The sequence below is a fragment of the Cellvibrio japonicus Ueda107 genome (assembly GCF_000019225.1).
Classification (GTDB): Bacteria; Pseudomonadota; Gammaproteobacteria; order Pseudomonadales; family Cellvibrionaceae; genus Cellvibrio; species Cellvibrio japonicus.
Window position 1 is genome coordinate 3830732 of the sequence record NC_010995.1, and the last position, 57671, is coordinate 3888402.

Annotated in this window: 45 protein-coding genes (2 of these 45 running past the window's edge); 9 read left to right on the forward strand and 36 right to left on the reverse strand. The window is 49.7% G+C overall.

The window, feature by feature from the left end:
• The 5 genes in view from CJA_RS15455 to CJA_RS19185 are tightly spaced (at most 14 nt apart) and all read right to left on the reverse strand, a layout consistent with a single transcriptional unit that may run on beyond the window.
• Window positions 1-4193: the 5' portion of a pilus assembly protein gene (locus CJA_RS15455; protein ID WP_012488788.1), read on the reverse strand. The gene continues 256 nt to the left of window position 1, outside the view; the window shows 4193 of its 4449 coding nt (coding positions 1-4193); the start codon lies at window positions 4191-4193; the stop codon falls past the left edge of the window.
• A 14-nt stretch (window positions 4194-4207) separates the two neighbouring features.
• The gene (locus tag CJA_RS18810) at window positions 4208-4804 is read right to left on the reverse strand and encodes a pilus assembly PilX family protein (protein ID WP_049765479.1); all 597 of its coding nucleotides are present in this window, start codon (window positions 4802-4804) and stop codon (window positions 4208-4210) included.
• 10 nt (window positions 4805-4814) lie between these two features.
• Complete coding sequence (locus CJA_RS15465) at window positions 4815-5867, reverse strand: PilW family protein (protein ID WP_041551624.1); 1053 nt, start codon at window positions 5865-5867, stop codon at window positions 4815-4817.
• A 2-nt stretch (window positions 5868-5869) separates the two neighbouring features.
• Window positions 5870-6361: a type IV pilus modification protein PilV gene (pilV, locus tag CJA_RS15470; protein WP_049765480.1), complete on the reverse strand. Its 492-nt coding sequence runs from the start codon at window positions 6359-6361 to the stop codon at window positions 5870-5872.
• Window positions 6346-6900, reverse strand: coding sequence for a GspH/FimT family pseudopilin (locus tag CJA_RS19185; RefSeq protein ID WP_158304085.1), 555 nt, complete (start codon window positions 6898-6900; stop codon window positions 6346-6348). Before CJA_RS19185 ends, pilV begins: the two co-directional genes overlap by 16 nt.
• 204 nt (window positions 6901-7104) lie before the next feature.
• Between CJA_RS19185 and CJA_RS15480 the strand changes: the two genes are divergently transcribed.
• Entirely contained in the window at window positions 7105-7635 is a 531-nt protein-coding gene (locus tag CJA_RS15480) for a GspH/FimT family pseudopilin (RefSeq protein WP_012488790.1), read from the forward strand.
• Window positions 7636-7638: 3 nt separating this feature from the next.
• Here CJA_RS15480 and ispH read toward each other — a convergent pair whose 3' ends face one another.
• The 6 genes from ispH to murJ form a co-directional block, all read right to left on the reverse strand.
• The gene (gene ispH, locus CJA_RS15485; protein WP_012488791.1) at window positions 7639-8583 is read right to left on the reverse strand and encodes a 4-hydroxy-3-methylbut-2-enyl diphosphate reductase; all 945 of its coding nucleotides are present in this window, start codon (window positions 8581-8583) and stop codon (window positions 7639-7641) included.
• Between the two features lie 2 nt (window positions 8584-8585).
• Window positions 8586-9035 carry an FKBP-type peptidyl-prolyl cis-trans isomerase gene (locus CJA_RS15490; RefSeq protein ID WP_041551625.1) on the reverse strand — a complete coding sequence of 150 codons (450 nt, stop codon included), beginning with the start codon at window positions 9033-9035 and terminating at the stop codon, window positions 8586-8588.
• The gene (gene lspA, locus CJA_RS15495) at window positions 9028-9540 is read right to left on the reverse strand and encodes a signal peptidase II (RefSeq protein ID WP_012488793.1); all 513 of its coding nucleotides are present in this window, start codon (window positions 9538-9540) and stop codon (window positions 9028-9030) included. Before lspA ends, CJA_RS15490 begins: the two co-directional genes overlap by 8 nt.
• Window positions 9541-9550: 10 nt before the next feature.
• Window positions 9551-12349 (reverse strand): isoleucine--tRNA ligase, encoded by a 2799-nt coding sequence (gene ileS / locus CJA_RS15500; RefSeq protein ID WP_041551626.1) that lies wholly within the window; start codon window positions 12347-12349, stop codon window positions 9551-9553.
• 5 nt (window positions 12350-12354) lie between these two features.
• The gene (gene ribF, locus CJA_RS15505) at window positions 12355-13296 is read right to left on the reverse strand and encodes a bifunctional riboflavin kinase/FAD synthetase (protein ID WP_041552540.1); all 942 of its coding nucleotides are present in this window, start codon (window positions 13294-13296) and stop codon (window positions 12355-12357) included.
• Window positions 13297-13460: 164 nt separating this feature from the next.
• Window positions 13461-15065, reverse strand: coding sequence for a murein biosynthesis integral membrane protein MurJ (gene murJ, locus CJA_RS15510; RefSeq protein ID WP_012488796.1), 1605 nt, complete (start codon window positions 15063-15065; stop codon window positions 13461-13463).
• Between the two features lie 24 nt (window positions 15066-15089).
• On the opposite strand from murJ, the gene CJA_RS15515 reads away from it, so the two are divergent.
• Window positions 15090-15539 (forward strand): YebG family protein, encoded by a 450-nt coding sequence (locus CJA_RS15515; RefSeq protein WP_012488797.1) that lies wholly within the window; start codon window positions 15090-15092, stop codon window positions 15537-15539.
• A gap of 506 nt (window positions 15540-16045) precedes the next feature.
• Window positions 16046-16819 carry a transporter substrate-binding domain-containing protein gene (locus tag CJA_RS15520; RefSeq protein WP_041551627.1) on the forward strand — a complete coding sequence of 258 codons (774 nt, stop codon included), beginning with the start codon at window positions 16046-16048 and terminating at the stop codon, window positions 16817-16819.
• Between the two features lie 26 nt (window positions 16820-16845).
• Here the strand turns inward: CJA_RS15520 and CJA_RS15525 are convergent, their stop codons facing one another.
• Entirely contained in the window at window positions 16846-17484 is a 639-nt protein-coding gene (locus CJA_RS15525) for a Pr6Pr family membrane protein (RefSeq protein ID WP_012488799.1), read from the reverse strand.
• A gap of 37 nt (window positions 17485-17521) precedes the next feature.
• Window positions 17522-19477 carry a phytanoyl-CoA dioxygenase family protein gene (locus tag CJA_RS15530; RefSeq protein ID WP_012488800.1) on the reverse strand — a complete coding sequence of 652 codons (1956 nt, stop codon included), beginning with the start codon at window positions 19475-19477 and terminating at the stop codon, window positions 17522-17524.
• Window positions 19478-19635: 158 nt separating this feature from the next.
• Here CJA_RS15530 and CJA_RS15535 point away from each other — a divergent pair, with 158 nt between their 5' ends.
• The 4 genes from CJA_RS15535 (at window position 19636) to CJA_RS15550 (ending at window position 24117) form a co-directional block, all read left to right on the forward strand.
• Window positions 19636-20895: a glycerophosphodiester phosphodiesterase family protein gene (locus CJA_RS15535; protein ID WP_041551629.1), complete on the forward strand. Its 1260-nt coding sequence runs from the start codon at window positions 19636-19638 to the stop codon at window positions 20893-20895.
• Between the two features lie 133 nt (window positions 20896-21028).
• Entirely contained in the window at window positions 21029-21679 is a 651-nt protein-coding gene (locus tag CJA_RS15540) for a GbsR/MarR family transcriptional regulator (RefSeq protein ID WP_012488802.1), read from the forward strand.
• Between the two features lie 53 nt (window positions 21680-21732).
• Window positions 21733-23088 carry a cytochrome ubiquinol oxidase subunit I gene (locus CJA_RS15545; protein WP_012488803.1) on the forward strand — a complete coding sequence of 452 codons (1356 nt, stop codon included), beginning with the start codon at window positions 21733-21735 and terminating at the stop codon, window positions 23086-23088.
• A gap of 9 nt (window positions 23089-23097) precedes the next feature.
• Window positions 23098-24117, forward strand: a complete 1020-nt coding sequence (locus CJA_RS15550; RefSeq protein ID WP_012488804.1) for a cytochrome d ubiquinol oxidase subunit II — start codon at window positions 23098-23100, stop codon at window positions 24115-24117.
• A 37-nt stretch (window positions 24118-24154) separates the two neighbouring features.
• Here the strand turns inward: CJA_RS15550 and CJA_RS15555 are convergent, their stop codons facing one another.
• The 10 genes from CJA_RS15555 to ectA form a co-directional block, all read right to left on the reverse strand.
• Complete coding sequence (locus CJA_RS15555) at window positions 24155-24730, reverse strand: DUF7010 family protein (protein WP_012488805.1); 576 nt, start codon at window positions 24728-24730, stop codon at window positions 24155-24157.
• A gap of 292 nt (window positions 24731-25022) precedes the next feature.
• Entirely contained in the window at window positions 25023-25592 is a 570-nt protein-coding gene (locus tag CJA_RS15560; RefSeq protein ID WP_041551630.1) for a hypothetical protein, read from the reverse strand.
• 178 nt (window positions 25593-25770) lie between these two features.
• Window positions 25771-26235: a DUF2721 domain-containing protein gene (locus tag CJA_RS15565; protein WP_012488806.1), complete on the reverse strand. Its 465-nt coding sequence runs from the start codon at window positions 26233-26235 to the stop codon at window positions 25771-25773.
• A gap of 442 nt (window positions 26236-26677) precedes the next feature.
• Window positions 26678-28000: a PepSY-associated TM helix domain-containing protein gene (locus tag CJA_RS15570; protein ID WP_012488809.1), complete on the reverse strand. Its 1323-nt coding sequence runs from the start codon at window positions 27998-28000 to the stop codon at window positions 26678-26680.
• Between the two features lie 79 nt (window positions 28001-28079).
• On the reverse strand, window positions 28080-30410 hold the full coding sequence (locus CJA_RS15575; protein ID WP_238526779.1) for a TonB-dependent receptor: 2331 nt from the start codon (window positions 30408-30410) through the stop codon (window positions 28080-28082).
• Between the two features lie 96 nt (window positions 30411-30506).
• Window positions 30507-31913 carry a sodium/proline symporter gene (locus tag CJA_RS15580; protein WP_012488811.1) on the reverse strand — a complete coding sequence of 469 codons (1407 nt, stop codon included), beginning with the start codon at window positions 31911-31913 and terminating at the stop codon, window positions 30507-30509.
• Window positions 31914-31933: 20 nt separating this feature from the next.
• Entirely contained in the window at window positions 31934-32128 is a 195-nt protein-coding gene (locus tag CJA_RS15585; RefSeq protein ID WP_012488812.1) for a TPR end-of-group domain-containing protein, read from the reverse strand.
• A 99-nt stretch (window positions 32129-32227) separates the two neighbouring features.
• Window positions 32228-32623 carry an ectoine synthase gene (locus tag CJA_RS15590; RefSeq protein ID WP_012488813.1) on the reverse strand — a complete coding sequence of 132 codons (396 nt, stop codon included), beginning with the start codon at window positions 32621-32623 and terminating at the stop codon, window positions 32228-32230.
• An 18-nt stretch (window positions 32624-32641) separates the two neighbouring features.
• The gene (ectB, locus tag CJA_RS15595; protein WP_041552549.1) at window positions 32642-33919 is read right to left on the reverse strand and encodes a diaminobutyrate--2-oxoglutarate transaminase; all 1278 of its coding nucleotides are present in this window, start codon (window positions 33917-33919) and stop codon (window positions 32642-32644) included.
• A 132-nt stretch (window positions 33920-34051) separates the two neighbouring features.
• Window positions 34052-34651 carry a diaminobutyrate acetyltransferase gene (ectA, locus tag CJA_RS15600; RefSeq protein ID WP_012488815.1) on the reverse strand — a complete coding sequence of 200 codons (600 nt, stop codon included), beginning with the start codon at window positions 34649-34651 and terminating at the stop codon, window positions 34052-34054.
• A gap of 302 nt (window positions 34652-34953) precedes the next feature.
• Between ectA and CJA_RS15605 the strand changes: the two genes are divergently transcribed.
• Window positions 34954-35433: a MarR family winged helix-turn-helix transcriptional regulator gene (locus CJA_RS15605; protein WP_148209060.1), complete on the forward strand. Its 480-nt coding sequence runs from the start codon at window positions 34954-34956 to the stop codon at window positions 35431-35433.
• Window positions 35434-35507: 74 nt separating this feature from the next.
• Here the strand turns inward: CJA_RS15605 and CJA_RS19395 are convergent, their stop codons facing one another.
• The 9 genes from CJA_RS19395 to CJA_RS15650 all read right to left on the reverse strand — a co-directional run bounded on the left by CJA_RS19395 (window position 35508) and on the right by CJA_RS15650 (window position 50762).
• Entirely contained in the window at window positions 35508-35759 is a 252-nt protein-coding gene (locus tag CJA_RS19395; RefSeq protein ID WP_148208901.1) for a hypothetical protein, read from the reverse strand.
• A gap of 133 nt (window positions 35760-35892) precedes the next feature.
• On the reverse strand, window positions 35893-36153 hold the full coding sequence (locus CJA_RS15615; RefSeq protein ID WP_158304077.1) for a hypothetical protein: 261 nt from the start codon (window positions 36151-36153) through the stop codon (window positions 35893-35895).
• 7 nt (window positions 36154-36160) lie between these two features.
• A complete protein-coding gene (locus CJA_RS15620; protein ID WP_012488818.1) occupies window positions 36161-36586 on the reverse strand; it encodes a hypothetical protein in 426 nt (141 codons plus the stop codon).
• An 86-nt stretch (window positions 36587-36672) separates the two neighbouring features.
• Window positions 36673-37824 carry an IS4-like element ISCja2 family transposase gene (locus CJA_RS15625; protein ID WP_012485938.1) on the reverse strand — a complete coding sequence of 384 codons (1152 nt, stop codon included), beginning with the start codon at window positions 37822-37824 and terminating at the stop codon, window positions 36673-36675.
• Window positions 37825-37980: 156 nt separating this feature from the next.
• A complete protein-coding gene (locus CJA_RS15630) occupies window positions 37981-40614 on the reverse strand; it encodes a hypothetical protein (RefSeq protein ID WP_041551637.1) in 2634 nt (877 codons plus the stop codon).
• A 90-nt stretch (window positions 40615-40704) separates the two neighbouring features.
• Window positions 40705-43857 carry a TonB-dependent receptor gene (locus tag CJA_RS15635; RefSeq protein WP_012488820.1) on the reverse strand — a complete coding sequence of 1051 codons (3153 nt, stop codon included), beginning with the start codon at window positions 43855-43857 and terminating at the stop codon, window positions 40705-40707.
• A gap of 78 nt (window positions 43858-43935) precedes the next feature.
• Entirely contained in the window at window positions 43936-44217 is a 282-nt protein-coding gene (locus tag CJA_RS15640; RefSeq protein WP_012488821.1) for a hypothetical protein, read from the reverse strand.
• 358 nt (window positions 44218-44575) lie between these two features.
• Window positions 44576-47575 (reverse strand): TonB-dependent receptor, encoded by a 3000-nt coding sequence (locus CJA_RS15645; RefSeq protein ID WP_012488822.1) that lies wholly within the window; start codon window positions 47573-47575, stop codon window positions 44576-44578.
• A gap of 544 nt (window positions 47576-48119) precedes the next feature.
• On the reverse strand, window positions 48120-50762 hold the full coding sequence (locus tag CJA_RS15650; protein ID WP_158304078.1) for an alpha-amylase family glycosyl hydrolase: 2643 nt from the start codon (window positions 50760-50762) through the stop codon (window positions 48120-48122).
• Between the two features lie 343 nt (window positions 50763-51105).
• Between CJA_RS15650 and agd31B the strand changes: the two genes are divergently transcribed.
• On the forward strand, window positions 51106-53556 hold the full coding sequence (gene agd31B, locus CJA_RS15655) for an oligosaccharide 4-alpha-D-glucosyltransferase (protein WP_012488824.1): 2451 nt from the start codon (window positions 51106-51108) through the stop codon (window positions 53554-53556).
• Window positions 53557-53663: 107 nt separating this feature from the next.
• Here agd31B and CJA_RS15660 read toward each other — a convergent pair whose 3' ends face one another.
• From CJA_RS15660 to CJA_RS15675, 4 genes are all read right to left on the reverse strand, one after another.
• Entirely contained in the window at window positions 53664-55349 is a 1686-nt protein-coding gene (locus CJA_RS15660) for an alpha-amylase family glycosyl hydrolase (RefSeq protein WP_041552555.1), read from the reverse strand.
• 88 nt (window positions 55350-55437) lie between these two features.
• Window positions 55438-56637, reverse strand: a complete 1200-nt coding sequence (locus tag CJA_RS15665) for a sedoheptulose 7-phosphate cyclase (RefSeq protein WP_012488826.1) — start codon at window positions 56635-56637, stop codon at window positions 55438-55440.
• Window positions 56638-56643: 6 nt separating this feature from the next.
• On the reverse strand, window positions 56644-57345 hold the full coding sequence (locus CJA_RS15670; RefSeq protein WP_012488827.1) for a phytanoyl-CoA dioxygenase family protein: 702 nt from the start codon (window positions 57343-57345) through the stop codon (window positions 56644-56646).
• A gap of 32 nt (window positions 57346-57377) precedes the next feature.
• Window positions 57378-57671 carry the 3' end of a family 4 glycosyl hydrolase gene (locus CJA_RS15675; protein ID WP_012488828.1) on the reverse strand. 957 nt of this gene lie beyond the right edge of the window, so 294 of the gene's 1251 nt are visible here — the last part of the coding sequence; its start codon lies off the right edge, out of view — the gene reads right to left on this strand; its stop codon occupies window positions 57378-57380.

Here is a 57671-nt window from a genome sequence, read left to right on the forward strand (position 1 = left end):
ACACCCACAAATTTATCACCTACTGCAACAACCTCCATTAACCAACTACTACCGCCATATTCACACGATGCTGTAGAGGGAATAAGCGTAGGAAATATTAATTTATCCTGAATTAGCAATGCTTTTGTCGTTACCCGCTCACCTTTTGTATCATTAAAATCAAGATACCAGCCTTTATGTTTACTCCAATCAGGATTGCCCCCAACGACTTCGCGTCTGGACAAATTAGCAGTAGTAGTGTTGTAAGTAGTACTCAGTTGTTTTCTATGAAGATTGTTGCGTGTCAACGTCGTTTTGGTATCCGCTATCGCATAATAACTATGTGTCACACTTCCCAAGCTATTATCACCAGTATCATAATATTTACCCGTACCTACATATACCATAATAGCATTTGACAGTTGGGCATTAATACCAATGGTCGGGGCAGCAGTAATAGGCTGTATTGCGCCACTGGCGTCTACCGCCTTAAACAATAAGTAATCTTTCTTCCAGCTTCCAGCACTATCGCTCGACAAGTCAAATCGCCATAAATTGCCACTGATATCTCCCGCGTAAGCAGCAGTGACTTGTCCATACGCATTAATCATTAACTCCGGTGCTGAAAGCCCTATGCCTTCACCAGTATTAATAACCTTGGTGTAGCTACTATTGAATGGGCTCTGGATATCCACAACAAATAAACTAGAGGTGCTACCGCTGTCACTACCATTACCAAACACAGCAGCAAAACGTCCATTGCTCATAGGCACAATGAGTGGTCGCCCCATTACATATCCCAAACCGGGTGTATTAGATTCATTCAACTCAAATAGGACTTTGGGAACATCTGTTGTTACATCAAGTGCATAAACACCTTTACCGCCAGCACCAAGAGTGCCGACAAGAACGGTCCTCCATTCACCATTAATATATACATCACCCACTGTGACCGGTCCATCTACTATAAACTGATGAGGATTTGATGTTTTACCGTAATCAGCTTTGGTAAGGTTTGCCAGCTTGGGAAATGCAGAGGCAGGAATATACGCATAAATCTCCTTCAAGGTATCAGCATGGAAGGCGTGTAACATGCCATCATTAGCACCCACATAGATGCGCCCCCCACTGCCTCCACTTGCAATCTTGGGTTTCTTTACGTTCTCCAAAAAAGTCCGGTAGCTAGCACCTGCGCTGCCGGGCAATAAATGATATTGGTGATTCCAGGCCCCAGAATACACTGGACTCGAATTGACGATGTCACCCAGGATATTACGACTGCCATCAGCAGAAGAGCCCCGCTCCCTAAAACCTACACTTCCCCCTTCATAGGTTGCATTACCTAATAACCAATCAACCCTATACTGAGCCATTGTATTAGTGAGTTCACCAGGAAGCTGCAGTGCCTTTTGCTGCACTGGATCCAAGTTGTCCCATGCAAAGTTTACTAATTGAATACCGTTATAAGTATAAACCGTTCTTCCACTACCACTCTTAGGCATGGCTCCAACATTCTCAGTGGAGACCGTTGGCTCTAAAGGCAACCCACCCTGATTATCAAATTTAAAAGCATTTAATACACCGCTCCACCTCTCACTATTGAATTGTGCCTGATATACATAAGCACCTTCTGATAGGCGAGTTGAACTGGTTGCTACAGCAGATGCTGATCCAACACCTGCAGCGACAGCGCTAAATGCCTTATCTAATGACTTCTCTAACTCACGAGGATCGGTAGCGAAATAATAAGAATCTGATGTGTCACGAGCCTTTATCTTGCTATCAAGGAATGCCTGGTTAAAGCCTGACCCGGCCTCCTTTTGCGCTGCTGATTCAAACGCGTCACTATATCCACCCCACTTAGCTGCATAGTAAAGCGGAGTTTCTAATAATTGAGCAGGGGAAGAGCCAACGGTATACAAACGATAGGTTGCAGCATCTCCTACCTGACAGTTGTTACACCCTTCACCGGTATACCCCTCAACACCCGAATGGACATTAAAACCACCAACGGTAGTGCCACTGATCACATATCCAAAACCCATTGATTGATCAGTTGACTCCGCAATCGTATCAGTGGTAATCAAAACATGATCGGCAGTAACGATATAATCTATCACGCCCCACATATCCTGATCATAATCTCCACCCTGCTCACTATCTTCCCAATTCACATAGAGCTTGCCAATTTTTGCAGCCTTACCATTCAGTACGCTGCGATCCCCCGAATAGGTACCGGATGGAATTGTTTTTTCAATTTGTGCCCCTGCAAACTTAAAATCAACTATCGCACAATTTGAATTAGGGTTTTGATACTTATTACGACAAGCAGGCAGGATAGTCACTTTATCTGTACCACCAGGGACAGTAACTGTTACTTTAGGTACGGCAGGTGATAACGCCACCCCAAAGGTTCTCACTGTCTGTTTTCCTTTAAGTGACGGCATTAAATCATTTTGGCGCGCATAGTACGCCAGACCTGCAATATGATAACTGCCTTCTAATCGAGGTGCATCTGGACATGTACCACGGACACTAGACAACTTGCTGATAGTCTTGGCGGTACACAACTGATTTTTATCAGCGCCATTCTCACCTATAAAATATAATGTCTTGAAGTCCCCTAATTCATTCTTATCTGTCATACCCTCATTAATACCAACCTTATCTGTCCATAAATCTACCCCCCCTGAACTGAAATCAGAGAAAGCTCCCAGGGTGTCTCCATCATAAGAAGTGGTGGAGGCATTAAATTGGACAACATTCAAAGGCGCGCAATAATTATTCGAATTAACAGGAGCACTACCCCAGCTTACCGTAGACAACCCAGATATGCGTGACGAATCATCAACATCAAAAGCAGTATTTGCCGTTTTTCCTGTTAGATAACGCAATGACTCAAGATAGATTTCTGCCTGAGGATTTCCCCAGTTACTACAATGTCCATCACTAAATGAAGCACGCCCCCACAAACATCCGTCACTTCCACTGCTATCATAGCCATGAGCATTACGATGGTAAGTTCCATCATCAAAACGATAACCATATATCCTCAACTTATTCAAAGTTGATATAACACCAGCAGCATTTGTAAAGGTACCCGTAGTTGCGGCGTTTACTTCTGTTGACAAATTACCAACAGATTTCCGTAAGACCCCACCGCTTTTATTTTTTCCATATGATCCCGTCATTAATCCAAAGTGGATTTTATTGGCTTCACCATATTTTTGCAGAAGTCCGGTTGGCTTTTTATTACCGCTAGGATAAAGCGTACAGTTATCCTCTTCCAAACCTTTTACACACACCTCTACCCGTGCGTAATACTCTCCGGCAGCTGAACCGGTTCCCAACTTGTTGTCATTAATAGGATTATAGGGATAAGCATAAATTCCACTACTTGCAGGCACATTACCATTACTCGCACTGACTTCTGAGATCCATTGACACTGCCAACGCTCATTGCTTGCCCATAGCGAATAATTTCCTTTAGCCACGCGAATCAAGGGGGCGGCTGTCACATTTTGAGAAAGTGCTGAACCGCCATTTGTGGTATTGCAAATCGTTATACCTGTTGAGGATGTATTGCCCTGGAGACTTGGCACACTGTTAAAAGGCGTTAATTTTCCTATATCATTACCGTCATAAAACTTTGCAAACGAGTGTGCATCATTTGGTAAAAAAGACCGTTCCAGCACAGTTAAAGCTTGCGTATCTGTAGATCGGAGTCCTCCATAGAGCATTTTACGGATAGCATCAATACGCGTCATTGTTGCCCAGTTTAAAAAATTTCCACTCCATTCTGATGAAGAGCTGTAATTACAGTACCTGAGATTATTCACCGCCCGACTCGGGACAAAACGATTATTTACCGTGTTATAGGTATAACACTTACCACTATCAAAATAGCCATAGTAGTTATAGGCATTATTGTATGTAGTATCAGGGTTACCATCAGGATCCCCGCCTGTAGGGTTAGTTATATCAGCATAATCATCATAAATTTTGAAAAACAACTGATGATCATTGGACATATTGAGCATCATGATTGGAATAACAGGATTTGATAAAAACAGAGGATCCTGCGATGGAATGGCATGAGCGCCATGAACAACACCAAGCGTCAACAGGCCTGTCATACAAAATAGACTGCAGGATTTTAATTTCCCTTTTAACAACTGAAAAACAGCTCGATTAAAACTCATAAAATTTTTCATAAAGTCCCCCTACATTACTCCGCGCCTGGGCGCAGATAAGTTGACTGTACAACAACGATGCTATCAGCTGTTATACCGACTCCCTGCGCAGTAATACGAAAAGGGGTGACATTAGCCATAGCAGACGTGCCACCGCCACCGCCTACACTACCAATACCTACTCCACTACCTTCAGCTTCGGCCCTGGCATTCATCGCGATCTCCAAAAGCTCAATAATATAACTTGGTTGAGTACTGACATTTTTCATACCTAAATTAACTTGTTTAGCTAAACTGGCAGCACCGTTCCAATCACTTTTATCCCAAAAAACCAACGATTTTTCAGGGATATTAGAGTTGAGATCCTCACACAGACCAGACTGAGACAAACATGCGAATACGGGCAAAATATTCTCAGGTGAAACGAGAGACTCTCCAACTCGCAATGCTGACTCAGCGGCCTGGAACGCAATATTTCGATCACGCATATTACCAGCCATGCTTTCTTGCAGGCCCGATCCCCGAATTGCAGCAAGCCCAATAATTGTGATGAGCAAGACCATTACCAAGCCAACGATCAGTACCATCCCCTGTTGATAAAAACCACCTTTTATTGATTGCTCAGCTCTCATACTCCCCCCACTACTGGATATTTGTCGCACGACTACGAATCGCGATAGTTGCGGTAAAGACTTGCCGCATATATCGATCCTTGATACCGCCAACATCGACAGGCGTTACAGTAACCCCAGCAAACTGATAGGGCTGAGTATCTTCAAGCACATTGTTATCGATGCTACGTATAACAAGCTCTAATCTAACAGAATTCACTTTGGGCCAATCATCTGCACTCAATTGGCTAGCCAACCTGTAATTAATATTATCTGATGTAGCATACGTAATACGCATATGCTCCACGCCTTCAAGCAGCTCAACTGCAGCATCAGCATTGGTTTTCTGCCACAAAGTAGGAACACCACTAACACCTCTGGCAATAAAATACACAGTTGTATTTAGTGGCATAACCTCACCAGATAAAAACGCTTCCGAAGGGACAGTTAACGGGTTCCAAGTACCATTATGCGTTATAGTTACATCAGTACCTGCTTTGGCTAAGGCTGTAACCCTCATGACAGCAGCAGAGCTACAGTTATTAACGACCGCAGCACTGTTCACACAAATATTATTTATGCAATTATTTTCAATTGAACTTGGGCTATACGCTCTTATTTGTGTTTCAGTATTCAGATTATTAATTGGTATTCCTGTCTCAGAGGCTGACCGAATAACAATAATATTTGCAGTATGTGTAGATGGAAGAAGCTGAATTGATCCACCCAGAGCTTGGGCTTTACTAACTGGCAAGCTTTGATCACTATCAAAGCCTCGAATGCCTTCACTAAAATTACCATGCAACCCCGAAATAACCATATTACTATACTTTAACTCTGATCCTGCCACCACACTTGGCCGATAACAGCCGTAATAGGCAGCCATACGAATATCCCGAGATAAAAACTCAATAGCAAGCCGCCCCGTTTCTTGGATTCTCGATATTCCCTGCTGTGTAGCAAACACAACCTTACTGGATAGGAACATCTGCATAACACCAATCATCAAAATAAGCCCTAACGTAATCGCAATCATCAGTTCAACTAACGATAATCCAAACTGTCTATGACGAAACGACATCATTTCTACAACCTCGCAGAGTAGGTAAATGTAGTTTTATCTTCTTCCTGACTGGAGGTGTTACTAATCTCATCCCACTCAATCGTTAAGGTACAGATATTACTTGCCACATTACAGTTGATACCTCCTCTACCATTAGGAAGCACCGTAGCAATATTTCTCCGCCAGGCATCAAGATCTGCTGCAGCAAGGGGAGAAGTAACAGGAGATGATTTAAGGTCAACAGCAGCAAGCGCAGAATTATATGCGTTAATATTACTAAGATTTATCCGCATACGATCCAACATGTCATACGCATAAATGTTTGCTTGAGATCGGAGATACGCTCCCTGATTGAACTGCAGCGATCTGGTTTGCAGTGCTGCCAACGCAAGTAGTGCTGATGACATAATTAACAATGTCACTAAAACCTCAATAAGACTTGTTCCATATTGAGAGTATTTAGATTTGTTTTCCAATTTTTTAAATCCAGAGATGTGGTTTAGTTGACTGTACATTCTTTACTCTCCACACTGATCATTCCTGATACCCCTACAGTTGTCTGTCGCTTTGCGTAACCAGTACAACCATCCATCTCTGTAGCAATAACAACAGGCTCATCACTAACACGAGCAAGAGTTCCCATACTTGTGTATCGAATAAAAGAAACATCCGAGTCAGAATCTTTGGTTTTAACACTGATACGTGCTGATGCGTTTTGAGCTGGCCATATTTTTAATATGGCACTGCTATCCTGAATAACCGGCGTTGACGCTTTATCACTCGCAGCTGTATCAATAAAGGCGATATATCCCTCACTCCATGATCCAGTACAACTAGAACCATTGTTACTAGCACAAATGCTCACCCGAGTTGCTCGTTTGACCGCTTCGGAACGAACAAAATTTACTGCAGATACAATATCCTCCCCCAAAGCGACGGAACGATTATTCAGTATTTGTGCATTAAAGCTCGGTATAGCGATAGCTGCCACTATGGCTAGAATGACAACAGTGATCATTAACTCAATTAGTGTGAAACCTTTATTGTGTAACATATTTCTATGTCTCAACTTCAACGTAACGACTAAAGACCCCGTATCCAGGCATGGACAAGCACAGACAGTCTGATTATATTGGCCAAGCCTAACACGCTCCGAAATGCATGGCATGGGGGCTGGGACATATGGTCGTCAAGGATGTATGAATGGCCGCATGGCGCATAATTAAACCTTCAACACTGCACTCCAAGGAATGGATTTATGATGAAGCATCAAGGCTTTACCCTATTTGAACTACTTATCACTTTAGTTATTCTGGCCATTATTCTTGGAATTGGCCTGCCTAGTTTTTCCGCACAACTCCAGAAAACCCGAGTACAAACTGCTGTTGACTTATTAATCAATGCTATCCAAACCGCTAGAAGTGTGGCTGTAGCCAAAAACAAGCGCACCCTGTTGATTGCCAGAGACAAGGAGTGGCATCAGGGCTGGTATTTGTTTGTCGATGAAAACCAGAATGGCCTGCAAGATATTGATGAACCAACGCTGCTACTAGCGGCCCCATTAAAAAAGGTCAAGATTCAGGGAAACAGCAGTGTCAAAACCTATATTTCCTTTGTGGGAACGGGAGAGGGAAGGCTAATAGGAAAGTCCCCCAATAGCGGAGCATTTATGGCGGGAACCCTGACTATTTGCCCTGAGTATAAGGGTACAGGTATTAAGCTTGTGCTCTCTCGCGGCGGCAGGCTTCGCTATACACCGATAACGGAAGAAGAGTGCCTACAAAGCTAGGCCTCAGGACACAGACCTTAACTCTTTCGGTAGAGAAAAGCTGATGTTCTCCGGTGTTCCATCCATCTCCCGGGGCATTTCTGCGCCGCAAGCTTGAAGGCGGGTGATGACCTGCTGAACCAATACTTCCGGTGCAGATGCTCCTGCGGTGATACCTATAGCAGTACGGCCTGCAATCCACTCAGGGCTGATATCTTCCGGTCCATCAATCAGATAGGCCTCAGTTCCGCAACGTTCGGCCAGCTCGCGCAGGCGATTGGAATTAGAAGAGTTGGGTGAGCCAACGACCAGTACCAGGTCGCACTCCAGGGCCAGCTGGCGCACAGCGTCCTGGCGATTGGTCGTTGCATAGCAGATGTCGTCCTTGCGCGGCCCCTGGATTTTGGGAAACTTGTTGCGCAGCGCTTCGATGACCCTGGCAGTATCATCCATGGATAAGGTAGTCTGGGTTACATAGGCCAGCGCTTCAGGGTTGCGTACCTGCAATGCGTCTACATCCGCCTCATCTTCCACCAGGTAGATAGTTCCGCCGTTGCTGGCATCATACTGCCCCATGGTGCCCTCTACCTCCGGGTGGCCTTCGTGGCCAATAAGGATACATTCCTTCCCTTCGCGACTATAACGGGTCACCTCAATATGGACCTTGGTTACCAGCGGACAGGTTGCATCGAATACTTTCAAACCGCGCGATTCCGCTTCTTTACGAACAGCCTGGGATACCCCGTGAGCACTGAAGATGAGGATTACATTGTCGGGAACCTGGTCCACTTCATCGACAAAAACAGCACCGCGTTCACGTAGCGACTCAACCACAAACTTGTTATGAACCACCTCGTGACGCACGTAGATCGGCGCCCCAAAAACATCCAGGGCACGATTGACGATATCAATCGCACGATCGACACCGGCACAAAACCCCCTGGGATTCGCAAGTTTGATTTGTGTCATGGTCAATGCACCTGTACAGGCTCGATTTTAAGAATGGAAACTTCAAACAGAATATCGCGGCCGGCCAAAGGATGATTGAAATCAACGACCACAACCTCGTCATCAAAACGACTCACAACGCCCGGCAATTCGGTTTTTTGTGCATCGGCAAATGACAACATCAAGCCCTCGCTCAACTCCAGATCGGGGCTGAATTGGCTGCGCGCTATTTCCTGGATGTTGTTGGGATTACGCTGGCCAAACCCGTCTTCCGGTTTGATCAACAAGGTTTTGTGTTCACCTTCAAACATACCGAACAGCGCTTTTTCAAAGCCCGGTAACAAATTACCATCCCCTACCGTAAAGGTGGCTGGCTCCCGCTCATAGTTGGAGTCGACCATCTCGCCATTATCAAGCTGTAAAGCAAAGTGCAGGGTGACGCGTGTACCCGGGCCTATCGCTAACTCACGCATTGGTTGGTTTCTCACCAGAAGTCTTGTCAGGATTAATAAACAAATCGGCAATCAGCACCATGGCTCCCAGGGAGATTGCAGCGTCGGCAAGGTTAAACGCAGGCCAGTAATAATCCTGATAATGCACCACAATAAAATCGACGACATGGCCATGGATAATCCGATCATACAGGTTGCCCACGGCGCCACCGAGGATAAACGACAACGCAAAGGCTTCCCGCGGCTTGGACGATGCCACGCGACAAATCCAGACGATAAGCAACACACTGGCCGCCACAGCCACGATGGTAAAGAACCAGCGCTGCCAGCCACCGGCATCCGCCAGAAACGAGAAAGCAGCCCCCGGGTTGTAGCGCAGGGTGAAGTTAAAGAACGAGGTAAATACTTTCGTCTCGTTATAGTCGAATGCAGCCTCAATCCAATGCTTGCTGCCCTGATCCAGCAGGAATACAACGAACGCTGCCAAATACCAAAACCAGTATTGGTGATAAACCTTTTTTGTCATACAGGCCCCATCAGGCAAAGGAGCGGGTTTCACCCGCACCGTCCACGTTTTCAACACAGCGCAGGCAAACCCCGGGATGCGTCAGGTTAGCACCAACATCTGCGCGGTGATGCCAGCAGCGCTCGCACTTGGTATACACCGATTTTTTCACGGCAATCTTCAAACCGGCCACCTCGGTTGGCTCTGCCTGTTGTGCAGTTGCCAACGGCTGGACATCGGCGGTTGACGTAATCAATACAAAACGCAGCTCATCACCCAATTGGGTCAGTTGATCCAATAATTGCTCATCAGCATATAGCGTGACCTCGGCGCCCAGGGAACCACCCACCTCGCCCGCAGCGCGCTTGGCTTCCAGCACTTTGTTCACAGCAGTTTTGACATTGGCAATTAAGTCCCAATAGTCATCCGCCAGAGAGTCGGCAGGTTGTGTGGGCAACCCATACCATTCAGCGGTAAAGACATGGGGCTCGCGCACACCGGGAATCGATTGCCAAATTTCATCGGCGGTAAAACTGAGGATGGGCGCAATCCAGCGCACCAGGGCTTCAATCACATGGTAAAGCGCTGTCTGGGCTGAGCGGCGCGCCAGTGCATCGGCTTTAACGGTGTACTGGCGATCTTTAATGATATCCAGGTAGAAGCCACCCAATTCAACGACGCAGAAGTTGTGCAGCTTTTGGTAAATAAGATGGAAGTCGTAGCTGTTGTAGTAACCGATCAGCTCCTGTTGCAGCTTGGCAGTTTGTCCCACAATCCAGCGATCCAGTTGCACCATGTTATCCATAGGCACCAGATCGCTGGCAGGGTTAAAGCCCACCAGATTGGACAGGATAAAACGCGCGGTATTACGGATACGACGATAGGAGTCGGCCGTGCGTTTTAAAATTTCATCGGACACGCTCATCTCGGTCGAGAAATCAGTCGCCGCCACCCACAGGCGCAACACATCAGCCCCCAGGTCTTTCATCACCACCTGCGGATCTATGGCATTGCCAATGGATTTGGACATTTTCATGCCCTTGGCATCGATGGTGAAACCGTGGGTTAACACCTGCTTGTAAGGCGCGACGCCGTGAATAGCCATGGAAGTTTTCAGTGATGATTGGAACCAGCCGCGATGCTGGTCAGACCCTTCCAGATACAAATCGGCCGGGAAGCGCAGGTTGGCACGCTGGCTGAGTACGGCGTAGTGAGATACGCCCGAATCAAACCACACATCCAGGGTATCGGTAACTTTTTGGTAGTGCTCCGCCTCCACACCCAGCAATTCCGCCACATCCAGATCAAACCAGGCGTCCATTCCCTGTTGTTCAACTTTTTTCGCCACTTGCTCAATTAAACGCGCGGTGTCCGGGTGTAGCTCCTGGGTTTCTTTATGCACAAACAGCGCAATGGGTACGCCCCAGGTACGCTGGCGGGAAATACACCAGTCGGGCGAGCTGGCGAGCATGGCATCGATACGCGCGCGGCCCCAATCGGGAATCCACTCCACGCCCTCCACCGATTTGGCCACCTGCTCGCGCAGGTGGTTTTTGCTCATACTCACAAACCACTGGGGTGTTGCGCGGAAGATCAGCGGAGTTTTGGTACGCCAGCAGTGAGGGAAACTGTGGGTGATCTTACCCTGCGCCAGGAGCGCATTTTTTTCGATCAATAAGGCGATAACTTTTTCATCGACCTTATACACATGATCGCCCGCAAAAATATCCACATTGGGGCGATAGTAACCATTGTCGTCGATGTAATTAAGAGTACCTATGCCGTATTTCAGGCTGACATTAAAGTCATCCGCGCCATGGTCTGGCGCTGTGTGAACAAAACCGGTACCGGCATCGGTGGTGACGTGATCGCCGAGAATCACGGGCACCTGGCGGCTGTAGAAGGGATGTTGCAGCAGCAGGCCTTCAAGCGCGGTGCCCTTGCAGCGACCAACAATCTGATGCGCTCCCACCTTGGCTCGCCCCAGTACATTGGTAACCAGAGCCTCGGCAACCAGCAAGCGAAGGCCGTCCAACTGCACCAACACATAATCCACCTCGGCATTAGCACTCACTGCCTGGTTGGCAGGAAGGGTCCAGGGGGTAGTGGTCCAGATCACCAGCGCAATAGTGCCACTGCCCGACACACCTTCGATTTTATCGGCAACTGCCTGCTGATCGACAAAGTTGAATTTTACATCGATGGAGAACGAGGTTTTATCCTGGTATTCCACTTCGGCCTCAGCCAGCGCTGAACCGCCTACAACACTCCAATACACCGGTTTAAAACCGCGGTGCAAATGGCCGTTTTCAGTGATTTTACCCAGGGCGCGGATAATATCGGCTTCAAATTTGTAATCCATGGTGAGATAAGGGTTATCCCACTCACCAAATACGCCCAAGCGCATAAAATCGCGCTTTTGCCCAGCCACTTGTTTGGCAGCATAGTCGCGGCATTTTTGACGGAAGGTTTTAAAATCAACCTTGGTGCCCGCCTTGCCAATTTCTTTTTCAACCTTGTGTTCAATCGGCAAGCCATGGCAGTCCCAGCCGGGCACGTAGGGGGCATCGAAACCGCTCAGGGTTTTACTCTTGATAATAATGTCTTTGAGGATTTTGTTGAGTGCGTGACCGATGTGAATATCACCGTTTGCATAGGGTGGGCCATCGTGCAGGATAAATTGCTCGCGGCCAGCGCGCGCCTGGCGAATTTGTTGATACACATTGTTGGCCTGCCAGGTTTTTAACATGTCCGGTTCGCGCTGGGCGAGGTTTGCCTTCATGGCAAAGTCGGTATTAGGCAGGTTTAACGTGGCTTTGTAGTCAGTCATTGCAGTCAACTTTCAGCTTGTTGAGATTGGAAATAGGTTTTTGCCTGGGCGATATCGTTTTGCAGTTGCGCGCGCAAGGCATCGAGCGAAGCAAATTTTTGCTCATCGCGCAATTTGTATAAAAAGCGCACTTGAATCACAGCGCCGTAAACCATGCGCGAAAAATCAAACAGGTGTACTTCCAGCAGTGGTTTGCGATCCCCACTCACGGTCGGGCGCAAGCCCACATTGGCGACGCCCTGGTGAAGGCTGCCATCGGCAAACCTGACCAGTACCGCAAACACTCCCTGCAGCGGCGAGCGATAGCGGCGCAATTGCACATTGGCCGTCGGCACGCCCAATTGGCGCCCGAGCTGCTTGCCATATACCACGCGCCCGCTGATTTCATAGGGTTTACCCAGGAGTTTTTGCGCATGGGCAAAATCCCCCTGCTCCAGCAATTGGCGAATGCGCGTGCTACTGGCCCGCTCACCATCAATTTGCAGGGTGCAGGTATCGGTTACCGCAAAGCCATATTCATCGCCCAATGTTTGCAGCAGGGCAAAATCACCGCGCCGGTCACAGCCAAAGCGAAAATCATCGCCTACCACCAGATGCCGAATGCCCAAACCCTGCACCAGGATTTGCTCGACAAAGGCTTCGGCAGAGAGGCTGCGCAGGTGCTGGTTAAAGTGCAGGCACAGAACACGCTGTACACCGGCGGCCCTTAACGCTTGCACCTTCTCACGCAAACGCATCAAACGTGCAGGTGCCTTGTCGCCCGCAAAAAATTCGTGGGGCTGGGGTTCGAACAAAATCACCACGGCAGGTAGTTGATGGCTATTGGCGGCGTCCAGCAATTGCTTGAGGATCGCCTGGTGCCCAAGGTGCACACCATCAAAGGAGCCGATGGTGGCAACGCAGCCGCGATGCCATGGGCGCAGGTTGTGCAAACCGCGAATCAAAATCCCCTGCCCAGCTGCGCCGCAACCTGGCACCTGAGGTGATGAATCCGATGAGACTGGTAGGGACTGCACGCGTATTAAACCCGGATAGGCCAAAAAAGAGGCGTGAAGTATACAGGATCGAAACCGGCTTGAGCGATTGGCATCTGCTGCTTCGCCAACAAGCCCTAACCATGGGCCTTGAAGTCGCGCAGGCGAATACCTACCGCCAGGAGCGCCGCCAGATAGATCACCCCACCCACAACGCAGACCACTGCCAGGCGCCATATCCGCTCCAGGGTATGCCAGTACTGCCAATCCGCCCAGCACATCAGGAATCCCAGGAGCACTACCACCATGGCCAGGTTGGCTGCGCCATAGCGCAACCAGAGCCGGGGCCAGTGGCTGGCAGGTTGGTAGATGCGCTGCTGGCGCAGTCCCCGGTATAGCAACCAGGCATTGACATAGGCGGCCAGTGCCGTTGTCAGGGCCAGGCCGACATGCCCCAGGCTAAAGAAGTAGGCCAAGGGCAGCACGACCACGGGTTTCATCAGGATATTGGCCACAATCGCCTTGATCCCGGTACGCACCGGCGTCTTCATGTCCTGACGGGCAAAATAGCCAGGTACCAGCACCTTGATCAGCATGAATGCAAACAGCCCCAGGGCGTAGGCCTGCAAACTGTAGGAGGACATGAGGATGTCGGACGCGGCCATTTTGCCGTGGTAGAACAGAGTAAACAGAATCGGTTCGGCAAGGATCACCAGCGCCAGGGTAGCCGGCAGGGCGATCAGCACCACAAAACGTATCGCCCAATCCAGGGTCTGGCTAAATTTCTCCGCCGATTGGGCTGTGCTCTGGCGCGACAGGCTGGGCATAATCACCGTGGCAATCGCCACCCCGAATACCCCCAGGGGCAGCTCCACCAAACGGTCGGAATAGAACAGCCAGCTCGCACTGGCATCGCCCAGTTGGGTGGCGATAATGGTATCTAACATCAGGTTGATTTGGCTGATAGACACACCGAACAGCGCCGGTGCCATCAGCGCCAGAATGCGCTTTACCCCGGGATCGGACCAGCCCAGTTTGGGTGAAGGTAAAAGATGGATCTGACGCAGGAACGGCAATTGGAACAGCAGCGAGAACACCCCTGCCACCAGGATGCTCCAGGCCAGCGCGTAAGCTGGATTGGGGAAATAATCGGCAACCAGGAGTGCCGCCGCAATCATAAAGATATTTAGGAAGACCGGTGTTACGGCCGGTACCGCAAAGCGGTCATAGCTGTTCAGGATCGCGCCGGCAAAACCGGTGAGCGAAATCAGCATCAGATAGGGGAAAGTGATGCGAACCAGGTCAGTCAACAAATCAAATTTAGCGGGATCGGATAGGTACCCCGACGCAAAGATCATGGATACACCTGCCGCTCCCAATACCCCAACCAGGGTCACCAGCAGCAACACCAGGCCCAGGCTGCCGGCCACCTTATCCACCAAATCCTTTACCGCCGCGCGCGAGCCCTTTTCCCGATATTCGGCAAGCACTGGAATAAACGCCTGCGAAAAGGCCCCCTCGGCAAACAGGCGGCGAAAAAAGTTGGGAATTTTCTGCGCAACGGCAAAGGCATCCATGGACCCGCCAGCACCCAGTAAACTGGCCAGTACGATATCGCGCACAAGCCCGAGCACCCGCGACAGCATCGTCATACTGCCGGTCAGCAGGCTGGAGCGGAGCAGGCTTTTGGATCTGGGCTTTTGTTCAGGCGCGGGGGCTGAGGGCAACTCGGGATCGGACACGGACGAATCCTGCGCGGATAGAAAATGGAAGATGCGGCATTATCCATGGCCGATATGGCCGGACACAACACCCACCACAAAGCAGTTGACATTCTCCATCGCCCCAATTACTGTATAAAAAAACAGTATCAATACGAGGATAACACCATGGCAGTAATCGCCGTATGGCAATGTGATCGGGATGGCAGTATGTTCGAAGACAGAAAACTCGCAGAAGAACACGACAAATACCTGGAGCTGGCAGCCAATATCACCCAGTTAATTGAAGACAATATTCCCGGTATCGACGACAAGCACAGCGAAGCTATCGGCTTGCTGCTGGCGCAACGTCGTGAGCTACTGGCTAAAGCCTGCAAGGGTAAGCCCGATGAGTTGTTACAACCATTCACTTACGAGCCGCCCCAGATGCTCAATGGCAAACAGGACAAATCCGGCAAGGATGACAATATTGTCTCCCTTGCTGCCAACCAGTAATCTGGCTGGCCTGATCAATGGCCTTCCCGGCCATTGACGACCCGCTGCGATAAGGAGATCGATCCCCAGCCGGGTCGTTTTACAAATCACTGTCACCACCGGTGGTTTGTTTGCGTTACGGACGCGCTCCACACGCGCCCGCTTCCACACGTTTCCCGCTCAAGGAAAGAGATAATTCGCAGCGCCAGGATGCTTGCCCATTAGGGGTCGTCAGCCACTACCCCCAATGTCGGGAAACCACCTTTTACCACCGCACCACTTTCTCTCGAAGCCTCAACAGGTGCGGTGGCCTTTTCAGCATATTTCCCCCTGTTATAGCCCTTTTGTCTATATAAGTCGCGCACAATTATAGTCATGTCGACTAGAATAAAACACACAACAACAACAGGTCGATAACCATGCTAAAAATGTATTTACCAATAAAAACAACACGGCAATTTTCCGTACTTTTCACCCTCACTTGCCTAATCAGTCTATCGCTCCACGCACACGCAAAACCCCTGCGCATGGTGCAAGGTAATAACAGTATCGAAAACTATGCCAAGGGCTTACTCAAACTGGCATTAAGCAAAATGTCCGCGCAATACGATTGGCAAGAGGCCGTTCCCAACACCAGTGAAGAGCGGATCGTTCAAATGCTGGTGGATAACCAACTGGATGTGGTCTGGTACGCTACCACCAACGCACTGGAAGAGAAATTGCTCCCCGTTCGCATCCCACTCTATCGCGGCCTATTGGGATACCGGGTGATGATGATAAAAAAGGGAAGCCAACATAAATTTGAGGGGGTAAGAAACCTGGAGGATCTCAAACGCTTTTCGCTCGGCCAGGGTCGCTTCTGGGCCGATACCAGTATCCTGGAAACCAATGGCCTGAATGTGGTTAAAGTACTTAAGTACGAAGGGCTTTTTTACATGCTGGACGGCGATCGTTTTGATGCTTATCCCCGTGGCGTACACGAACCCTGGAGCGAAATACAGCGCTATCCCGACCTTGCGCTGGATGTAGAACAAAATCTGCTGCTGGTTTACACCAATCCATTTTATTTTTTCGTCAATAAATCCAACCCTGAACTGGCCAAAAACATTGAGCAAGGTTTACGCATTGCCATTGAAGATGGCAGTTTCAACGAATACTTCATCAATGATCCCACCATCCAGGACGTACTGCAAAAAGCCAACCTGAAAAACAGGATCATTATTCCACTGGTCAACCCAACACTGCCCGCGCTGACACCGGTCAATGATAAATCCCTCTGGTTTGATCCCTACGCCGACTGAGCCCCCAACCAAAACCACAAGCCGGGTTAACGCTCGAGCTTGTGGCCGCTTCGGCAATGGTTGATAGCCACCAGGCAATAGCCAATCAGCAAATACAAGCCCACCAATACCAGACTGTTGCGCAATACCCTAATAGCCCCCAACTCCTCCATTTGTAAAAAAGGATAAGGATAAAAGCCGCTTAACTGGCCCCGCCCTAAAATAACGACCAGGTAGAGCAACGGAAACCATAACCATGCCAGGGGAGATCGCCAACCGATTGCACCGGGCGGCACCAACCGCCACCAGGCCAGCACAAACAAGGGAGGAATCACATAGTGCAACCCTATATCAACCCAATAGCGCAGCCCTTGCGGGTGCCACAGCTGGCGCAATACCAGCGCATAAACCAGGGCAACCAGAATAACGCTGGTCACCGCCGTCGATACCCATAACGGGTGCAGCAGGCGAGCTGTCAACAAACCGCTGGCCGCCGTGAGGACCAGGCCAATCAGCAAACAGGTGAGCACGGTGAAATACCCTAGGCTTTCCAGCACACCAACCACATAACACTGTCCATCTGCGGCAGCTAATTGGGCTCCTATAAAAAAGCGCACCAGCAAAATAACCCATACGCCAAGCGCGAACAGGCACAACCACCAACGCTCCCCGAAACTCAACGGCATAACAACTCCAGACTCATCGGCATAGGTATGAGTACCACTAGCGATACATATTGATGTACTGCACAAAGCGAGGGTACCGGGCGCGATTGGGACTGGCCCCGTGCGGCAATGCCTGGTGCCAGATAATTAAATCACCCGCCCTGGCCGCAATGGGTTTTACCGCCCACTGCGACCAATCCTGGTCTTGCGGATCTGTATCCGGGGGAAGCTGCTCCAGCCAATGGTTGATGTTGTGATGAAATCCGGGCACACAGGAAAACGCCCCCTGGTGCTCGGCCACATCACATAAATAAATCAACGCCTGGGTTGCAAAGGGAATAGGGGATTTGAGCTCAACATCCCAATGCATAGCGGGGCCGGGAAAACGCCAATGATCGGTTTCTGGTGGATTAAACCCCACACGATCGGTACTGATAACCAGGTCATCGCACTGCCACAACTGCTTAAAAATAGCCTGCAACCGCTGGCTACTGCGCGCCGCTTCCAGGGCGGGATGATTGAACAACTGCACCATGACTTTTTTCATGGCCGACGAGGATTTATACCAGCTCGCCGGTTCATCCTCGCGCATCTCCAGAAACGACCAGATGGCCTCGCGCGCCTGTGTGCACTGCGCTTCACTGAGGATACCGGGAACCACAATATAGCCATGGGTTTCCCAATGCTGTAATTGTTCTGCGTTGAGCGGCCCGTCGATGAATCCGGCAGCAGGAGATACCCGAGCCCCCTCAGCCCACTGGCGCAAACGCTGGTTAATAGCCTGCCGGTATTCTGCGCTCGCCACATCGGGATTGATATCCAGCACCCAACGCTCAAACTCTGCCAGGGAGTGACTGGCATACACACGCTCCAGGGTCGGTTCCAATCCCAATGCCAATACATCCATCAACATGCGTTCCAACTGCCACTCTGTTGCTGTATCCAGTCCTTCAGGCAAGGGCTGGCTCCGCTTTTGCGCTTGCGCCTTGTGCCAAAAGCGCGCCAGGTGGAATACACCCAAACCGCCGGGCGCATCGCTGTCGGGCAATGGTTGGTTGCGCAGCGACTCATATCCAAATTGCCAGCGCGGGTCCTCACCCAAAGTATAACGATACTGTAAAAGGGTACCCGGACGCGGCAGTGCATTGCGCTCATACAGGGGCAGATTCAATTGCGACTGGTTTTCCAACAGGACATAGCCGGGATACACCTGGATATAGGTTGTTAACTTTATATCTGTCAGCGTCGACGAGTATTCAGGAACCGGCAAACTACCCTGCAAACACGACAGGTCACCGCGCTGGAGCGCTGTGGCCGTTTGTCGCTCCAGGGTAAACAGTGGCCCCAGGTGCATGGGGTTATCGCCCCCGGACAACCAGAGATCCAACTCTATGCGCTGTGGTAATAACTCACCGTTTTCTGCCAGGAATTGCACCAGATGGCTAAACACGCTGACTTGCGGTTCCTGTATCAATCCTTCGCGCATGGTCTCGGAAATAATCAGGTCATAGGTGCTATCCGCCTGCCACTGGCAAGCATCTGCCTGCACGATGGATGCAACAGCCTTACCTGCATCGAATGCATCCAGCACTTGCTGCAAAGCCTGTAGTGAATCCGCATGGATATCCAGCAGGGTCACACGTAAACGCGAGTGGTCGAAGAAAGGCAGCAGAGGAACCAGCAATAGCCCGAAGGGACCTGTACCTGCATACAAAATGCTGAGTGACTGATCTTCTGGCAAGGCAGCCAATCGCTTGCTGACAGCGGCGTGAACCCCTTGCAGGAATACCCGTGTACGCTCCACATCTTCCGCACACTGGGCGGCCGTTGTCGGTGAGACGGCTTTACCAAAAGCGGTTATGCTCGCATGCTCATCGCGAAACAACTCGGGATGTAAATCAATCGCCGTGATCTGGCACAACGTCGCCACCAGCGTATCGACCAGGGGTTTGGCACGCGCCGCATCGGGGGCATCGAGCAACGCAGCCACCAGGGGAATCAATGTATTAGGCATAAAACAGCATCCTTGAATACAAGAAATTGTTATAGATGGCCTTAAGCCTAATAGAATCCACGAAATAGGCAATTTCACAGTATTTCACTGCAGCCCACCCTTGGCGATGGGACAAAGTACAAGTCCTGACCGGCTCCACCACAGTGAGGCACCCAGCCATGCACAACATTATTTATCGCTTCATCAACATCGGTTGGCCAGCCCTGTTAATGCTGATAACAGCCTGCGCCCCGGACTCCCCGGGTACGGCAACTCACACACAACTTATCCTTACCACCCAGGCCAATGTGCAATTGGGGCCGCGCCCCTTTTATCTGGTCAACGATATGGATGAAAGTCCCCTCAAAAAACAATTACAGGACTGCGCCCAAGGGCCCTTCAAAAAAACCAATTTCTCCATTGGCCATCGCGGCGCACCGCTGCAATTCCCCGAGCACACCCGGGAATCCTACGAAGCAGCCGCCAGCATGGGCGCCGGAATCCTGGAGTGCGATGTCACCTTCACCAAAGATAAACAACTGGTCTGCCGTCACTCGCAATGCGACCTGCATACCACCACCAATATCCTCATCACCCCGCTCGCCAGCCGATGCAGCAAACCCTTCACCCCCTACAATCCAATCACTGGTATCACGGCAAGCGCAACCTGTTGCACCAGCGATATCACCCTCGCCGAATTCAAAACCCTGCAGGGAAAAATGGATGGGTTTAATCCCAAAGCCACTACACCGGCAGAATACCTGCAGGGCACTGCCGACTGGCGCACGAACCTTTACGCCGGCAAAGGCACCTTGATGTCTCATGCCGAGAGTATCGAACTGTTTAAATATCTCGGGGTAAAAATGACCCCCGAATTAAAAACGCCCAGTGTCCCCATGCCATTCCATGGCTATACCCAAGCCATGTACGCGCAACAACTGATCGACGAATATCGCGCAGCAGGTGTGAATGCGAATGAGGTATGGCCGCAATCCTTTGGTATTGGCGATATTCGCTACTGGATCAAACACGAACCGGAATTCGGTAAACAGGCGGTTTATCTCGACGATGCCGGCACACCCATCGAGCTTCCCTCTGCACAAGAACTGCAAGCTTATACCGATCAGGGAATGAATATTGTCGCACCACCAATGTGGGCATTGCTGGCATTGGATAGCAACAACAAGATCGTTCCATCGGAATATGCAAAGAATGCACAAAAAGCCGGCCTAAATATTATCGCCTGGTCATTCGAGCGCTCTGGTCCGCTGAAGCATGGCGGCGGCTGGTATTACCAAACAATAAACCCAGCCATCAAAAAGGATGGGGATATGATCGAGGTACTGCATGTATTGGCGCAGGATGTAGGTGTGCTCAGGATTTTTTCGGATTGGCCTGCGAGCGTCAGTTATTATGCGAATTGCATGGGGTTGGAATAAATAGCCACTAAATACAGTCACTTAATCAATAACACCCGAATCCTGGTACCAGCGAGCCCCATAGTTACCTCTCTTGACTCAAATCAAATAATTCTGTAATTTCAGTAAATACTGAAAATTCAGGAATTTCAAGATGCCGATTACCCTTACCCCCATGATCCAGTCCTGCGTCCTCCATTTCGGTGAAATGGGCAGCCGCTGGGGGATTAACCGCACCGTAGGCCAGATGTATGCCCTGCTGGTGCTGAGCAAAGAGCCGCTCTGTGCCGACGATATTACCGAGGCGCTGGGGATTTCCCGCTCCAATGTCAGCATGGGACTGAAGGAGCTGACGTCCTGGGAACTGGTGAAATTGCAACATCGCCCCGGTGAGCGCAAGGAGTATTACTCAGCGCCGGGCGATGTGTGGGATATCGCCAAGACCCTGATTGAACAGCGTCGCAAGCGCGAGATGGACCCGACCCTGACCGCACTGCGCAATTTACTGATCGAAACTCCCGCCAACCCCGAGGAGGCCTATGCCCAGCAGCGTATGCGCGACATGCATGAGCTGATTGAGATGATCACCCTCTGGACCACCGAGATCCAGCGCATGGACTCCGCCAACCTGAGCAAGCTGCTTAAACTCGGCAACAGCCTGGGCAAGGTATTGGATTTTAAAGACCGATTGCTCGGCACCGGCAAAAGGAGTCAAGCAAAGAATCCTTGCCCTAATACCCATACAGTGCCAGGTGATGCCCCAAGCGCACACCTGAGCCATGTAAACGTCCCGTGTTGTGAATAGCCGCTCGCGCAGCGGACAGGCCTTGCTTTGCCTGACATTTATCGAGGTGTGCCATGTTAGAAACACTAATGCTCTCCCGCATTCAATTTGCCGCGAATATATCCTTCCATATTTTATTTCCCTCAATCTCCATCGCCCTCTGCTGGTTTCTGTTTTATTTCAAGCTGCGTTACAAGGGCGAAGGCGATGATGTGTGGATGCGCGCTTACCGTTTTTGGGTAAAGGTTTTTGCACTTACCTTTGCACTGGGTGTCGTCAGCGGTATCACCATGAGTTTCCAGTTCGGCACCAACTGGCCGGGCTATATGGAAACCGTGGGCAATATCGCCGGGCCGCTGCTGGGTTACGAAGTGTTGACGGCGTTTTTTCTAGAGGCGACCTTCCTCGGCATTATGCTGTTCGGGATTAATCGCGTCTCCAATCGCATGCACACCCTGTCCACATTCATCGTCGCCTTGGGCACCACCCTGTCGGCCTTCTGGATTATTGCACTGAACAGTTGGATGCAAACACCCACCGGTTTTGAAATGCGCGATGGTGTTGCCCACGCAGTGGATTGGTGGGCAATTATTTTCAATCCCTCCATGCCCTATCGTCTCGCCCATATGCTGGTGGCATCAGGCTTAACCGCTGCATTTTTAATTGCTGGTTTATCGGCCTATCGTCTGCTCAAGGGTGACCACAAACCGGCACCGCGCCTTGCCTTAAAAACTGCAGTGATTGCCGCGGCCATATTAATTCCGCTACAAATTTTATTGGGTGACTTCCACGGCCTCAACTCGCTCAAGTACCAACCCGCCAAGATCGCGGCCGTGGAAGCGGTATGGCACACCGAAAAAGGCGCACCGCTGGTACTCTTCGCCATCCCCGATAAGGAAACCCAAACCAACCGGTTTGCGCTGGAAATTCCCAAACTGGCCAGCCTGATCCTCACCCATGACCCGGACGGAGAAATCAAAGGCATCAGCTCCTTCGATGGCGTACACCCGCCGGTTACCCCTATGTTCTACGGTTTCCGCATTATGGTCGGTGTGGGGGTATTAATGCTGATCGTCGCCTGGTGGGGCGCCTTTACCTACTGGCGCAACCAGGAAATACCGCCGCTATTGTTAAAGATTTATGTGGGCATGACCTTCTCCGGTTGGATTGCCACCCTGGCGGGTTGGTATGTCACGGAAATTGGTCGCCAACCCTGGCTGGTGACCGGCGTATTAGCCACAGCCGATGCGGTTACCCAAACCCCCGCCGCCAATGTCGGTACCTCACTGGCTATTTACCTGACACTCTATGCGGTATTACTGGTTGCCTATATACGCACATTATTTTTGATGGCGAAAAAATCCGTCCTGGTCGATCGCCCGGAAGAAATCCAAACCCTGCAAGACCAATTGCTGGCGCAAAAACCCTAGGAGCACATGATGAATGAATTAACCCAACTCAGCGGCCAGGCATTTTGGTTACCGGTTATTTTTATTGGCTTGATGGGACTCGCCTTTTTTATCTACGCAATCCTCGACGGCTACGACCTGGGCGTCGGCATCCTCTTACCCAAGGACTCCGAACAGCAGCGCGACACCATGATCGCCAGTATCGGCCCCTTCTGGGATGCCAATGAAACCTGGCTGGTACTGGGCATCGGTATCCTGCTGATCGCGTTCCCCACGGCGCACAGCATGATTTTATTTCACCTGTATCTACCGGTGACGGTCATGCTCGCCGGATTAATCTTGCGCGGTGTCGCCTTTGACTTCCGCGCAAAGGCACCCGCCGATCACAAAGATTTATGGGACAAGGTCTTTAAAACCGGTTCGCTGCTGGCCAGCCTGGCTCAAGGCTATATGCTCGGCATGTACATCATGGGTTTTGAACAAAGCATTGCCGCCGCCCTGTTCGCCACCCTCAGCGCTATTTGTGTAACAGCTGGCTACAGTTTTATCGGCGCGGCCTGGCTGGTGATGAAAACCGAAGGCGAACTGCAAGTACGCGCTGCACGCCTGACCCGCAAATGTGCCTGGTTGATGGGGTTGGGATTGATCACCGTATCCATCGTCAACCCGTTGGTCAGTGATACCATTTTTCAAAAATGGTTTGGCAACCCACTGATGATCCTGCTGATGGTGATCCCGATTTTTTGCTTCGTCTTGCTGTTTATTGTCGATACCTACCTGCGCCGTTTTCCCTACCGCAATGACCTTGGCTGCTGGATTCCCTTTGCCTCGGCCATCATGATTTTCCTGTTGAGTTTTATCGGCCTGGCCTACAGCTTCTTCCCCGACGTTGTGCCGGGAAAACTCAATATCTGGCAGGCCTCCAGCGCACCGGAATCGCTGATGTTTATCCTCTATGGAGCCATCATCGTCTTACCGACCATTATTTTCTATACGCTTTTTTCGTACCGGGTATTTTGGGGTAAGGCGACACAGTTGAAATACCATTAAAGGTGAAGGTGGGGTTAGTGATCCCCTGGCGAGTGCTTTACACAGTGCTACCGCTGGCGACACTCTGCGGGTTCAGCTTGTGATCCGGTATTGTCCGGTTAAGCATTTGCCAAATACTTAACCCATAAACCAAGACCACAGAGAAACTGACGGCAGTTAAGCGACTATCAGGAAACAACAGCCATACGGACAACACCAATACTGTGCGTAATAACGCATGTATAAGGCCCAGTGGATGCTGGATAATCCACGAATAGACAATCCAATGAAGTCCCAAACCAATACCCAGGCTGAGTGATAAAAACTCTGGGGCGTATAAAAATAGAGGGATATGAAGCGCCCATAGCAGGTTTACCATGAGTACAGAAAGCCCCATCAGCTTCGCCAAGGGATTCTTTGAGGAAAATACCTCTTCCCTGGTAATTTTTGATACCAGCAGGGCTATGGGGAAAATAGTGCCAGAACCAAACAGTAAAGCTAACAGGCCTATATTGTCTTGAGCCTGTGTTGATATAACGGCGATAACGAGCCAATAAAAAGCACCTGCAATAGGCATTGATAGAGAACGTTTTGCAGAGCGCTCAAAGTCATTTCTACATTCTTCCAGTGTCACTTAAGCTCCTTAAATGTGTTTTCAATTTAACGGCGAGCCAAACTGCCCTCGGTCCTGAAGTAGGCCAACTGGCAGGTAGGCTATGCCCGGCATCAATGCCATATCCACAGGGCGGTAAGGCACAACACTTTTCATTTCTTGCCAACTTCATTTTTTGTCAACAAAGAGTTGTACGATTGCCTTTGCTTCCTACAACCGATTCCCACAAGCATTCATGTGAGAATCATAACGTTGAACGCAAGACAGAAGCCGCGAAGTGGTTGTCATCCCGCATACGAACCTAGCGCACTTGTTAGTTTTTTGGAATAGCAATAAGTAAACTACTTATGCTTATTAACACCCCCAAAACACCAATTAAAAAACCCCAAAAAGCTAGCCGCTTCTGTTTGGTAATTTCAGTTTTATTAGTTGAATATAAATCAGTTAAAGAACTCGCCAGCTGTGTTATGGACTTTTCATGATCAAGATTTTCCTCTTTCAAAGAATTGAGCTGGATACTTATGTTTTCTGGCAACTCTGAAAATGGCTCTCTTTCTTCATGTTTTCTTATTAGCTCTCTAATTTCACTAATTTTTTCTTTAAGTTGTTCATCCTCAGAGGCTATAGCCTCTGAAAGCATAATCCGTAAGCTGAAAAGCACGGATTGTCTATTTTGAGACCACCTTTCATACAGGTGGGGCATATCAGCAGCAGTCAGTGTTCCATTCACTATGCCCTTCTTAACTTGCTCCCTAAAACGTTTTCGCCAATTAGTTTCTGCCGAGTCTTTTAATATGAAAGCAATTCCAATGACTGTTCCAATAAGCCCCCCCAAAAGGACACTAGTGTTACCTGTAAGTATGGATGCCAACATGTCTAACATTATTTGTTGATCTCTCAGAAAAATAACATTGATATTAGATAGAAAACCTCCACCCAGTCCCCGGAGTTTTTCCGTTTAAGTTTTTGATAAATCCTTGCATCACATTCTAAAATTACCCACCATTACAGTCCTGTAGCAACAATCGCTTGTTATGCGATGTGGTGAAAGGCGACTCGCGTTATTTCACCCTTGCTATCACCTGAATCCGCACTGTACGCGTTGCCAAATGGACTTCGCGCAGGAAGTATCCCAGGCCGACAATTAATGTGAGGGTTGATGTTGTGAATAATACGCTGATGACCCATTTGAATTCCACTTGCAGCAATACCTGCAAAAAAATTACGGCGACAACCATACATACCAGGAGCGCGGAACAGGTGCAGGCGGTGATGGCAGAACTGGCGTAGTGGCGGCGGCGTTCGAGGCGGTTGAGTTCTTTATGGAGTGTATCCGGATTTTCCAAATGCTGGGGCAGTACCTGCTCGGTCAGGCTACGGCCACGATCGATAATGCGCGCAAGGCGCCCGGCCATGACATTCAGCAATCCGGCGATGCCTGTTAATAGAAATACCGGTGCCAGCGCCAGTTGGATGGCGTGGGCGACATCGCCGAAACTCATAATAACGTCAGGAGTAGAACTCATTTTTATATCAAATGCTCAAATTCGGTTAATTTTTGTGAAACGTTGTAATGCCATCGATAGAAAGGGAATTAAAGTATTCACTGGCAGAATACTTGGGATTCATTTCGATCTGTCCATTTAGCCTGAAACGACACATGGTTTGGCATTGCCAATTCAATCAGCAGGTTGCGCAATGCCGATGGATGGAGAACGCACGCATCGTAAATTGGGTCGATATTGACGTATTTACCAGCATAGCCATATTAGAAATATTCGCAACAAATGCAATAACCGCTCCCCCAAGGAATTAGCCAGGACCATTTACAGGACCATACACCGCATTAGCCTGGCCCTGGGTTCACGCCGGCACCCTTTTAATGAATCCCGACGAAATTGTGAGTGAACAAGGCGGTATAGTGCTGGTGGTGAGGGAAAGGCCGGTGCAGTTTATCCAGGCGGGGACTCAGGCAACGTCCTGAGCTCCCGGCAATCCCAGCCAGGTGCGCACCGCTGCAATTCGTCGCAACACCAAAAACTCCAGCAGCAATAACACGAGCAGGGAAATGCCCATCAACGGCAACAGCACTGCCAGCACTAGGGTGATACCAACAATCACTGTGCCGGTTTTGGCGGGCCGTGCCGGCGGTGCCCCCAGGACAGCATCGGGTTTGCGCTTGCGCCAGAGGATAAAACCGCTGACGCTGATCAGTACCAGGCCGGCGCAGGTGAATACACCGAGCAGCACATTAAACCAGCCAAATAAATAGCCTTCGTGGGCGGCAATCCCGATACCGATGGCGCGGTCGAGTAATGTTTTATCAGCAAATCCACTGTGCTTTTCAATGCTGCCATCGCGCTGGATCCATACATCGGCGCGCCGTGGACGGTTCTGGCTTTGCGATGAGGCTTTCCAGGTCTGGTGGTGCGCATTGGCCACGCTGAGCTCAACCGGCGGCGCCAATTGCAATGCCTGCGCCCTTGCCAGGATGGCGGGGGTTAAATCAAACACATCGCTCGCCTGCGCGCGCCAATGCTGGTGCTCCTGTTGGCGGTTTTGGGTCCAATCCTGTTGCACCGGGTTTAACTCGAAGGCGCGCAGCTCTTTTAACGCACTGCCCCAGACCAGCGCCCAGGGCAAGCCGGTCACCAATAAAAATAGCGCGAGCGCAGCAATCCAGACTCCGGTGACCGCGTGCAGGTCGCGCCAGAAAACACGGCTGCCCTGGCGCCAGCGCGGATAAATGACACCGGCGAATCCGGCACTATTGCGCGGCCACCATAAGTACAAACCGGTCACGATCAGCACAATCGCCCAGCAGGCCGCCAACTCCACCAGGATAGAGCCCGTATTGCCGAGCAATAATTCACCGTGGATGGTTTTGACAATATTCATCAATTGATCACTGCTGGCCTGCTTGCCCAATACCTCGCCGGTATAAGGATTCACAAACACCTGCCAGGCCTGGTCGGCGTGCACATTGACCAGCACCGCTTCATCCGCCGTTTGCGGCAAGCGATAGCTGAGCAGCTTTCCGTTCGGTACCGCCGCCAATGCTGCGGCAATCTGCTGGTTGGGCAACAGCGCCTCCCGGGTCGCGGACAAACCATGGTATTGCGCTTCCTGCCATGACTCGTAATAGGGTTTGAATAAATAAATCGCACCGGTAATGGCCAGCAGGATTACGAACGGGATACAAAAAATACCGGCGTAAAAATGCCAGCGCCAAATAGTCCGGTAGAGCGCTCTGGCAGACGCGGCCTGATGAGGAGTGACGGTTGTATGCATGACAAAACCCGGTTGCGTTTTTTGTAATCGTAAAATAACAAACGCCCGGTAACTCCGGGCGTCATCTGTTTAGGCTGTGCTACAAGCTGTAGGAAAGGCTCATGTAAAGCGTCCGCCCCGGCCAGGGATGGGCCACAAAGCTGCGCTGGTTGGTGAGGTTATCGACCCCCAGGCCACATTTCAGTTGGTCGCTCACCGCGTAGGTGGTTTTGGCACCCACGCGGGTATAGCCATCCTGCGCGCCCATGACCTGCTCGGCAATGTCATCGTTTTGCAAACGTCCGAAACTTTTATCGGCGTATTGCACATTGGCACTGACATCCCAGCGATCGCTGGCGTGGTAGGTCAGCAACAGGTTACTGCGCCAGCGCGGCATGCGTGGATAGTCGTTACCTTCAATCGAGTTATCCGGATTAACCCCTTCTGCGCTGCTGTTATCCTCAATAATCGATTTGGTGTAAGTCAGGTTAAAACGCATATCCAACTCCGGCACCAGCAAACCGTAATAGTTGAGGATCAACTCCACACCGTCGGTTTGCACTTCATCCACTGCCGAGAAACTCGTGATAGAAGCCCCGCCGGGCAATATGTTGGATTGGGATTCAATCGCGTCCTGAATGGTTTCACTAAACAGGTTGATACGCGCATAACCGCTGTCAAATTGTTTTTCCAACAGCAAGTTGTGATGCAAACCGTTTTCCGGCTTCAGGTCCGGGCGCGCTACGGTAGTGGACGCATAGGATTGGCTCTGCGAAAACAATTCTTCCACAATCGGGAAGCGATAGGCGCGCGCCAGTGAGTAGCGCACCAGCCATTCATCGGCAGGGGCATAACCCAGGGAGAACTTGGGCGAGAATTGGTTGCGCTGGTTGTCGTCCACCGCGATCAGTACGGTAGGGGCCGCGCTGCGGGTAAAGTAACCGTGTTTACTTTCCCACTCCTCATAACGGCCGCCCAGGGCCAAATCCCAGTGCGCATTAATATCCCAGTTCAGTTGCACAAAGGCGGCGTTAATAGCCGTTTCACCACCGCTGCGGCTGGTGTAGCCGGCATTATCCCCCTGGGCCCAGTCGCTGGAATTGTATTGGTCGAGATTCAGTTCATAGGTTTCGCGGCGCGCGCCGGTAATCCACTCCATGCCCTCCAGGCCCATGTCCTCCAACACCAGTTTGATGTCAAAGGTTTGCCAGCCGGTATGGTCATAATCCGTGGTTTGACCGGAGCCGTTGAACAGCGGATCTTGCAGGCTGCGGCTGGAGGTGCGGGTATTGTCTTTCAGGATACGAAAATCGCTGATAGTGGTTTCCATACGCACCTGATCGGTCAACTGGCCTTTAAGGCGTAAACCGGTTGACAGGCTTTTGCGCTCCAGGTCACTCGCGCCCAGGCGGTTGGCGGGAATCGTCAGCCAGAGCCCATCCTGCTCCAAATTGCCGGACCACACTGTCTGGCCCGCTTCATCACGCACATAACTGTTGGGCGAATCGCGCAGCGTGGTGCGATCTTCATAGGCCAGGTTTAACAGGGTCGACCAATTGCCAAAATCGTAACCCAGTTTGATTTTGACATTATCCGTCACCGCCTGCTCGACACCGGTATCACCAAAGTAGTAAGCGTCTTTAGCGTAGACATCCTGGTTTTTCATAAAACCGGTAACCGGGATGGCATTGGCAAACTGTGCTTGTACCTCGGGCAAACTGTGGTTTTTATCTTGATCGAAATAAAAAGTTTGCGGCTGGCTATCGTTTTCCAAACGGTTATAGGACAGATAAAGGCTCAGGTCGCCCAGCTTGTCGCCGTAGGAAATAAAGGTTTTGTAGCCGTTCAGGCGATCGCTAAAACCATAGGCGGAAAAATCCTGGGAGAAATAATCCAGGTCGATATGCACTTCGCGTTTTTGCGGGATCGCGGTTTCAATCAGCACCACACCGCCCATGGCATTGCCGCTGTACTCCGCCGAGAAAGGGCCATAGAGAATTTCCACCTGGGCGATTTCGCTGGCGCTGACCAGGGTCCAGCGCGGGGCGCCGCTCCAGCGCGATTGCAGTAAATAATGCAGGGGCACACCATCGGCAAACACCATGGAGCGCGAGGTGGCGAACATGTTGGAGCCGCGCATACCCAGGGTGCCGTTGGAGTCGCCGATATAGCGCTTGCGGATAACCAGGCTGGGCTCGTATTTGACCAGGTCTTCGGTGGTGGTCGCATTAATCGCCACCATGTCTTCCTGGGTGAGCAAGCTGGTCGGGTTGGTGTAGCCGGCGCTGGCGCTGTCTTTCGCCGCCCCCCACACCATCACCTCTTCAATATCGCTTGCCTTGCCCCGCTTTTTGGCAATCACCTGTTCGTGCGCCTGGCTATAACAGGCCACAAACCCGGTGAGTACCCATAGCCACCGGTTTACTCTCACGCGCGCCACCCCATCGGTATATAGATATTTTTAAGCGCCAAACTTTAGGGATTTTGCGCCGGGGCGAACAGTGACAAATTGTCGCAGGGGCGACGATTAGCGGGCGGGCCAATACCCGGACAAACGAACCGCGCACCAATACACCAGTAGCGCCAGGAGTATGGCGGGCAGCCCGAAAAACAAATCGACACTGACACCGGCCAGGTGCAGTGCCAGAACCGCGCCACAGCCAGTCAGCATCATCAGTACAGCCTGCCAACCGCGCGGCCGGGAGCCAAGCAGCAGCACCAGGATCAGGGGCACAAAACAGGCGGCGAGCATCGCCCAGGACAACACCACCAGGGCAAAGACCGACTGCCGATTGAAGAGCGCCCAGGCCAGGGCGGCAAGGGTTGCCAGCAGGGTCGCCACCTTCATGCCGTAAGCGCGGCCAAATAATCGCGGCAACAAATCCTGGGACAGGAAAGCCGAGCAGCTCAGCAACAGGGAATCCGCCGTGGAAATGGTGGCAGCAAAAATACCGGCCAACACCAACCCCACCATCAGTGGTGGCAATAATTCCACCGCCATACTGGGCAGGGCCAGCTCCGCATCAAAATGCTGTGCATCCGTTAAATAGATGCGCGACAACATGCCCACACCGGTCGCCATCACATAAAAAACAATAAACCACAGGTAATACCAGAGCCGTGCCCGCACAAAACCTTCCGCCGAGCTGAGCGCCATAAAGCGCACCATAATGTGCGGCTGGGCAATCACCGCAAAACCGGCCACCAGCCAGCCGATAAAAAACACCATCACTCCCGCTGCACCGGGCAACACCACGGCAGCGGCCTCCAGGGAGAGAAAGCCATCAATCGCCGACATGGCCTGGTAAACCGGTTCAACGCCGCCCAGGGCATTAAAGGCCGATACCAGCATAATGCCCATGGCCAACATCATGACCAATGACTGCGCCGCATCGGTCCAGATAGAGGCGCGAATACCGCCGGCCATGCAATACAGCATCACCAGCAATGCCCCCAGGCTGGCGCTCAGCCAGGTAGGCCAATCGAGCAATACTTGCAGGGCTTTGCTGCTGGCGACCAGTTGCGCCCCGGCATAGGCCAGCAAAAACACCAGCACAATCGCGGCCGCCAACGGGCGAAACCAGGATTGCCGCAACCCGCCCCAGGCACCCAGGGTAGCGATGTAGCTGGACTCGCCCTGCTCCACCGATACCGCGCGCAGTTTTTTGTGCACCCAGAGCGAGGCCAGCAAATCGCCCAGAATCCACCCCACCATTAACACGCTGGCCGACAGCCCTACCGCATAGGTGTAACCAATCACACCAATAAACATGTAACCGCTGTTGTTGGTGGTAACAGCGGACAAGCCGGCCAGCCAGGGCGACACGCTGTGGCTGGCCAGGTAGTAATCCTGCTGGGTATTTTTGCGCACACGCGCAGACGATAGGCCGATGACTAAAAAAAACATCAGGCAAATAAAAAAACTGATAGCCATGTATGCATCCTTTGGGGTCGTTATTCTTGGGTTTGATCCGCGATGCGCGTGCGAGCTTCCACTAAGAGCTGTTCAAACGCCGGCAAATGGTGCAGGGGTTTAAGGGCGGGGTCCCGGGCAAAATCATCCAGGCGCGCGTCGCCGTTAATCAGCGCCTTGGTGAGGAACACCATGGCTTCGTCATAATGGGACAGGGTGGTATGGGCACAGGCCAATTGGTAAAACGCGTGGTGGTGTAACTCACGCTTTTATCCACCGCATCAATCTGGCGGTCGGTGATTTGCTGGATAAACTCCATGTGCTGTGCCGCCATGTCATGTGATGGCTTCCGCTTCCAGCTCATAGGCACCCTCGGCATTGTGCACCTCCTTGCCGTGCAAGGGTGGATTGAATACACAAGCCATTTCCATTTCCTCAAACGCACGCAAAATGTGTTTATCGTGCTGGTCGAGAATATAAATCGTCCCTGCGGCGATAGGATGGGTTTGGCCAGTGGCCAGATCCACAATTTCACCGCGACCACTGATGCAATACACCGACTCGATATGGTTCTGGTAATGCATGGGTAACTCAGCGCCTTTAAAAATACGGGTAATGTGAAACGAAAATCCCGCGCCATCCTGCTTCAGCAACAGGCGACTGCTTTCCCAGCCCGGCGCTGAAACACAGCGCCCCTGTGCCTGGGCATCTGACAATTTTCTAACAATCATAGTGAACTCCCGACGCTGTTAAGCCGTTTTAAGGGCCATAAATTTTTGCTCAACCACAGCGGCAAAACTCTGCTCAAGGATATCCAGGCCTTTGCACAAATCTTCTTCGCTAATCGTGAGCGGACAGAAACACTTAACCACTTGCCCCTGGTTGCCGGAGGTTTCCACCACCAACCCGCGCGCAAACGCCTGGCGGCAAATCGCATCGGCAATATCGCCATTAATACACTCAATACCCTGCATAAGGCCGCGCCCTTTCACACGCAGCGCAGGCGGGTTATAAGCCTCCACAATGGTTTTAAACCGCTGGCTCACCAGCACCGCCTTTTGTGCAACCTCACGCGCAAAATGATCGCCGGACCAGTAGTACTCCAAGGCCGCAGTAGCGGTGACGAACGCATGGTTATTGCCGCGAAAAGTACCGTTGTGCTCACCGGGCAACCATTGATCAAGGACAGGATTTAACAGGACAATCGAAAAAGGCAGGCCGAAACCGCTGAGGGATTTGGAGAGGGTAATAATATCGGGAACGATACCGCTCGATTCAAAACTGAAGAAGCTGCCTGTTCGCCCACAACCGGCCTGGATATCATCCACGATCAATAACATATCGTGCTTGCGACACAACTTTTGCAAGCCTTGCAACCAGCTATCGGCCGCCACATTCAAGCCGCCCTCACCCTGCACCACTTCGACAATCACCGCCGCCGGGATATCAACACCGCTGGAAGGGTCGCTCAACAATTTATCCATCATTTTGAGCGTATCGGCATCGCGGCCGTGATAACCGCAAAAGGGCATGCGCTCTACATTATGCAGGTCTACCCCCGCACCGCCGCGATGACGCTGGTTACCGGTTGCCGCAACAGCCCCCAGGGTCACACCGTGAAAGCCATTGGTAAACGCAATAATATTGCTGCGCCCTTTTACTTTGCGCGCAAGCTTTAACGCCGCCTCCACCGCATTGGCGCCGGTAGGGCCGGTAAATTGCACGCGATAATCCAGCGCGCGCGGCGTTAATATCAATTCCTGCAGGCGTTGCAGGAAGTTAGCCTTGGCCCGGGTATGCATATCCAAACCATGGGCAATACCATCCTGTTCGATGTAATCCACCAGGGCCTTTTTTAACAGGGGATTGTTGTGGCCATAATTGAGCGAGCCGGCGCCGGCGAGAAAATCGAGATAGCCATTGCCGGCCTCATCGTAAAGGTAGCTGCCTTTGGCGCGATGAAAAACCACGGGAAATGAACGTGAATAGGAACGGACTTCGGACTCCATCTGCTGAAAAATATCCATCATTGTTTGCTCCTCTTGTGGGTCAAAACGGCGGTTAAAAACCGAAACATGCCTTGTGAAGAAAAAAGTATTCCCATCGCTGCATACCGACGTTATCGGGCAAGGCGGTGACAGATCCAGCGACAGGAAAAATTAATCAAGCCAATACTGGCTAGCGGGGCTGCGCAACCCGGCACGCAGGTTTTCCAGGTGATAGCTCATCGGCTTGTTGTCATTGGGGTGATTGGGCAAGGGCGCAATACGCAACAGGTACTCATCCTCATGCTGGCCCGCGAAATGTTTATCGCGCTGGAACAACAGGGTCTTAACCGGCAGGGCATTACAGGATTTGGCAAAGCTTTCAAACAGGGCCCAGGATGCCTGGTTATCAGCAGTAATGCTGGTCGCCAGGCGCAGGGTTTTCTCGCAGGAGGGCTGGCCTACCAACCAATGCAGCATGCGCTTGCCAACACCGATACCCCGCGCAGATTGGGCCACCACCACCTGCCATACAAACAAGGTATCCGGTTCATTGGGTGGAATATAGGCCGAAATAAAACCCACCAGTTCACCATCCAGCTCGGCAGCAACCGAAGTATCGGCAAAATGCATGCATTGCAGCAGGTTGCAATACACCGAGTTGCGATCCAGGGGGGGACTGGCCGCAACCAGGCGGTTAAGGGCATAACCATCCGTTACCTGGGGGCTGCGCAGGTATAACTTGTCGGTGAAAAGATCGTTTCTGGTGTTCATAAAACCTCCATAGCGCGTCTTTTACGTTGGTAATAAGCCGACAAACTTATTACAACACTAATAAATTAACGTCATTTTTACAGGCATTGGCGGGAGAAAATTGGCGTAAAAACCTGCAGAAAAGAAACAAAATAAACTTTTGTTATAAAAACGACCACCATAAAAAATACTTTGACATCAAAGTATTTATATAGAATACAAAAATTATCCACAGGGGTCTAGTGAAAATTTAAAGACAAGGGATGACAAGCCCCCGGATAGCAGGCATGCTGCCGCCAATACCCGCCGATTTATCAGCTGCCATGAACCAGATAGACGAAGTCCTCACCGCCCTGCGCCGCGTCATCCGCGCTATAGACCTGCACTCCAAACAATTGGTCAAAACCGCCAGCGTCACCGGCCCCCAATTGCGCCTGCTGCAATTAATCCGCAATCACCAGGGCTCCACCCTGCGCGAACTGGCCGATGCCATGAGCCTCAGCCAGGCCACCGTTACCAGCATCATGGACCGGCTGGAAAGCCGCGGCCTGCTGGTGCGCATCCGCTCAGACCGGGACAAACGCAAAATCCACCCGGAACTCACCGACAGCGGCCGCGCCCTGCTCGCCACCGCCCCCGCTCCGCTACAAGACAACTTCGTGCGCAAATTCGACCAACTGCAACACTGGGAACAACACATGATCATCGCCTCGCTGCAACGCGTCGCCGAAATGATGGACGCCGAAGATATAGACGCTGCGCCTTACCTGGATATTGGGGAACTGGATGGGGGGAATGGGTGAGCCTCGGAGAGCACGCATAAAAAGGGGGGCGATTGGTAGCCCCCCACATCAAGTTTAAAACTGTGAAATTATAATTAATGAAAAATTTTTCTCATAAAAATGAGAAGTTCATTTTCATCTATTTTTCTAGAGTATTGTTTACTTACTCCCGAACCATCCTTAATTGATACAACAACAGTACTAGCACTCTCTAAGAACTTAAATGTTATATCGCCACATATAAGCATCTTATCAGGAGCATATGTGTTGAAATCAACACGCCAATTCAAACGTCCCAATTCATACCAATCGACAAAAAACCTGGCCTGATTAGAATACGGGCTCAATGCTTCCTCCTTTACTATATGTCCCGCATCATAATAAATTAACTTAATACTTTGTATAGGCTTTTTAATAGGAGGTAAAGATACTCTCCCGTCACAACCAGAGATAAAAAACAATAAGATTAGTGTTATTAACCTACTCGCCAAATTGCCCACTTAATACACCATTACTGATATTGTCATATAAATCCATAGAGAAATGTCTGCAACTATTTGTATATGGATGGTAACGAGCTTTATTACCAACAAGAGACGCCATATATTCCTTGATTTTTTTATCCTGCACGGGTGTTGTCTTTAAAACTTTTACAATAGTATTAGCTTTATCATTATCTACATAAACCATACCAACTCCCTTTCCATTTCTTGTTGGCACATCACAATGTAGTGTCAACAAAACCCAACTACTTACACACAGACAATCCCATTACTAACTCCTGTAACAGCTCTTCCTTAGAAGCAACAATACCAATCTCTTTAACTTCATTTAATGCAATATAACGCAATGGGGACTCCGTTCCCAAATCGTAAACTATAAAGTCATCTCCTATAATGAATCGTTCAAGATCCATATTTTTCAAATTCACAAAACTTTTACTTGACTGCACAGTGGCAAAAGTATCAACACCTCCACTTACAAAATGGCGACGAATGTCCTCAACACTTTCTCTTCTATTTGGAGCAAAAGTCCAACCAAATGGAAGGTCATAACATTGATCAGCAATCTTGATGACACCACCATAGTTCCACCTATCCCAGAAATAGTTCGCCCAACCACTGTTAACAACAATAATTACCATTAAACAATAGGCAATAACAACACCAAACATATCCTCACCCCGATACTTAATTCCACAAGGATATCTTCACAATAAAAAAACCCGGAATATATCCCACTGCTGTCCCATAGTTCTACTCATAAGGCGAGCCTCATTTGAGGCTCGCTTTTTTTATGATTCGGCGGGTCCGGTATCAGGATGCTTTTTAGACTCCTACGCTCAAACAAATTTAACTGAATTACCCTCATGATCCGTTGAACTGTCCATCCCGCTTTAGTGCTGTGACGCGAAAATGCCAACAATAGATACGTAATCATGGCAATCCAAATTTGTGTTAACACCGCATTTCTTGAAGTGCCCACAAACGCTTTGATCTTCAGGTTTTGTTTGATCGCTTTGAAGAACAACTCCACCTGCCAGCGATCCTTATAAATCGCTGCAATTGTGGCCGCCGCCAGCTGAAAGTTGTTGGTGAGAAACTCATAGAATTTGCCGGTTGTTGCGTCACGATAGCCAATTCGACGCAACTTCGGTGCGCCGCGTTTGATCGCATGAGCGCTGGATAATTGAATGACCTGATCACTGATAATACCTTTGCTGCTGTCGGCATAGCGACGTTCTTCCACGCGATAGACGGCTTTGGCGCGCAAGCGGGTTACAAAGAAAACTCCTTTATCTGTCAATAACTTAAACCAGCGGTAATCCACGTAGCCTTTATCAAACGCAACGATGCTGCCTTTGGGAAAATCAAATTTTCGTCCCTCAATCATGTCGTTTTCCTGGCCATCACTGAGTGCGACAAACTCCGGCACTTGGGTGCCATGATTCAGGCCAACACTTAATTTTACATTTGCTGTGTCATCTCGATGCGCCGCCCAGGGAAATACCGACAGCGATAAATCAATCGCGCTGGCATCAAGGGAGTACAGCGGATTTTTAAACTGGAATTTGTGTTTGCCCTGCATGGATTTACAGCGGTGAAGCAGACGAGCAAATACGTGTTTGTAGAGTTCGGCGGGCTGTACTTCGTTGATTCGTGCCAACGTTGAACGGGCTATTGGCTTGGCACCGAGATGATAAAGTTTATGCTGCTGTGCTTCGAGATTGGATTGAATATCACGCAAGCTTTGGCGGCCAGAGAGCTGCGACATGGCCATGCCGACAAATTGATCCCAGCGGGTGGCCGAGCGCAATTTTTGGCCGACATGATGCTTTTTAGCTTCCGCTTCAAATTCATGTCTCGATAAAGGTTTGAGTAGTTGATGAAATGCGGTGTTAGAATGTGACAAAGCCTGTTTTCCTTTGTTTTACCAATGTTTGGTCGCACTTACATTGTATCAACTTGGAAAACAGGCTTTTCTTTTATCTACAAACTATGGGACAGCAGTGGAATATATCCGGGCTTTTTCTTTACACACTAAACAACAGGTAAATTAGATATAAAATCACTGCACGTCTAACACTTCTGTATCATCAGGCATCAAGAGGCTTCTCATTTCAGCCAATCCACCAGGCGCACTCACCACAACTTCACCACGCTCGGTAAGGGTTGAAGAGTCAGCCATATCAAGTACAAGATCATAGCCTGCCTCCTCTGAACGCGCCGCATACCAGGTAGAAGCGAACCAACCGATAGGATTGCTTATAACTTCAGAAGAAACCTTCAAGGCTTGCTCAGGTGTTATTGCACCATCCACAAAGTCGACGAAAACAAGCTGTTCACGATTAAAGTCAACAGCGCCAAGCACAACATCTTCCGCCTCTACTGGCACAGGCCCCTCTACCACCAAACTAGATACGATAATCTTTTCACTTGTCTCAAAGGAGGTCGACAGCATATCTATACCAAGATATCTGGGCTTACCACCTACATCAAAGCCTTCAGGAAGTTCAACATCGACACTGTAAGTATGCCATTCGCCATAAACCATCTCATCCCCTTCCAAGTTAATTGGGGCAGTGTGGTTGGACCAATTTGCATCTTGCAGGAATACCTGGAAGTTAAATTCCTTATTGCGTAATGACTCGGGGAAAAATGCTGTAACTGTGATTTTAATATCGCCATCCAAGTTTAAATTAGCAATATTTCCCACATCTCCCTTGTTAATAGTGATACGCCCACTGCCATTGGTACGAGTGGAAATACTCATCTCTCCAGTAGCAACGACAAGATCAGCAAGCGGACTATCAGGCCATCCTGTATTTACCCAACCGTCCGTGCTTTCACTAAAGTTGGTACGGTATTGTGTACCAGCCTCGGTTTCAGTAGCTCCAGAACCAGCGGCACTAATAATTTGGATATCTTCAATCAAAATAGCATCGCCACTTTGTTGATCTTCTGCAAATTGTGAAAACTGAAACCCGAGGCCGTTACCACCAGATGCAGCAAACGCAGCAAAGTCACTCGCATTGGCGTCGGTGGTATAACTATAATCGCTCCACTGGCCGGGAGTCAGATTCCAGGTTCCAGCCCAACCACCACCAGCCCAATTTGCAGCATTAGCAGCAAAAATTCCCAAGCCAAAATTGGTAATGGATGCAGGTATATAAATGCGGGCTTTAATCGTTACAGGCTGTGTTAAATCCAAATTCAAACCGGGGCGAGTAATTTCAAATACATCATCTTGAGGTATTAATGACAAGGCTTTTTCAGCCGTGTCGCCAGATACTGTTGAAATCTCAGCCACTTTTCCCTGCCATTGAGAATTTACCCAGCCATCATTTCCAGCAGAGAAATCACTAGCGTAAACAATAGCAGGACCAGAACCTTCAATCAGTCTGAAATTATCCAGCTTGATAGGCCCTGCAACAGAAGCAGGCTTATCCTGCGCAGCCAACTCAATACCAACGGCAACCACTTGGGTCATATCAAAACCATCGGATACCCAACCGGTATTAGGCATATTGGCGCCAATGGTATAGCTGATATTTTGCCAACCGGATTTATTGACATCGCCATCTTTAATGCTATGCCACTTAATGTTGGCATAATTATCATTGACATCACGCAAATAAATTTGGAAACCCATTGGGTTTACGCCGTCAATAGCCAGATATTCTGCATTCACATAAGTTTCAGCAAAATTAATATCAAAGCTTAACTGTGTATTCTTCAGGTTTTGGGTTTGGGCAAAGGGGAACAAGTAAGCCACTTTTTCATTCGGTCCTTGCCACTCCGGGTTTACCACCAATGCTGTATTGCCAAACACTGTATCTAAAAGGGTTTCAACTTTAACGCCATCTTCCACGACATCACTGCCACCAACCTCTGTAAACAGCACAGGAACCCTTTGATTACGAATCACATTGGCTGCGTTCAGAATGTTACTACTTGAAAGATAATTGGCCCCCTTGGCAGCCAAACCAATGATCAGGTTTTTCTCGGTATCCGATGCCAATAACTCGCGCACCCGGTTGCCATCGAAGACATTATAATCTTCACCGCATCCGGGGGCTTCGATAACCAAAGGCAATTTGAAGCCACGCTTGCGGAAATCCCTGATCATGGTCTTGGTATAGTCCATATATGAGCGATACCCGGCCGATGCAGGATTAAATACACCTACAGGTCCCCAGCCACGGGCAATGCTTATCATCAACATAGCCTGGTAACGATCCTGGGCAATCACTGGCAAAAACTTACCAAACCAGTTTTCTTTGGTAAGACGCAACAACTCATCACCATTATCCTTGCAATACAACGCGGGATCATGCAGCGTCAGGTTCACCATCAAACCATCCGTTGATGCACGGTTTAATGCGGCCTCCAAGTTTTGCACTGGCGTTTCCGGTGTTACGATCAGGCGAATTGCACCTGCAGACACCTTGGCAATCTCTTCGATTGCATCATAGCGTGAAGATGAGTCAGCGCCATAATCCAGCACTATTCCCACCGGCAACACATAATTTCCACCGTCTGCTGACAGGATGTTGGTGCTATCAATTTTCATCACCGGAGCATTTTCCGATGGCCTGGCAGCCATCGGATCTTCCACTACCACATCTGGAATAAGCTTATGTTTTTCTGAGTCTGACTGACTCAGCATACTGCCGCCGCCACAAGCACTGAGCAGGCTCATACCTACCATTGCGGACAACACACTTATTTTTGTTCTCATATAATTCTCCAAATCTCGTCAAACGAATTTATCGTTATGCCGTTTGATGTATCAGAAAGTTAGGTTTACGCCGAGTGCATAGCGAGGCTCTTGCACCCACAAACTGTGGAACTGGCTTTCATACTGTGTATAGGTTTTTCTACTTTGCTCAGTCAGGTTAGTGCCATTAAGAAACACGTTAACGTAACTATTAATGTTGTATGAAACTGACAGATCCAAATAGCCAACCGGTTTCGCCCAGTTAGCCAGGTTGAATACTTCGCCACCCGAATTGTTCACGCCGACAAGGCCTGCGTATTCTTCACTGCGCCAGTTGTATGCAACACGCACATTTAAACCTTCGTAGTCATACCATAAAATTAGGTTGGTTTGATGCTCAGAGTTGGACACCAGCGGCAAGACATTGCCCTGAATATCAATATCCTCTGATTCGGAGTGAGAGTAGGTATAGTTGAACTCTACACCTGTACGGTTAACGAACCAATTGTCAAACATGTTAAAGGGCTGCTTGTAACCAAATTCCACACCATACAAGTCTGCTGCACCGGTGTTGCGTGTAGACCATACAGTGGCGAAACGATTACGATCCATTCCATCCATGTCCAGGAAATGGCGTTGCTCTTGATAGGACTGCACTGCGGTATCGACATCAATCAAGAAGAAACCAAGTCCCAAGATAGCACTTTCATCGAAGTACCATTCCGTTGACAAGTTATAGACATTAGCAAGCCAGGGCTTAATGTCCGGCCTACCACGATCACTACCGCCGCCAACACATCCCACAGTATCCGGCATATCTGCACCGGTATTTGGATCTCTCACCACAACAGTGTTGCCATCTTCATCTGTTTTGATACAGCGGCCATACCAAAGCACCACAGACGAGCCTATGTTGTCCATATCATTGCGAGTCATGGTTCGTGCAGCACTGAAACGAACGATAAGATCTTCACGAGGAAAAATATTAAGGCCGATTGAAGGCAACAATTCTGTGGAGCTGTTGTTAATCGTTTCCGTTTCGTAGATATACGCAATTTTCTGCCAATCGTCATAACCAATGGAATTAAAAGAGTCGAGAACATCAGGCACTATACTCTTAAGCACTTCCCGATCAGTCTGCGCAACTTGAACACCAACGTTGGCATTGTATGGAACTCCAAATAGACCTTCGTTATCGTTAGCAAAATTAAATTGGATATAGCTATTAATGGTGTCTTCGGTGACCTCATAGGTTTCGCCCGGCTCATTAACCGTTCGAGTACCAGGATATAAACGATTCATGAATTCATAGGGGTTATCCCAGTCACCGGGAGATAGAGAAGCAACCCCCTTGTCAAATCCCTTAATGGGTCCGAAATCATAGAAAACAGTCGTATCTGCCGCACTAAAGCCATTGTCTTGCAAACCGCCGATATCAATTAAATTGCTATCGGTTTCTGAATAGACAAACTTGAGCCAATCGGGATATTTTTGCCACACCATATTGCCTGGCAACAATCTGTATTGTTTATCGGCTGGAACACGCGAGTCGTTGTAGTTTGAATAACGTCCAGTGGGTGTCACATACCAAAATTTGTTGTAGTTGGTTTTACGCTCGCTGTAACGCACACCAACCTCCATAGACTCAAAATGATCGCGATCAAACATGGATTTCCAATCAACACGCGCCACATTGAGTTCTGCATCAGAGTTAAACCCTTCTGCAAATCCCTGATATTGCTTCAGGAAGTTAGCATCAGCCACATCACCCTCGTAGGAGAAGGAGGGATATTTGCCACGGTAATCGATAGTGACATGAAAGCCATCCACAGGGTCCTTACCCGGTATGCCATCCTCATCTACCCACAACCAGCCCGGTGTTCCCTGCTGGAATGTTGCTTCACGTTGCTGCATTTCTGCCTTGGCATGAATAATACGGAAATTGGCTTCAAAATTTTCGTGATCGGTATAACGCACTTCGAAGTTGGTGTTATAGGCAGCCGTTTTTTCAATAATATTTTCTGACACTGATTGAAAGTCAGCGGCCCATACATTAGCTACCTGAATAGTATTTAGGTTGATTGTGCGCGGATTGCCATTAACATCCGTAAAGGAAATAGCCGAACCCGGGGAAACGATAGAACCCGCTTGAAGTGAATTATAGGTACCTTCATAGGGATCTTTGGGTTGAGTATTATTGACCTGATAGGCATCAGGCGTTTGCCTGGCGTTGAATTGCGCTGACACACCGCGATCATATTTATCCATTTCGGTGTAGAACACATCACCGCGGACACTCCAGTTTTCATTGATATCAAAGATACCTGTCAGAGAGCCACCAAAGCGTTCACGCTCTACAAACTGGCTATTGGCACTGAACTGTTCCGGCACAATGTACCAATCGTTGACCAAATCACCATCACCATCCAAATCATAGGGATCATGCGGTGTCCCCCCCGTTTGATCCAGAAATGCAAAGGTCTGGTTTTCCCACATGGAATAATTAGCGTTGTAACTTTCCGAAGTGTAGAGAGAACCTATCACCGAAAAATTATCACCATTATTAAAACCGGCAACCAACCCAACGTTGTAATCTGGATCACGACGGGATTTCTTACCATTCTCATCGTATTCCCTGCCAGAGTACTCACCAGTTGAACCCTCAACCCTGGCGCGAACCATGAAGCCTTCCTGCAGGTTACTTGGGTCCCAAGTTTTCAAGTCAACCACACCGGAAACACCGCCGGCCAACATAGAGGCAGTTTGCGACTTATACACATCAACACCAGAAATCAATCCAGCAGGAATATCCGAGAAATTGGCTTCCAGTTTGTTGATACTCCAGGGACTCAGGAATTGTTCACCATTCAGGGTTGTCAGCACTTGTGGCATACCGCGCACATTGAGCGAGGTACCTTCACCAGCTTCACGCTTAATTTGAACACCGGTTACACGCTGCAGTGAATCGGTAATTGTGGTATCTGGTAACTTACCAATGTCTTCAGCCACAATGGAATCAACCACTCTTGTGTTATCACGCTTAATGTCGATTGATCTGGCCTGCGATGCACGCACCCCACGCACAATCACCTCTTCGACATTTTCATTGTCTTCAACGGTAGTAGTGGTTGCAGGCTCCTGCGCATAAGCCGCACCGGAGGCAAAGGCCCAAATCGCGATGGCGAGTGCCTTTTTCCTGGTAGAGATACCGGGTCTTTCAATCATGATTGCTTCCTCATTTATCGTTTTGTGTTATTCGTTATCACCGGTCAATGCACAACAATACAAACCGGCAAGGCATAGCTAGCCCGTGGCTTTGTTATTGGTTGGAAGCCAAACGGGGTTGAGCAACAGCTCTGGAATTTTCAAGCCAATAGAAAGCCCATGGCCTGACAGTGATTGCGTGGGAAACTGGCGTGTGAAAATGCAGTAGATGCATGTGTTGGCATAGCGTGGATCTCCCGATAGGGTTTTATAGTTATTAATCGACATTTCCAGCCGCCAGCCGTCGGTATGTATCGCAATGGCGTCAGCGGCAAGTACCTGGGGGTTACCCGGCACCTTGTTGCCCCAATAATGGAACATTATGTAATCGGTTTCAACACAATAAATATGCTGATATAGAGGCCAAGCCTCGCTGTTTTCTCCCCATGTGGGTTTACGGAGGGAAGTCTAAACTGAAATAAAATCGTTATTTATGATTAAAATCAATGAATTATAAATAAGCACCCGATGGAGTCTTGGCACAGCTATATAACTTTATTTCCTAAATATAACTTATTTAAATTAAAAATATTATTTTTAAAAATGAAAAAATCTATGAAAAAAGATACCGGTTTCACAAATACGGCGAATTCTGTCACCTCAAGAAACAATTAGGGCCCCCATAAAACAAAACCCGGCGAGCCGGGTTTTGCTTGGACCTATACGCCTAAAGCAGGACTTAGAGGCGTACACGCAATCCCACGGCAATACGACGCTCCTGTACTGAAAGCGAGTGGAACTGGCTTTCAAATTGGGCATAGTTGCGGTAGTTGGTTTCCGTCAGGTTGGTGCCCTGCAGGTAAACCGTGAGGTTGTCGAGCAGGTCGTAGTTGACGGAAGCATCGAGATAACCGGCCGCCTCTGTCCAGTTGCCCAGGCTGATGGGGGCTTCATTGGTATTCAGCCCTACCCGGCCCTGGTAGATTTCGCTGCGCCAGTTGTAGGCGATACGCGTACTGAGCTTGTCGCCCTGGTACCAGAGGATGGCGTTGTACTGATGCTTGGAGTTGGACTGCAGGGGGAAGCTGTTACCTTCCAGGTCTTCATCACCGGAATCACTATCAGAGTAGGTGTAGTTGAACTCGATACCGGTATTGCCAAAGATACCTGGCAGGAAGTCAAACGGCTGCTTGTAGCCAAACTCGATACCCTTGAGGTCAGATGCAGATACGTTCTGGGTTGTCCAGACGTTGGCAGTACGGCGTACGACACCATCCGAGTCAGGATAGGCACGCGCTTCCTGCAGGGTTTCGGTTGCACTTTCCACATCGATCAGGAATACACCCACACCGAGGATAGCGCCATCTGCAAAGTACCATTCGGTAGACAGGTTCCAGTTATTGGCACGCCAGGGTTTAACGTAAGGGTTACCCTGGTCATTACCACCGCCGGGGCTGGTCACTACCTTGTACTTGCCATCCGCATCTTCACGGTCGCCATCGGGGGTATAAACCTTGTATTCCTGGTACCACAGGGTTTCACCTTCTCCCACATTGACCAGGTCGTTGCGGCTCATGGTTTTGCTGTAGCCAAAGCGAACGATGACATCATCATGGGGGAAGAAGTTGATGTTGGCTGACGGCAATACATCAACAAAGGAGGTCTTAGTTGTTTCGGTTCCCAGGGTTTTGTACATCACTTGCCAGCCCTGTGGCTGCCCCAGTGTGGCCTGGTAACCGCCACCGTAATAGGTCCCTTCCTGCGGAACTGCACCTGCGTCATATACAGCGTTAACCACCTCGCGACGGGTTTCGACAACGCGCACACCGACATTGCCCGAGAAGGGAAGCGCAGCGTCCCTATTTTCAAAATTGCCCTGTATATACACAGACGCGGTATCTTCCACGACCGAGTAGGCCTTGGCCGGGTCCGCAAATTTTGTCGCACCGGGATAGATGAAGTTCATAAAGCCATTCACATCATCCAGCGATTTGGGGTCCAGTGCCGCAACACCGGACTCGAACCCTTTGAAGGGGCCGAAGTCGCTGTACGAAATCAACTGGCTTTGCAAGTCAGTGAAAGGGTTCTGGCCAAGCTGGGCATTGCCTTTAAAGTCGTACCAGTCAGGGTAGCGCTGCCACACATAATCACCGGGCAGCATTTGATACCAGTCCTCCTCGGGAACCGTCGGATCCGCCCAGGTAGAGTAGCGACCGGTAGGCGTCAGGTAATCATATTTCTTACTATCCACATCGCGGCGATCCAGGCGCACACCGAAATCCACAGAATTGAAGGTATTCCATTCGAATTCATAATGGCCGTCAGCGCGCAATACATCCATAGTTGCCTTGTCGGTTTGCCCGATGGCGAATGCCTGGAACAGGTTCAAACGATCAATACCGGACAGGTCTTCATTGTAAGAGAAGGTTGGATACTCTTTGGTGTAATCCACAGTGACCCAGAAGGGATCGCGCGGATCATTTTGATTATCCCCGTCAGCATCAATCCAATACCAGGCAGGGGTGCCCTGCTGGAAAGTCGCCTGCTCAAATTCTTTTTCCGCTTCGGCGTGTACGTAGCGCACACTGCCCGAAAAGGCACCGCCGTTATCAAATTCCAACTGGAAATTCGCATTGATGGCATCGGTGTGGTTTTGAATACTTTTGGTGGTCGCCTGGAAATCCGGTGCTTCGACAACCGCAACCTGTACAGAATGGATAACGCGCTCCGGTGTACTGCCCGAAGCGGGAACAACTGCTTCCTGGCGAGCCTGGGTGCCCGGGCGCAACACATCGTAATTGGAGTCGTTGCTACCGTTAAATTGGGTTTCTACACCGCGATCGTACTGATCCATCTTGGTATAGAACAGCTCACTGGTAAACTTGAGTGAGTCTGACAGGTTCGCCTGGAATGAGGTTGCAAGCCCCTGGCGCTCGCGCTCCATTACAAATGCCTTAACGCCATAACCGGCAGGCACCAGATAGCGATCATCCAGTTTGCCATTGCCGTTCAGGTCCAGCGGGTCGCCGCCGGTATTCACAAACCCGAGGCGCGAATCCTCATACATTTGATAGTTGGCTGCATTGGTATTGGAATGGAAGGCGCCCAACGTGAATGCGATGTCACCGTTGTTCCAACCCACAAAGCCGTTAACATCATGGTTGGTGTCTTTGGTAATAGACCCTTCGGAACCTTCGATAGCGGCGGTAGCCGTCCAGCCCTCATCCAGGTCCAGGCCACGGCGGGTTTTAAGATCCACGACACCGGAAATGCCTCCCGCGGTGGTAGAAGCCGATTGCGACTTCAACACATCCACACCGGACACCATGGAGGCCGGGATGTCAGAGTAGTTAGCCTGTACGCCGGTGATCGCCCATGGGCTGAGGAAAGCCTCGCCGTTCAGTGTGGTTAATACCTGTGGCATACCGCGGACGTTCAATACCGAACCCTCACCGGCGGTACGCTGGATTTGCACCCCGGTAACGCGCTGGAGTGAGTCGGCAATCGTTACGTCCGGCAGTTTGCCGATGTCTTCTGCCACAATCGAGTCAACAACATTCGCTGCGTTACGCTTAACATCCACGGCAGCTTTTTGTGAACCGCGAATACCGGTAACAACAATTTCTTCAATGTTTTCATCGCCCGTGCCCTGAGCCAGGGCCGGCATTCCCATAGCGGCCATGGACAGGGCAGCTACATAAATGGACAGTTTTTTCTTTTTAAATACCAGTGAGCTCATCGAATACCTCGCGCATGTGATGAGGCCGCAGCAACCTTTTTTTAGGCAAGGCCTATCCCTACAGGTAAAAACCCGTATTGGGAAAGGGCGCCAGAGTGGGATTAACTGCGGCTAGTGATTGGGTAGCGACATCCCTCTACCCTGTCTTGCAATAATTCTTATAGGGACGCTGTGATAGATAATCACGGGCGCCAATTCTGGCCAAAAATGTAACCGTTTACAACATTTTGTATGAAAATTTAGCGAATAAAAGCTGCTTAAATCAACATAACCCTATTAATAAAAAACCAACAAAAAATAAAAAATACTTTATTTTCAATAAATTACTGAAAAACAGATCAATTATTCACACATAAAAATTGACCAAAAGATCATTTTTTAAGCGCAAAATTTGTATACGATTACAAAACTAAACACAGATAATCCAGGTAACAATGAGGGAGAAAGGATGGCGGATGGGGATAAGCACAGGACATAGCAGCAGGAGCAATTGACCAAACCCGGGTAACGGATTTGGTCAATTGCCCTGGAAGGGCAAGGCAACCTACAAGGAAATAACCAGCGAATCCAGAATCAGCGGGGAGTTCGGCTTTGGTGCGCCGAAAGTCCACATACCCGGCTCCCGGGTTAAACCGCGGTACGCCCCTTCACCGCCCTTGTCCCAGGTGGTGACATATACCTTAACCCCCTTCCAGGAAGGCAGACCGATAAGATCGGCATCGTATTGGAACCGGATGGTTTTCTTGTCCTTATCGACAAGGATACCCGGTGCAACACTAATCTTTTGTCCTTCTTTTGCCGCACTGGCACCATCGCTCAAATAAATATAATTGCCCCAACCATAGGCAATGTGTGCAAAGTTCCAACCGGATTTATCCGGGAAATTTGCCTGCAATAAGGGCAAGGCAGTGGCGCCCTTTGTATTGGGAATGGAAAAATAAATACTAAAGGCAACATGGTCAAAGTGGTTTGGTGGGTCCCACAGCGCGGAGACATCACACATCGCCAGGGTCATCTCCATGTACTTGCCACTGACAATCACCGATGCCTCGGTAATATCCATCTGGCATCCAATGGTGGGATGCAGGGGGCGACGGTATTTTCCATCCGGGCCGCGATCATCGCCCTTTTTATCCTTAACACGCCGCTGGCTATCGACCAGGTGATAACGCGCGGTGAACACCAGGGTTTCCGTCGCCAGGTTTTGTTCCGGCCAGTAAATTTCCAGGGTGTGTTTGTGCTCACCGTATTTATTGACGGGCACATCAACCGACCAACTGCCCTGCTCATCGGTAACGATCTCGGTGGCATTTTTCACCTGGCCATCCACAATCGCCAGCAGACGGGCTGATGGACGGGAAGCCTTACCTTCAAAATGCGCCGACCGCTGATTCACATAGGTTGCCACCGGCGTATCTATGGTTAAGGATGCACTGGACTCGGGGACTTGCTTACCCTCGTCAAGGGGTTCAGCTTCAAATACCATGATAGAGCGTGGCGGCATCAGTTTGGTCAGGGTACCGTCCGCCGCCGTATCAAACTGGCCGCTAATATTATGCGCAAATAACAGCTTCACCGTTTCCTTCGCAGAGAATCCCGTTGCCAGTTGGTTGAGCAGTGTTGGGTTATCCGATGAGTTAAACACCACAAAGACTTTTTTACCCTGGTACTGCCGGGTATAGGCCAGGATTCCCGGGCCATTTTCGCTGGATGCCAGGATATTCAAATCACCGCGCGAAAATACCAGATCACTTTTGCGCAGCTTTGCCAGCGACTGGATAAACAGATATAAATCAGACGCGGTATTAAATTGATCCTTTTCGTTTTTATAACCTCCGCCAAACAGGGCGCGACGGGCATCCGAAAATCCTTGCTCATCGCCCTGGTAAATGGTCGGCAGGCCCGGTACGGTAAACATCAAGGCATAGGCTTGTTTAAAACCATCCAGGCTGCCGCCGGATAAAAAGCGTTCCACATCGTGGTTATCAATAAAATTTACTGCCAAATGCGGGTTGGGGTAATGCTCCATTTGGGCCTTTAAGCGATAGGCGATATAGGCTGTAGGGGCGCTACCGGCAAACACGCGATGGATATCTTTATAGAGCGGAAAGCCAATCGGGCCATCGATCAGGCGCGTATCCTGCTGATCGAGGTATTGCAGTATTTTCTTCTCACCTTCCAGGCCATAGGGGGATGAGGTCGAATACACCTCGCCAAAACTGAAAAAATGATCTTTCCCCAGGGACTTGGCAACCGCGGTCAATCCCTCCTTGCCGTACAAAAAGTCTGTATAAAAATCCGGCTCCACGTATTTAACGGTATCAATCCGGATGGCATCGACGCCGGTCTCTTTAATCCAGAAGGCGTAGGAATCCTTTAACGCATCGCGCACCACAGGGTTTTCCGTATTCAGGTCATTCAACATCCCGCTCTGGAAGGTTGTCTCTTGCACGCGATCCGAAAAATCCTTGATTTCCGGCGTCCAATGGTAAATGGCCGCAGCGCGGTGTGCAGGGTCGTTGATATTGTTCAGGCTAAAGGGATATTGCGTCGGGGCAGAGCCGGGCACAGCACCGGTATTGAGTGAAAAATAACGGGTTGGGTCCTGCGCATCATAGCCACCCACGTAACTGAAAAAATTGCCAACGTGGTTAACAACAACATCCTGGATCAGGTACATGCCGCGCTGGTGTAATTGATGGGACAACAGACGATAATCCGCCAGGGTACCAAAATGTTCATCAACAGCTTTAAAGTCACGCGCCCAATAACCGTGATAACCGCCGTAGTTCACGCGCGGATCCCACCACATATTGGCTACTACCGGTGTGGTCCACAGTGCAGTAGCGCCCAGGTTCTGGATGTAATCCAATTGGCGGATGATGCCTTTGATATCACCACCACTAAAATGGCCATCAATTTGCGGGCCGTACTCTCCAGCACCCTGGTCATTATTCGATGGGTCACCATCAAAAAAGCGATCGACCAGCACAAAGTAAATAATTTGATCTTGCCATTCCGGCGATGCAACTTGCAGGCTTAATTGTTTATTGCAATGGACATCATCAACCAGGGATGTCTTTTGCAAACAATCCTCCAACGAAGGCACTTCCGCTGAATGGGCAAAGGTCGTACACAACAGTGAGGCCGGCAATAGCATTGCCCCCCATAGCGGCGCTAGGTTCATAGCTATTTCCCTTATTATTAACAAAAAGAAATTGGGGCACCTGCACAGCCAGGTGTGCATGGTTCAATACTGCCACTCTCTCGACGGGAGAAAAATCTATGCAGAGAAAACGAACGAAAAAATGCCCCATTTAAACAGGGAGAGGATAATAAACCTGTTGCCGCCGCTCAATTGCCTACATACGTATTCATGGAGAAGCAGCCGGGTAAATCCCCTATATTCGGCGGGCATTTTACCTGGATGCACAGGGTGTTCCCTATTCGCACAAAATAGCGCAGAACACCGATAAACAGAATGGAATTAATTCATCTTTTATTTTCGCGCCATACCAAAGGACAGCTTCATGTTTAGACGAATTGCAGGATTTAGTCCAATTTTTTTAATGTTGTTTGGCAGTTCCCTGCCAACCATGGGTAATCCGGTCAAACGGGAGATACACCCGGATGCGGTTTTTTATAAAGAGCACAAACTGCGCAATGACGGGCTGGTTATCACCACAAACCAGGGCAATATACGCCTGCAGTTCAAGTCAGAGGCCGCTATTGAAGTGCTCTACAGAGCCGATAGCAAGCAATTGCCTTCCTTCGCCCTGGCCCAACCAGAATCCGCGATAAAAGCGCAGTTGACGGAAACCGAAAATCATCTGCAATTTTCCGGCGGGACCTTAACAGCCCGAATCCAAAAGCGCCCCTTCGCTATCTCCTATTATCGCGACAGTGAATTGCTGCTTGCCGAGGAATCCGGTTTTCAGGTCAATACCGATAAGATTAATTTCCGTTTCTACTTGTCACCCGGTGAAAAAATCCTCGGCGGTGGGCAACGCATCCTGGGTATGGACAGGCGCGGCCAACGCTTTCCACTTTATAACCGCGCCCATTACGGCTACAGCGATCACTCCGGCCAGATGTATTTCGGCCTGCCGGCAATCATGTCAAGCAAACAATATATCCTGGTGTTTGATAACTCAGCGTCAGGTGCTATGGATATCGGTAAAACAGAGAGCGATATACTCCAGCTGGAAGCCAAAAGCGGGCGCAGCGCTTATATCCTTGTTGCAGGTAATAGCTATCCCTCACTGATCGAAAACTTTACCCAGGTCACCGGAAGGCAACCTTTGCCACCGCGCTGGGCATTAGGCAGTTTTGCATCGCGCTTTGGCTATCGCAGCGAAGCGGAAACACGGGCCACAGTACAAAAATACAAAACCGAAGACTTCCCGCTTGACACCATAGTGCTGGACCTCTATTGGTTCGGCAAAGATATTAAAGGGCATATGGGCAACCTTGATTGGGACAAGGAAAACTTTCCCACGCCGCTCGACATGATGGCTGACTTTAAACAGCAAGGTGTCAAAACAGTTTTAATCACGGAACCATTTGTACTCACCTCATCAAAACGCTGGGATGATGCGGTCAAAGCCAAGGCCCTGGCCAAAGACCCGCAAGGCCAGCCTAAAGCCTTCGAACTCTATTTCGGCAATGGCGGCATTATTGATGTTTTTTCAAAAGAAGGTAGCCGCTGGTTTTCCTCTATTTATAAAGACTTATCCAAGCAAGGTGTCGCGGGCTGGTGGGGCGACCTGGGTGAACCGGAAATGCATCCGGAAGATACCCAGCACGCCATAGGTGATGCCGATACAGTGCACAATGCCTACGGTCACCGCTGGGCCGAAATGCTCTACCAACAACAGCTGGATCAATTTCCCGAATTGCGCCCATTCATTATGATGCGCGCCGGTTTTGTCGGCTCGCAACGCTATGGCATGATTCCCTGGACTGGCGATGTCAGTCGCACCTGGGGCGGATTGGCCTCACAGGTGGAACTGGCATTGCAAATGAGCCTGCTTGGCTTTGGTTATATCCACTCGGATCTAGGTGGATTTGCCGATGGTGAAACCCTCGATAAGGAAATGTATATTCGCTGGCTGCAATACGGTGTATTCCAACCGGTTTATCGCCCGCACGGCCAGGATCATATTCCCTCGGAACCGGTATTCCAGGATGAAGAGACCAAAGCCATATTGCGGCCCCTGGTAAAATTGCGCTACCGCATGCTGCCCTATATTTATACCGCCGCCTATCAAAACACACTTACCGGTATGCCGCTCATGCGCCCGCTCTTTTTCAGCGATGAAAAAAATCCGGCGCTGATTGATAACAAAACCAGTTATTTCTGGGGCGATTCACTCCTGGTCACACCGATAACCCAGGCCGGAGTTGAATCCGTCAGCATCCCCGCCCCCAAGGGTGTATGGTTTGATTTTTGGAAAGACACCCGCTACCAAACCGATGGTGCGCCACTGACCCTGCCAACCGATCTTCACACCATACCGGTGCTGGTGAAAGCCGGTGCGTTTATGCCCTATGTCCCTGCCGTTTCAACCACCGAAGACTATCGCAGTGACAGCCTTGAAATACATTACTATGCAGATGCCAGTGTTCCCCTGGCGCAGGGTGAAATCTTTGAAGACGATGGCAAAGACCCCAACAGTATCAAACGCAATCAGTTTGACCTGTTGACACTGCAAGCTACCCATACAGACAACCAACTGCATTTCCAATTGGCGCGCACAGGCAAGGGTTATCGTGGCATGCCGGAGCGCCGGGCAACAACCCTGGTTATCCATAATGCCAGTGACCAATACCAGCATCTGGACATCAATGGAAAAACGATTGCCATTGCACAGGCTGATTGTGCAAGCACACCAGCCCTGGCGTGTTACGACCAGGAGCGTCGTCAGTTACAACTGGTGTTTACCTGGGGAAGAGAAGCGCTTAACCTCAGGTTGCATTAAGTCAGCATCGGGTCACGGGTAAATCTGACCCAATAAAAAAGCCCCCGCCATGATGGCGGGGGCTTTTTTATGCTACCAACAATCTAAATCGCAATAACCCAACACGCTTAAAAAAGTGCAGCCATGGAGTGCTTCACTTCTGCAATCAAGTCAGGGTTAGTGATAGGTGCATCGAGCAACAATACACGCACACCATTGGCAGGAACATCCAGGGTCAGGCTTTTTTGCTTCTTACTGACCTGGAGTTTCTTGCCACTGAGCGCATCGCGCCACTGACCGCTATTCAACATCTTATCCAGGGTAACCGACTCTGCGGCCTCACCTTTATTCAATACCACCAGGGCCGTTTGATTAACGCCATCCTGCTGGTAGATGCGATAGAAGCTGGCAATATTTCCTGCGAACACCAGGTTAACCTGCAATCCGCGCTGCAGGGAAACATTATCCTTGCGCACATGGGCAATGCGGGTCAGGTTGTTGTGAACAACATGGTTTTTAGCGGCATTGACACGCGCTTGTCCAAAATAATTGCGATTACCCTCATGCTCCTTCAGGCCGGTGGAGAAGTTGGCTTCGGAACCATAATAAATACAGGGAATACCGCGGCTGGTAAACAGCCAGTTATTGGCATTCACGAAACCGCGATCAGACGCATTCATACGCGCCATATCATGGTTATCATAAAAGGTAACCAGTTCATACGGGTTCTGGTACATACCATCCTTAAGGTGGAGATAAGACAAAATGGAAGCATAGTCGCTTTCATCATTCTCAAACACACTGGTTATGGCCTGGCGCCCAGGGAAATCCAAAACGCTGTATCCACCATTTTCCGGACGGGTGTGCTGTGCAATAAAGCTGGCTTCATAGGAATAGCTCTCACCGAACATAAACATATCCGGATGACGTTCGCGAATGCGATCCGCTACTTTTTTCCAGAAGTGATGGGGCATTTCCTTGATGGTATCGACGCGCAGGGCATAGGCACCCTGGTCAATCCATTTGAAATAGGAATTCACAAAATAATCCAGGACTTCCGGATTATTCTCATTGATGTCCGAAAGCTGTGCCAAACCGGGTTGGGTATTGAAAAATTTGTGCAGGGGATTGTTTGGGTCGAGCTTGTCGGGGTACAGGTTCTGGTGATCTGCCACCAACCTGCCCTGCTCGTCATAAAGCTTGCCCATGGACGCCTGGCTAACCGGCATGGAGTAAGACGGTGAACCATGGTTGGCCACAATGTCCAATACGTATTTCAGGTCATAGTCTTCACGCAGGATGCGGGTAAAGTCCGCAAATGCCAGATCCGGGGACTCCAGGTGTTCATCGACCTTGTAGAAATTAACGCCCCAGTAACCATGGTAACCGGTTTTACCGCCATCGGTGCCAACAGAACCGAATTTGGTAGGTTCCCCACCACTAAAAGCCTCATCAGGATTATCCACAATCGGCGTAGTCCACAGCGCGGTAAAGCCCATATCTTTAATATATTGGGCATTATTGATAATACCTTTGAAGTCTCCACCCATATAGCCAATATTGGCCTGCTTACCTTCCGGTCCGATCAGCGGAATATTAAAGGTTTTATATTTCCCACCCTGGTTGACCTGGTTATTATCAGGGTCGCCATCAACAAAGCGATCTGTCAGCAAAAAATAAATTTGTTCGCTGGCAAAAGGGTTGAGTGTTCCATAGGCGTTGAGGTTTGTCGCGTCCCTATTCGCAGAAGGGGGTGATGCGCAACTTGATAAAAGCCCCAGAGCGGCCAGTGCCAATAGTGATTTTTTCGTCATTATTTTATACATATTATCTACCTGAGTTATCTCACAATTTATTAAAAAACGAGATCCTTCTCGCCCCTTGCTCCCTGCCCGGTATCATCTAGGCAATCACTTGCTGATGGGAAGATAATTTACTTATCTCAACAGATTCTTCTGAAAAGTTTTTCAGCATCGTTAATGCATTGACCAGGAGGTCATCCGGCAATTCTTCCGGCTGCTTGATAAAACACCCCTGCCCCATGCGGGTTGGCAATACCAGGTTTACCGCATTGCGATGCAGGCACACATCATCAATCGATCCCTTGAGCGATTCAAGCGTACAGCACTCGTCAAAAATAGGTAAACCGACTTGTTTGAGCAGGGTAATGGCACGAATGCAATCATCACTTGCCATCATGCCTTTCAGCTGGGCAATACAACAGGATAAAGCCATATCGATACTCACAGCCTCTCCATGCTCAAGGCGATGATAGGTATCTGTTTCAAAGCGCATGCTAAAGGTATGACCGAAATCAACAATACGCTCCAATTGCACTTCCAGCAGATTGGGCTGTAACTCCTCAATCATGCGCAACATGGCATCGACATAAATACCGTAATCAATTTCACCGGGGTTAATCGCCGAACTGGTCGCATAAATGTTTTCAAGGCGATCAAAGATACTTTTGTCCGTGACCAGCCCCATCTTAATCACCTCGGCCAATCCACAGCGCAGTTCGCGCAAGGGCAAGGTTTTCAGAAAACTGCTGTCGTTCAATGTAGCGTAGGCCGGATAGTAGGTTCCCAGGATATTTTTGGCATTGCCAAAATTAAGGCCGGTTTTAACACCAACGGCAACATCAACCTGGCCAACCAGGGTCGTGGGGATCTTGATATATTTAGTACCGCGACGGTACATGGATGCCGCAAACCCCACCAGGTCCAGGATAATGCCGCCGCCGATGGCCACAAACAGGCCATCGCGATCCAGGCGGAAATCCCTGGCCTCATTGCATATCATCATCAGTGCATCCATATTCTTGTTTTTCTCCGTTGAGGGAGAAATCACAATGCGATACTGGCCCTGTTGCAGGTGATGGGCCAAATAGGTATTGATATCCGCACCATACAGGTAATACACCGTTGGACTAACCACAAACAGTGCGCGCTTGTTGCCAACCAGATCGCTGAGCACAGCGTTTTTCACATCAAAGATATGTTCCTGGTTCAGGATCTGGTAACCGAAGTCTGCAAAGGCATCCACACTCAGGCGCCCGGCGCGCGAACGTGTACCGCCCGCCACAATATTGATATGTGCCATAAAAAATTACCCCGCGTAGTTAACCTGGCCGTTGCGATATACACCAATGCTGGTCAGTGATGGGTCCAGTGCCGCAGAGCGGAATCGCAAGTTAATGGATGTTCTGTCCTTGTTGGTAAAGTTATGGTTAACCCGATGGAAAGTCAGGCAATCACAAATAATCAAATCGCCAGCTTTGGGCGCAATCTTTACCGTACCGGGAATAGGGTCATGGGGTTCGCCAATAGGCAAACGGCCGGCCACATGGCTGCCAGGCACATAGTGCAATGCCCCCGAGTCCTCATCGATATCAAAGGGATAAATCAGGAAGTTATACATTTCTCCCGCTTTCACTTTTTCATGGTGTACATCCTGGTGCCAGGGAATCGCCTGGCCTTCGCTGGCTTTATTGTGCTGCACCAGTGACAGGTGGAACTCATGGCCCGCGGGAAAGATTTCCTGCAGCAAGAGTTTTAGCAGGGGGTCACCCGCCAGTTTTGCCAGGTAATCGAACTCACCTAATTTATTGACAAAGCAATAACTGGTCGACTGATACTTCTTAAAAAAATGCTCGGAATTGGTGCGATCGACCATCTTGGATTGATCGTCAATCAAGGCATGGATATCTGCCTGGATGCCGGACAAAAACTCACCTTTAAAAAAAGCGGGAAGATGTACAACCCCCTGCTCATTAAACTTTTTTCGGTCAAATAAAAAACGGGCACTCATAAAAATTCCCTCATAGTTAAAGAGTTTATTTATCAATTAAAAATAGTGTTAAACGCCTCATCTACCTGATTGAGGCAAGCAAAGTATTTTATTATTTTGTTTTTATTCGCGATCAGCGGATTTATCAGGCAGGCAGTAACCACACCATCAAAATCCCGGGCTAAAATAGCGCGTAACATGCGCGTTTCAGCCAGTTTCATTTGTTGTACCCACATAAATTCCGGGTCTTTCACCAAGCGTATTGGCAGATCGTCAACGACCAAACAACCTGAATGAATGCTTGCATTAGCTTCGATCACCGTAGGCTCACCTAGAGAAAGCGGACT

Bases quoted from the DNA above. Each gene is read 5' to 3' on its own strand.
- CJA_RS18810 (WP_049765479.1), bottom strand. From the start codon at position 4,804: ATGAGAGCTGAGCAATCAATAAAAGGTGGTTTTTATCAACAGGGGATG.
- CJA_RS15465 (WP_041551624.1), bottom strand. From the start codon at position 5,867: ATGATGTCGTTTCGTCATAGACAGTTTGGATTATCGTTAGTTGAACTG.
- pilV (WP_049765480.1), bottom strand. From the start codon at position 6,361: ATGTACAGTCAACTAAACCACATCTCTGGATTTAAAAAATTGGAAAAC.
- CJA_RS19185 (WP_158304085.1), bottom strand. From the start codon at position 6,900: ATGTTACACAATAAAGGTTTCACACTAATTGAGTTAATGATCACTGTT.
- CJA_RS15480 (WP_012488790.1), top strand. From the start codon at position 7,105: ATGATGAAGCATCAAGGCTTTACCCTATTTGAACTACTTATCACTTTA.
- ispH (WP_012488791.1), bottom strand. From the start codon at position 8,583: ATGACACAAATCAAACTTGCGAATCCCAGGGGGTTTTGTGCCGGTGTC.
- CJA_RS15490 (WP_041551625.1), bottom strand. From the start codon at position 9,035: ATGCGTGAGTTAGCGATAGGCCCGGGTACACGCGTCACCCTGCACTTT.
- lspA (WP_012488793.1), bottom strand. From the start codon at position 9,540: ATGACAAAAAAGGTTTATCACCAATACTGGTTTTGGTATTTGGCAGCG.
- ileS (WP_041551626.1), bottom strand. From the start codon at position 12,349: ATGACTGACTACAAAGCCACGTTAAACCTGCCTAATACCGACTTTGCC.
- CJA_RS15515 (WP_012488797.1), top strand. From the start codon at position 15,090: ATGGAAGATGCGGCATTATCCATGGCCGATATGGCCGGACACAACACC.
- CJA_RS15520 (WP_041551627.1), top strand. From the start codon at position 16,046: ATGGTGCAAGGTAATAACAGTATCGAAAACTATGCCAAGGGCTTACTC.
- CJA_RS15525 (WP_012488799.1), bottom strand. From the start codon at position 17,484: ATGCCGTTGAGTTTCGGGGAGCGTTGGTGGTTGTGCCTGTTCGCGCTT.
- CJA_RS15530 (WP_012488800.1), bottom strand. From the start codon at position 19,477: ATGCCTAATACATTGATTCCCCTGGTGGCTGCGTTGCTCGATGCCCCC.
- CJA_RS15535 (WP_041551629.1), top strand. From the start codon at position 19,636: ATGCACAACATTATTTATCGCTTCATCAACATCGGTTGGCCAGCCCTG.
- CJA_RS15540 (WP_012488802.1), top strand. From the start codon at position 21,029: ATGCCGATTACCCTTACCCCCATGATCCAGTCCTGCGTCCTCCATTTC.
- CJA_RS15545 (WP_012488803.1), top strand. From the start codon at position 21,733: ATGTTAGAAACACTAATGCTCTCCCGCATTCAATTTGCCGCGAATATA.
- CJA_RS15550 (WP_012488804.1), top strand. From the start codon at position 23,098: ATGAATGAATTAACCCAACTCAGCGGCCAGGCATTTTGGTTACCGGTT.
- CJA_RS15560 (WP_041551630.1), bottom strand. From the start codon at position 25,592: ATGTTAGACATGTTGGCATCCATACTTACAGGTAACACTAGTGTCCTT.
- CJA_RS15565 (WP_012488806.1), bottom strand. From the start codon at position 26,235: ATGAGTTCTACTCCTGACGTTATTATGAGTTTCGGCGATGTCGCCCAC.
- CJA_RS15570 (WP_012488809.1), bottom strand. From the start codon at position 28,000: ATGCATACAACCGTCACTCCTCATCAGGCCGCGTCTGCCAGAGCGCTC.
- CJA_RS15580 (WP_012488811.1), bottom strand. From the start codon at position 31,913: ATGGCTATCAGTTTTTTTATTTGCCTGATGTTTTTTTTAGTCATCGGC.
- CJA_RS15590 (WP_012488813.1), bottom strand. From the start codon at position 32,623: ATGATTGTTAGAAAATTGTCAGATGCCCAGGCACAGGGGCGCTGTGTT.
- ectB (WP_041552549.1), bottom strand. From the start codon at position 33,919: ATGGATATTTTTCAGCAGATGGAGTCCGAAGTCCGTTCCTATTCACGT.
- ectA (WP_012488815.1), bottom strand. From the start codon at position 34,651: ATGAACACCAGAAACGATCTTTTCACCGACAAGTTATACCTGCGCAGC.
- CJA_RS15605 (WP_148209060.1), top strand. From the start codon at position 34,954: ATGAACCAGATAGACGAAGTCCTCACCGCCCTGCGCCGCGTCATCCGC.
- CJA_RS15620 (WP_012488818.1), bottom strand. From the start codon at position 36,586: ATGTTTGGTGTTGTTATTGCCTATTGTTTAATGGTAATTATTGTTGTT.
- CJA_RS15630 (WP_041551637.1), bottom strand. From the start codon at position 40,614: ATGAGCCTGCTCAGTGCTTGTGGCGGCGGCAGTATGCTGAGTCAGTCA.
- CJA_RS15635 (WP_012488820.1), bottom strand. From the start codon at position 43,857: ATGATTGAAAGACCCGGTATCTCTACCAGGAAAAAGGCACTCGCCATC.
- CJA_RS15640 (WP_012488821.1), bottom strand. From the start codon at position 44,217: ATGTTCCATTATTGGGGCAACAAGGTGCCGGGTAACCCCCAGGTACTT.
- CJA_RS15645 (WP_012488822.1), bottom strand. From the start codon at position 47,575: ATGAGCTCACTGGTATTTAAAAAGAAAAAACTGTCCATTTATGTAGCT.
- CJA_RS15650 (WP_158304078.1), bottom strand. From the start codon at position 50,762: ATGAACCTAGCGCCGCTATGGGGGGCAATGCTATTGCCGGCCTCACTG.
- agd31B (WP_012488824.1), top strand. From the start codon at position 51,106: ATGTTTAGACGAATTGCAGGATTTAGTCCAATTTTTTTAATGTTGTTT.
- CJA_RS15660 (WP_041552555.1), bottom strand. From the start codon at position 55,349: ATGACGAAAAAATCACTATTGGCACTGGCCGCTCTGGGGCTTTTATCA.
- CJA_RS15665 (WP_012488826.1), bottom strand. From the start codon at position 56,637: ATGGCACATATCAATATTGTGGCGGGCGGTACACGTTCGCGCGCCGGG.
- CJA_RS15670 (WP_012488827.1), bottom strand. From the start codon at position 57,345: ATGAGTGCCCGTTTTTTATTTGACCGAAAAAAGTTTAATGAGCAGGGG.